Raw genomic sequence first — 57671 nt, forward strand, 5'->3', positions numbered from 1 at the left:
GTCGACGCGATCCGTGAATCGCTTGCCGAGGCCCTGAACGGCATCGAGCCTCGATCGTCGTCGGTCACCTTCTTCTCCACCGTCACCGGCGAACCCCTCGACACCGCGGGTTTGAACGCCGACTACTGGTACCGCAGCATCCGCCAGACCGTGCAATTCGAGCAGGCGGTCCGCACCGCGAGCGACGTCGGGTACCGGGTGTTCATCGAGTCAAGCCCGCATCCGGTGCTGATGGCCGGCATTGAAGACACCGTTGCCGACGATGCCGTTGTCATTCCGTCGCTGGGCCGCGACGACGGCGGGTTGGGAAGGTTCTGGCTGTCGGCGGGTCAGGCCCACGTCGCGGGCGTTGCGGTGGATTGGCGTTCGGTGTTCTCCGGTGGACACCAGGTGGAGTTGCCGACGTATGCATTTGCGGGTCGACGATTTTGGTTGCCGCCGTTAGACATTGGTGGCAGTGATCTGGGTGGCCTGGGTCTGGCCGGCGCCGAGCACGGCCTGCTGGGCGCGGTGCTGCAGCGACCCGATTCCGGTGGCGTGGTACTGACCGGCCGGCTGTCGTTGGCGGCGCAGCCGTGGCTGACCGATCACGCGGTGGCCGGTGTGGTGCTGTTCCCGGGAGCCGGGTTCGTGGAGTTGGCTTTGCGGGCCGGTGACGAGGTCGGTTGTGCAGTGGTGGACGAGCTGACGCTGTCGGCTCCGCTGCTGTTGCCGGCGTCCGACGGGGTACAGGTGCAGGTTGTGGTCGGCGCCGCGGGGGGCTCGGGCCGGCGTGCCGTGTCGGTGTATTCCCGCGGGATGCAGCCCGATTCGGAATGGGCGCTGCACGCCGAGGGCGCGCTGAGCGCGGGCTCGGGCAGTCCGGCCGCGGACCTGTCGGTATGGCCGCCGCTCGGAGCGATCGCGGTGGACGTGGCCGACGCCTACGAGCAGCTGAACCGGCGGGGTTACCGGTACGGTCCGGCGTTTCAGGGTCTGCACGCGATGTGGCGGCTCGGGAACGAGGTCTTCGCCGAGGTCGCCGTGCCCGAGGTCGCCGGTGTCAAGGTGGACAGTTTCGGCATTCATCCGGTGCTGGTGGATGCCGCGCTGCACGCGATGGGGGTGGTCGGTGACCAGGCCGAGACGATGTTGCCGTTCTCCTGGCAGGGCGTGTGTTTGCATGCGGCCGGGGCGACGCGGGCCCGGGTTCGGATAGCGCCGGTCGGCGTGAGCGCGGTGTCAGTGGACCTGGCCGACGGGGCGGGGCTGCCGATTCTGTCGGTGCGCGAGTTGGTGGTTCGTCCCATCTCGGCGGCGCAGCTGACGGCGGTGGCCGCGGCTCCCCGCACCGGCGGCGGGTTGCTGGAGGTGACGTGGTCGCCGGTCGCCTTGGAGCCCAACACTATTGCCGTCGAAGATCTAACGGTGTGGGAGCCGAGTCCCGGAAGCGGTGACACGGTGGCATCGGTGTATGCGGCCACCCACGAAGCCTTGAGCCTGTTGCAGTCATGGTTGGCCGGTGACGACGCGCGGGTGCTGATTGTGCTGACTCATGGCGCTGTCGGGCTGGCCGGTGAGGATGTCACGGATCTGGCGGGCGCGGCGGTCTGGGGCTTGGTGCGCTCGGCGCAGGCCGAGCAACCGGGTCGGCTGGTGCTGGTCGACTCCGACGGATCATTGGACGTCGGAGATGTAGTCGCTTGCGGTGAGTCGCAATTGGTGGTGCGCTTCGGCGTCGCACACGCCGCTCGACTGACCCCGGCCCGGTCGGTAGCGACATTGCCGCCAGGGCAGTGGCGGATGAGCGTCGGCGGCCGCGGCACCCTGGAGGATCTGGTGGTGCGTCCGCTGCCTCGGGTGGAGCTGGCCGCCGGACAGGTGCGGGTGGCGGTGGCCGCGGTGGGGGTGAACTTCCGGGATGTGCTGATGGCGTTGGGGATGTATCCCGGCGGTGGCGATATCGGTGTCGAAGGCTCCGGCGTGATCGTCGAGGTCGGTCCCGGCGTGCAGGGCGTCTCCGTCGGCGATGCCGTGATGGGTTTGTTGGGGGTCGTCGGTTCTGAGGCCGTGCTGGACGCGCGGTTGGTGACCGCGGTGCCGGCGGATTGGTCGTTGGCACAGGCCGCCAGCGTGCCGGTCGTCTTCTTGACCGCTCTGTACGGTCTATCGGTGTTGGCCGGCGTCAAAGCCGGGGACAAGGTCCTGGTGCACGCCGCCACCGGTGGGGTGGGGATGGCCGCCGTGCAGCTGGCTCGGCATTGGGGTGCCGAAGTATTCGCCACGGCCAGTCGCGGTAAGTGGGACACGTTGCGGGCCATGGGTTTTGACGATGATCACATCGGCGATAGCCGGGCGCTGGACTTCGAAGCGAAGTTTCTTGCCACCACCGGCGGCGCCGGGGTCGATGTGGTGCTCAACTCGCTGGCCGGGGAGTTCCTCGACGCCTCGCTGCGATTGCTGGTGGGCGGCGGGCGTTTCATCGAGATGGGCAAGACCGACCTTCGCGACCCTGAGGCGGTTACGGCGCAGCACCATGGCGTCTACTACCGCGCCTTCGATCTGATCGAGGCCGGCCCAGATCTCACCGCGACGATGCTCTGCGACCTGTTGCAGCTGTTCGGCAGTGGCGTGCTGAAGCCGTTGCCGGTGAGCACCTTTGACGTGCGATGCGCCTCGTCGGCGTACCGCTTCGTTAGCCAGGCCCGCCACACCGGCAAGGTCGTGCTCACCGTCCCCGATGGCCCCGGCGACGCGGTGCTCACGGGTTCGGGCGGCGGACTGGCCGGCGGCAGCGTGCTGATCACCGGGGGCACCGGGATGGCCGGTTCAGCCGTGGCCGCTCATCTGGTGGCTCGCTACGGTGTGGCCCACGTGGTGCTGGTCAGCCGCAGCGGCGGCGACGGCGAGGGTGTGGCGGAGCTGGTGGACCGGCTCAACAGTGCCGGGGCCGAGGTGTCGGTGGCGGCCTGTGACGTGAGCGATCGGGATGCGGTTACGGCGTTGATCGCTGCGCTGCCCGCACAATATCCCCTCAAGGGTGTGTTCCATGCCGCCGGGGTGCTCGATGACGGGCTGGTCACGTCGTTGACCCCGCAACGGGTCGATACGGTGTTGCGGGCCAAGGTCGACGGCGCCTGGAACCTGCATGAGCTTACCCGGGACATGGGTTTGTCGGCGTTCGTGCTGTTCTCGTCGATGGCCGGGATCGTAGGTTCCCCGGGCCAGGGCAACTACGCGGCGGCGAACAGCTTCCTCGACGAGTTGGCCGGCTATCGGCGCGCACTGGGCCTGCCCGGGTTGTCGGTGGCCTGGGGACTGTGGGAACAGGCCAGCGGCATGACCCAGCACCTCGACGAGCGCGACAAAGCACGCATGAGCCGAATCGGGCTCGCGCCCATGGCAACTGAACAGGCGCTGCGATTCTTCGATACCGCGATGCTGGCCGAGCGCCCAATGATGGTCGCCGCACGTATCGACCCCGGTGCGCTGGCCCAAAACGGCTCCTCGCTGCCACCGCTGCTGAGCCAGCTGGCCACCCGCCCCATTCGGCGGATACTCGACGAGAACGACACCACCTCGGCGTCCATGACCAGCCTCGTCGCCCGCCTGCAGGGCCTGTCGGCAGAGCAGCGACACAGCGAACTGGTGGACGTGGTCTGCCGTAACGCCGCTACGGTGCTGGGCCGTCCCAGTACCGGAGACATCAACGCCGGCAGCATCTTCCAAGACCTCGGGTTCGACTCGCTGACCGCCGTCGAGCTGCGCAACCGGCTCAAAACCGCTACCGGACTGACCCTTTCGCCAACGCTGATCTTCGACTATCCGACGCCGATCGTGCTTGCCGAGCACCTCGACACCCGGCTGGTGGTCTCCACGGTTCCCAATTCTGGGCCTGCCGAGCAGCCCAACCTGATGGCACGTTTCAACGACATCACCCGGGAGCTGCAAACGCTGTTGAACCGACCTGACTGGCAGCTCGAAGACAAACCGCACCTATCCACCCGCATCCAGACCCTGCTGACCACGCTCAGTGGCCACCTGGATCCATACGACCAGCAACAAGCCGATGACGAGGACATCCACAGTGCCAGCGAAAGCGAACTGTTCGCCATCCTCGACGAAGAACTCGGCTCCTAAGACGCCAAGGAGCGCCAGTGTCGGAAACCGACAAACACCTTGATTACCTGAAGCGGCTCACCGCGGATCTGCGGCGCACGCGACGGCGCGTGGCGGAACTGGAAGGCAAGCTGTCCGAACCGGTGGCGGTGGTCGGGATGGCTTGCCGGTATCCGGGCGGGGTGGATTCGCCGGAAACTCTGTGGCAGATGGTGGTTGACGGCCGCGACGCGTTGTCCGATTTTCCCGCCGATCGGGGCTGGGATGTCGCAGGGTTGTTCGATGCCGATCCCGATGCCCCCGGCAAGATGTACGTCCGGCAGGGATCCTTTCTCGCCGACGCCGGCGATTTCGATGCCGGGTTCTTCGGCCTCGGCCCCAGCGAGGCGCTCGCGATGGATCCTCAACAGCGGCTGATGCTGGAGCTGTCATGGGAAGCCTTGGAGCGAACCGGAATTGACCCATTAGGTTTGCGGGGGTCGGCAACCGGTGTATTCGCCGGTGTGATCCATGCCGGCTACGGCGGCCAGGTGGAGGGCGAGCTGGAGGGCTATGGACTCACCGGGTCGACGCTGAGCGTGGCCTCCGGCCGGGTGTCCTACGTGCTGGGCCTGGAAGGCCCGGCCGTGTCGGTGGATACGGCGTGCTCGTCGTCGCTGGTGGCGTTGCACCTGGCCGCGCAGTCGCTGCGATCCGGCGAATGCGACCTGGCCCTGGTCGGTGGCGTCACCGTAATGGCCACGCCCGCAGCCTTTGTCGAATTCAGCCGTCAGCGGGCGCTGGCACCCGATGGCCGGTGCAAGGTCTATGCCGGTGCGGCCGACGGCACCGCGTGGTCGGAAGGCGCCGGGGTTCTGGTGGTGGAACGCCTTGCCGACGCGCGACGGGCCGGGCACCCAGTGCTGGCGCTGGTCAGCGGTACTGCTGTCAATCAGGATGGCGCCTCTAACGGGCTGACCGCCCCGAACGGTCCGTCCCAGCAACGAGTCATCCGCACGGCCTTGGCCAGCGCCGGGCTGACCGCCGCGGATGTTGACGTGGTCGAGGGGCACGGCACCGGGACCGTGCTCGGCGATCCGATTGAGGCGCAGGCACTGTTGGCGACCTATGGCCAGGATCGGCCGGCGGATCGACCGCTGTGGTTGGGCTCGGTCAAGTCCAACATCGGTCACACGTCGGCCGCGGCGGGCGTGGCCGGGGTGATCAAGATGATCGAAGCGATCCGGCACGCGCTGCTGCCCCAGACATTGCACGTGGATGTGCCGTCGCCGCACGTGGATTGGTCGGCGGGTGCAGTGTCGCTGTTGACGGAATCGCGGGCGTGGCCCAGCGGCGAGGGGCCGCGCCGGGCTGCTGTCTCGTCGTTCGGGATCAGTGGGACAAACGCACACGTCATTATCGAAGAGCCGCCCGCGGCAGAATCTGAAAGCATTGTGGTGCAACATGATACGGGGGCAACGGCGTGGGTGCTGTCAGCCCGCTCGGAGCAGGCGCTGACCAACCAGGCCCAGCGGTTGCTCGCGCACGTGTCCGCCAACACGGAGTTGCACCCTGTCGATGTGGCGTCGTCCCTGGTGACGACGCGTGCGGTGTTCGATCATCGGGCCGTCGTGGTCGGTGCGGACACCGACCGGTTGGTGGCGGGCCTGACGGAGCTGGCCGCCGGCGAGCCGGGCGCAGGCGTGACTGCGGGGCGGGTCCGCTCGGCGGGCAAGACGGTGTTCGTCTTTCCCGGACAGGGAGCCCAATGGCTGGGGATGGGCGAGCAGCTCTACGGCCGTTTCCCGGTATTCGCACAGGCTTTCGACGAGGCGGTCGCCGCGCTGGACCCGCATCTGCGGTTGCCGCTGCGCCAGGTGATGTGGGGCAGTGACGCCGAACTGCTGCAGAGCACGGAGTTCGCGCAGTCGGCGCTATTTGCCGTCGAGGTGGCGTTGGCGGCGCTGCTGGCACACTGCGGTGTGCTGCCCGACGTGGTGACCGGCCATTCCGTGGGCGAGATCACCGCGGCCTATGTGGCGGGCGTGCTGTCGCTCTCGGATGCGGCCAAAGTAGTGGCAGGGCGCGGCGCCTTGATGGCCGCCTTGCAATCCGGCGGGGCGATGGTCGCGGTCGCGACCAGCGAAGCGGAGGTGACCCCGTTGTTGACTGCGGAGGTGAATCTCGCAGCGGTCAATGCCCCCGACGCCGTAGTGATTTCGGGTGCCGAAGCCGCCGTCTCCGCGGTCGCCGACGAGCTGGCACAGCAGGGTCGGCGGGTGCATCGACTGGCCGTTTCGCACGCGTTCCATTCCGTACTCATGGAGCCGATACTCGAGGAGTTTGCCCAGCTGATGGCTGGCGTGTCGGCCTCGCCACCACGAATCAGCTTGGTGTCCAATCTGACTGGTCAACTGGCCGGCCCCGGGTACGGGTCGCCGCAATACTGGGTCGACCACGTGCGCCAGCCGGTCCGTTTCGCCGACGGGGTGCGGGCCGCCGAGTCGCTGGGCGCTCGCGCCTTCGTGGAGGTCGGTCCGGGCCGCGGTCTCACCGCCGCCGTCGAACAGTCGTTGACCACCGGGCAGGCGACATCGGTGGTCATGCTCGCCAAAGATCGCCCCGAAACACAGTCGGTGCTGGCCGGGCTCGGGCATCTGTTCACCGTCGGTGTGGCAGTGGACTGGACCGCGGCGATCGGGGACGGCAACCGCGTTGAGCTACCCACGTATGGCTTTGTCCGGCAGCGATTCTGGCTTCCGCCTTCAGCGGTGGGATCGGGCAACGTGAGCAGCTTCGGGCTGGCCGGGGCGGCGCACCCGTTGCTGGGCGCGGTGGTGGAGCGGCCCGACTCCGGCGGCGTGGTGCTGACTGGCTCGCTGTCTGTGGGCGGATCGCCGTGGCTGGCGGATCACGTCGTGGACGGCGTGGTGTTATTCCCGGGCGCCGGGTTTGTGGAGTTGGCGTTGCGGGCCGGCGACGAGGTCGGCTGTTCGGTGGTAGAAGAACTCACCTTGTTGGCGCCGTTGGTGCTGCCGCCGGGTGCGGCAGCCCGCGTGCAAGTCGTCGTGGACGCTGCGGGGGAGTCGGGCTCTCGGGCAGTATGGGTGTATTCGCGTGGTGCGGCGGCGGATTCGGTGTGGATGCTGCATGCGCAGGGCGCATTGAGTGCCGCACAGCCCGAAGCCGCCGCGGACTTGTCGGTGTGGCCGCCGGTCGGGGCTGCCGCCGTCGAGGCAGGCGATATGTACGAGGTGCTCGCAACGCGGGGCTACGACTACGGGCCCGCATTCCGCGGCCTGCGCACCCTGTGGCGGCGTGGGCAAGAGGTCTTTGCCGAAGTGTCCCCAGGCCAGGGTGTGACCATGGGCGGCTTCGGGATTCATCCCGTTGTGCTGGATGCCGCGTTGCATGCCTGGGGGATTGCCGAGGGCGGCGAATCCACCATGCTGCCGTTCTCCTGGCAGGGAGTCTGCCTGTACGCGGCCGGGGCGTCACGGGTTCGGGTCCGGATAGCGCCCGCCGGCACCGGGGCGGTGTCGGTGGACCTGGCCGATGGCACGGGCCTGCCGGTTCTTTCGGTGCGGGAGTTGGTGGTTCGACCCATCTCAATCGGGGCGCTGTCCGCCGCGTTGGCGGCCGCTGCTGGTGGCGGCGGCGGGCTGTATGAAGTCGCGTGGTCGCCGGTGCCGTTGGGGCCCAACGCTGGTGCCGCTGCGAACATGACGGTGTGGGAGCCGCATTCCGCAAACGGCGGCGCGGTGGAGTCGGTGTATGCGGCCAGTCACGCAGCGCTGGATGTGTTGCAGTCATGGCTCGCTGGTAGCGACGCGGGGCCGTTCGTGGTGCTGACTCATGGCGCGGTGGGACTGGCCGGCGAGGACGTCACGGATCTGGCCGGTGCCGCGGTGTGGGGGTTGGTGCGTTCGGCACAGGCCGAACAGCCGGGCCGGGTGGTGCTGGTCGATTCGGACGAATCGTTGGATCTTGCCGAGGTGATCGCTTGCGGCGAGCCGCAATTGGTGGTCCGCTCCGGTGTCGCGCATGCGGCTCGACTGGGTGCGGTGGGGGCCGGCGCGGTGCTGGAGCTGCCGCCGGGCGGTTGGCGATTGGCCGCGGGCGGCGGCGGCACCCTGGAAGACGTGGTGGTCGCCCCCGCGGGCCCGGCGGAGCTGGCCGCCGGGCAGGTGCGGGTGGCCATCGGCGCGGTCGGGGTGAACTTCCGGGATGTCCTGGTGGCGTTGGGGATGTATCCCGGCGGCGGCGAGCTCGGCGCCGAGGGCGCGGGCGTGGTACTCGAAGTCGGCCCCGAAGTTCAAGGGCTTTGCGTTGGCGATCCGGTGCTGGGTTTGGTGGGCGTCGTCGGTTCTGAGGCGGTGGTGGACGCGCGGTTGGTGACCGCGGTGCCGGCGGGATGGTCGTTGGCAGAGGCTGCCAGCGTGCCGGTGGTGTTTTTGACCGCCTTGTACGGACTGTCGGTTCTGGCCGGCCTCAAGGCCGGCGAGCGGGTGCTGGTGCACGCCGCCACCGGTGGGGTGGGGATGGCCGCCGTGCAATTGGCTCGACATTGGGGTGCTGAAGTATTCGCCACGGCCAGTCGCGGCAAGTGGGACACGTTGCGGGCGATGGGCTTTGACGATGACCATATCGGCGATACCCGGACGCTGGATTTCGAGGAGAAATTTCTGGCGACGACGGGCGGCGCCGGGGTCGATGTGGTGCTCAACTCGCTGGCCGGGGAGTTCCTCGACGCGTCGCTGCGCTTGCTGGTGGGTGGCGGGCGCTTCATCGAGATGGGTAAGACCGATCTTCGGGACCCCGAGGCGGTCGCTGTGCAACACCGCGGCGTGACATATCGCGCATTCGATCTGATGGAAGCCGGTCCGAACCATATCGCTTCGATGTTGTCCGACTTGATCGAGCTGTTCGACGCGGGTGTGCTGAAGCCGTTGCCGGTCAAGATGTTTGATGTGCGATGCGCCTCGGCGGCGTATCGGTTTGTCAGCCAGGCCCGCCAGATCGGCAAGGTGGTGCTGACTCTGCCGGACGGCCCGGATGATCCGGTGCTGGCGAGTTCGGGTGGTGGCCTGGCCGGCGGCAGTGTGCTGATCACCGGGGGCACCGGGATGGCCGGTTCGGCGGTGGCCGCGCATCTGGTGGCGCGATATGGCGTGGGGCATGTGGTGCTGGTCAGCCGCAGCGGTGCGGACGGCGAGGGTGTGGCGGAGCTGCTGGATCAACTCAAGGGCGCCGGCGCGGAGGTGTCGGTGGTGGCCTGCGATGTGAGCGATCGAGACGCGGTCGCGGATTTGATAGCTCAGGTGCCAGACCAGTACCCGCTCAAGGGCGTGTTCCACGCCGCGGGGGTGCTCGATGATGGGCTGATCGCCTCGTTGACGCCGGATCGGGTGGATACGGTGTTGCGCAGCAAGGTCGATGGCGCCTGGAACTTGCACGAGCTCACCCGGGACATGGATTTGTCGGCATTCGTGATGTTCTCGTCGATGGCCGGCATTGTGGGTTCGCCGGGACAGGGCAACTATGCCGCGGCGAACAGCTTCCTCGACGGCCTGGCCGCCTACCGGCGGGCGGATGGCCGGGCGGGATTGTCGGTGGCCTGGGGCTTGTGGGAACAGGCCAGCGGCATGACCCAACACCTCAGCGATCGGGACAAGGCCCGGATGAGCCGGGGCGGGCTGGCACCACTGTCCACTCCGCATGCGCTGCAGCTGTTCGACGAGGCTATGCTCGCCGACCGCCCGCTGTTGGTCGCCGCCCGAATCGACGCGGCGGGGCTGGGCGCGGGCGGCGCCGTGCCGCCGGTGCTGCGTGATCTGGTCGCTCGCCCGGGGCGGCGACTGATCAGCGATGCCGACGCGGCGGTGTCGACGTCGGGGTTGGCCACTCGCCTGCAGGGCCTGAGCCCTGAGCAGCGTCACCACCAGTTGGTGGAATTGGTGTGCACCAACGCCGCAACCGTTCTCGGCAGGTCCAGCGCCGATATCGAGGGCCCACTGCCATTCCAGGACCTCGGCTTTGACTCACTCACCGCTGTGGAACTGCGCAATCGCCTCAAAACCGCTACTGGGCTTACCCTTTCGCCGAACCTGATTTTCGACTTTCCCACACCGGCGGCGTTGGCCGAACATATCGACGAACAGCTCAGTGCCGTGGCGACCGATTCGCCCGCGGGCGGGCCGGACCAGCTGGCCCGCTTTAACGACATCGCCCGCGAACTGCAAACACTGGTCAATCAGCCCAATTGGACAGAGGAAGACAAAACCCGCCTGGCGGTCCGCATTCAGGCCATCCTGACCGAGCTCGAAACCCCGTCGCCGCTGACGGCCAGCGAGGCGCAGGCACTCGATGACGACATCACCACCACCACCGAACGCGAACTCTTCGCAATCCTCGATGACGAATTCGGCCCCTAATGCCGCAACCGATTGAGAATGTCGTGTCGCCTACCGACGTGGCAATCATCGGGCTGGCCTGCAGATTACCCGGTGCCGCCACCCCGCGCGACTTCTGGAATCTCGTGCATGACGGACGCGAAGAGACCGAGTTACCGGGAAACGGCACCGAATTCGACGCGGCCTTCTTCAACCTGTCGCCTCGCGAGGCGTGCGCGATGGACCCGCGTCAGCGCTTAGCCCTCGAATTGGCCTGGGAACTTTTCGAAGACGCATTCGTAGTGCCGGAAACTATGCGCGGCGAACGGGTTTCGGTTTACCTCGGAGCCATGACCGACGACTACGCTGTCCTGACGCTTCGCGACGGCGCCGACGATCTCGATCATCATTCGTTCGGCGGGGTTAGCCGCGCAATGATCGCCAATCGAATCTCTTATGCCCTCGGGTTGCGGGGCAGCAGCATGATCGTCGACTCCGGTCAATCGTCGTCCCTGGTCGCGGTGCACCTCGCCTGTGAAAGCCTGCGTGCGGGCGAGTCGCGGCTGGCGATAGCCGGCGGGATCCACCTCAACCTGGCCGACGAAACCGCAATGCTCGAACAAGAATTCGGCGCGATGTCGACATCGGACCGCACCTACGCATTCGATGAACGCGCAGACGGATACGTGCGGGCGCAAGGAGCCGCCATGGTGCTGTTGAAGCCGTTGAGCGACGCCATCAGGGACGGTAACCGAATCCGCGCGGTCGTCCGGGGCAGTGCTGTCGGCAATGCCGGACACACCTCCACGGGCCAGACCCTACCCTCGATGCCGGGCGAGGCCGACGTCATCTGGCGCGCGCTCTGGCGCGCCGGCCTCGGCAGCGACGACATCGACTACATCGAGGCCCACGGCACCGGAACCGAAGTCGGTGACCCGGTCGAGGCCCGGGCGCTCGGTGAAATCTTCGCCGAGCGTCAGAACAATCCGGTACGCGTCGGATCGGTCAAGACCAACATCGGCCACACCGGCAGCGCCGCCGGAATCACCGGCCTACTCAAAGCAGTGCTCGCCATCGAAAACGCGGTGATCCCACCGAGTCTCAATTACGATGACGCCGCCCCCGGCAATGACCTGAAACACCATGGACTGCAAGTTAATACGAGTCTGACCGGCTGGCCCGTGCAGGGCAGGCCGCGGCGGGCGGGGGTGTCGTCGTTCGGAATGGGTGGCACGAATGCGCATGTGATCCTCGAGCAGGCGCCCACGCAGCCAGCACTGGTCGCACCGCCGCGCGATGCCACTGTGGCATGGGTGCTGTCGGCACGTTCGGAGCAGGCCCTGGCCAACCAGGCCACCCGGTTGGCAGCCCATGTCGCGTCCGACGACGAACTCACGATGGCGGATGTGGCGTGGTCGCTGGCCGCCACGCGTTCGACCTTCGAGCACCGTGCGGTGCTGGTGGGCAGCGATCGTCCGGCCCTCACAGCGGGTTTGGCGCGGCTGGCAGCCGGCGACGCCGGCACTATCGCCGGCCGTGCCAGAGCAGGCGGCAAGACGGTGTTCGTGTTTCCCGGCCAAGGCTCCCAATGGTTGGGGATGGGGCGCCAACTCCACGACCGATACCCGGTATTCGCCCGGGCTTTCGACCAAGCCGTCGATGCAGTGGATCGCCAGCTGCGCTTGGGATTGCGCGACGTGATCTGGGGTCTCGACTCAGAGCTATTGGCCAACACCGAATTCGCCCAGCCGGCGCTGTTCGTCATCGAACTGGCAACCGCGGCGCTGCTGCAGACCTGGGGCATCGAACCGGATCTGGTGATGGGCCATTCGGTGGGCGAGATCACCGCGGCCCACCTGGCGGGCGTGCTGACGCTTGGCGATGCCGCGCGGCTGGTGGCCGCCCGGGGCCGCTTGATGGCGCAGCTGCCGGCCGGCGGCGTGATGATCGCGGTGGCCGCCGGCGAAGACGAGGTGACCCCGTTGCTCAACGATGGTGTCGCGGTCGCGGCGGTCAATGCTCAAAACTCCGTGGTGATATCGGGTGCCGATGCCCCGGTGAGCGCGCTGGCTGACCGCCTCGCACAGCAGGGGGCGCGGGTGCATCGACTGGCGGTGTCGCACGCGTTTCATTCGGCGTTGGTAGAGCCGATGATGGACGAGTTCGCCCGACTGATGGCCGACATCAAGCCCAGTGCGCCGCGGATTGGCTTGGTGTCGAACGTGACTGGACAGCTGGCCGGCGCTGACTACGGATCGGCACGGTATTGGGTTGAGCATGTGCGTCAACCGGTGCGGTTTGTCGACGGTGTGCGATTGGCGGAGTCGTTGGGGGCCAACGTGTTTGTCGAGGTGGGCCCCGAAGCCGGCTTGAGTGCGGCTGTGGAGCACTCGCTGAGCGCCGAGCATGCCGCCGCAATTGGCACGCTGGCCAAAGACCGGCCTGAAATCGACGCCGTGCAGATCGCCGCCGGTGAATTGTTTTGCCAAGGTGCGCAGATTATTTGGCCTTCGGTTCTGGACGGACTGGTCGCGCGCCGAGTAGACCTGCCGACATATGGCTTTGCTCGGCAACGGTTTTGGTTGGATGCGGGCGGCGAAGTGCCTGCTCCGGTGAGTCGGGCGGCGGACCTGGCCGAGCTGTTGCGCGCACAAGCCCCCGAGGAGCAGCACCGGCGGCTGGTGGATTTGGTGTGCACACACGCGGCAACCGTGCTCGGCCACTCGAGCAGTCGTGACATCGATGTCGAACGTGCCTTTTTCGACATCGGCTTCGAGTCACTTACGGGTGTCGAACTTCGGAACCGTCTCAAGGCCGCGACCGGCTTGGCGTTGTCGCGCACGCTGATCTTCGACTTTCCCAATCCGGCGGCGTTGGCCGATCACCTGCATCGCCAGCTGCTGCACGAGGAGCGCGAAGATTCCGGCGACGACAAAATCTGGTCTTCGCTGAGAAAAATTCCGCTGCGCGAACTTCGGCGGGCCGGCTTGCTCGACAAACTTCTGCTGCTGGCCGGTGAATCCGAAATTCCGCTCGCCGGTCCAGAGGTCAGTAATGACGTCATCGACTCGTTGAGCGCCGATGCGTTGATTGCTATGGCGTTGGAATCCGACAATCCGGATGATGCTGAATAACGAAATCCCTGCTGGCGGGCGTGATTACGCGCACAGTATCCGACACATGTTGAATAACCGTATCTTTGCGGGCGTGAACCAGACCGCATAAACTTTCGTGCAAATGGGGGAATCGCATTGAGTAGTGGCTTTTGAGTAGCAGAGGCTAGATATGAGCGTTATTGCAGGTGTGTTCGGTGCTTTGCCACCGCACCGTTACAGCCAGGCCGAGATAACCGACCGATTCGTCGAGTTACCGGTTTTAAAGGAGCACGAGGACATCGTTCGGCGTCTGCACGCCGGCGCGAAGGTCAACAGTCGCCACCTAGTGCTGCCGCTCGAGCGATACTCGTCGCTGAACGACTTCACCGAGACGAACGAGATCTTCGTCGAAAACGCCGTCAACCTCGGCTGCGAGGCGCTGTTTGGCGCTCTTGAGGAGGCGGGGCTGGCGCCCCAAGACGTCGACATGATCGCGACCACGACCGTCACCGGCGTTGCGGTGCCGTCGCTGGACGCCCGCATCGCGGGACGGATCGGGCTCCGCCCGGATGTGCGCCGGATGCCGTTGTTCGGTCTGGGCTGTGCGGCCGGTGCCGCGGGGGTGGCCTCGTTGCACAACTATCTGCGGGGTGCGCCCGACGGCGTCGCCGTCCTGGTGTCCGTCGAGCTGTGCTCGCTGACCTTCCCCACAGTCGCCCCGACGGTGTCGGGGCTGGTCGGGACCGCGATGTTCGGCGACGGGGCGGCCGCGGTGGTCGCCGTCGGGGATCGCCGTGCCGAACAGGATCGGCAGCTGCGGGCCGGCGGGCCCGACATCGTCGATTCGCGCAGCCGCCTCTACCCGGAATCGCTGCACGTCATGGCGTGGAACGTCGGTCCTGGCGGCCTGCAACCGGTGTTCTCCCCGGAGCTCGCGACGGTGATTGAGCGGCACCTGGCCGACGACGTCGATCGCTTCCTGAGCGGGCATGGGCTGACCAAGGACGACATCGACGCGTGGGTGGCCCATCCGGGCGGTCCGAAGGTGATCACCGCGATCGGCAAGAGCCTCGACCTGCGCCCCGAGGCGCTGGAGCTGACCTGGCGTTCGCTGGGTGAGATCGCCAACCTCTCGTCGGCCTCCGTCCTTCACGTCCTGCGCGACACGATTGCCAAACCGCCGGCCGGCGGCAGCCCGGGGCTGATCGTCGCGATGGGCCCCGGTTTCTCCTCCGAACTCGTGCTACTGCGCTGGCACTGAGTCGGCGACGTCGACGATCAGGCCCGGCGTCGGACTGAGCGCGGCGAGGTTGGCGGCGCGGATTCGCTGAGCAGGCAAGCTCAGCTTCGTTCTGGCGACCAGCCGGGCGAGCATGACAGTCAGCTCGGTCGTGGCCATCACCGCCCCGATGCAGCGGTGCAGCCCGCCGCTGAACGGAATGAACTCATGCGGTGCGGGCTTGCGGTACTCGGCTGACCCCGGATCCCATCGGGCCGGCCGGAACTCTCGTGGTTCCGGCCACAACTCAGGCAATCGGTGGGTGACATACGCGCTGAAGATCAGCAATCGGCCGGCACGGATGCGGTGCCCGTCGAACGCGAGGTCACGCATCACCCTGCGGGCGGAGATCACGCCGGGTGAGTACAGCCGAAGCGTCTCGTGGACGACGCCGTTGAGGTAGGTCAGCGCTTCCAGGTCGGCAGCAGTCGGCGGCCGTTCGCCGCACACGCGGCGAACCTCGTCCGCGGCGTTGTCCCACGCGCCCGGCACGGTCAGCAACGTGTAGATCGCCCAGGCTAAGGCGCCACTCGTGGTCTCGTAGCCGGCGGTAATGAGCGAAATGATCGAGTCGCGAATCTCGTTGTTGCTCAGCGTGTATCCCTCTTCGCCGCGACCTTCGATCAGCATCGTCATCATGTGGTCGTCGGGCCGTGGCGCGGTGCGTGCGTCGGCGATCTGGGCGTCGACGAAGTCGTTGAGGCGCTTTCGGGCGGCCAGCGCCCGTCGCCAGCCACGGGAGTTGACGCGCTTCTGCAGCGCTACCACCTGGGGCAGCCGGTGGGTCAGGTCCAGCAAGGGCTGCAACTGCTCGCCGAGGAAGTCGGACTGCATCGCCAAGCGCGTGCCGAACAGGCTTTCGGCGGTGCTGCGCCGGACCGCCGAGCGGCACTGCCGGTAGGCGTCCAGCCGTTGTCCCGGCCGCCAGCCATCGATGACGGTGTCGATATTGGACACCATGGTCTGCACGTAATCCTGGATCTGGCGGTGGCGCAGCCCGGGGGCCACCACACTGCGGCGGCGGCGGTGCTCGTCGCCGTCGCTGACGATCAGCGCGGTGGGTCCGTCGACGATGGCCAGGCTCTCAAACGTCCGCGCCCAGCTGAATGCGTCGGCATTGGCGAACACGAACTTGTTCGCCTCGGGTCCGAGCAGATAGGTGTAGCCGTGCCGGCTGACGCCGGAATTGATCACCGGGCCCCGCAACCGGTACAGCGCTAGCAGCCCTTCGCCGGGCAGATACCGAACCGGTTGTTTCGCCATGAGGATTTACTCGACCACGTCCGAGAGCTCCAGCCAACGGCTCTCCAGCGTGCCAACCTCGTCTTCCAGGGTGCGTAACTCCCCGGTGAGCCGGGAGACACCGATGTGATCGGCCTGGTCATGGTCTGCCAGTTCGAGGTGTTTGGCCGCAATCCGGTCGGCCAGCCGGGCGAGCTGGCGGTCCACTGACGCCAGTTCCTTCTCGGCGGCGCGACGCTGCGCGCCGGACATCGCCTCGGGCTCGGGCGTGGTCCGCAACGGTGGCGGGGCAGTCGTGGAACGCGCGGCCAGTTGCAGGTATTCGTCGACGCCGCGCGGCAGGTGGCGCAACCGGCCGTCGAGAATCGCGTACTGCTGATCGGTGACGCGTTCCAGCAGATAGCGGTCGTGCGAGACGACGATCAGGGTGCCGGGCCAGGAGTCGAGCAAATCCTCAGTCGCCGTGAGCATGTCGGTGTCGACGTCGTTGGTGGGCTCGTCGAGCAGCAGCACGTTCGGCTCCGACAGCAGGGTCAGCATCAGCTGCAGCCGCCGCCGCTGCCCGCCGGACAGCTCGCTGACGCGCGCGGAGAGCTGGCCGCGGCCAAACCCTAGCCGCTCCAGCAGCTGGGTGGGGGTGACCTCGCGCCCCTCGACCTGGTACCCGCCGCGCAGCCGGCCCAGCACGTCGGCGATCCGGTCGCCGGCGACGTCGTCCAGCAGGTCGCCCTGTTGGTCGAGCACCGATAATTGAACGGTCTTGCCGCGCTTGACCCGCCCGCTGTCCGGCGCGACGGTGCCGGCGATCAATCCCAGCAGCGTCGACTTGCCGGCGCCGTTGGCCCCGACGATGCCGGTCCGTTCACCCGGGGCGATCCGCCATTCGACATCGCGCAGCACCGGGCGGCCACCGAACGAGACCGACACGTCCAGCAGGTCGATCACGTCCTTGCCCAGCCGGGCCGTCGCCAGCTTGGCCAGCTCGACGGTGTTGCGCAACGGCGGCACGTCGGCGATGAGCTGGTTGGCGGCGTCGATCCGGAACTTCGGCTTCGAGGTCCGCGCCGGCGGGCCGCGGCGCAGCCAGGCCAGCTCTTTGCGCATCAGGTTCTGTCGCTTGGCCTCTACCGAGGCGGCCTGCCGGTCTCGCTCAACGCGCTGCAGCACATACGCGGCGTACCCGCCTTCGAAGGGTTCGACGATCCCGTCGTGCACCTCCCACGTCGTGTTGGCGACTTCGTCGAGAAACCAGCGGTCGTGCGTCACCACCAGCAGCCCACCGGTGTTGCGCGCCCAGCGCTGTTGTAGGTGGCCGGCCAGCCAGGTGATGCCTTCGATGTCGAGGTGGTTGGTGGGTTCGTCGAGGGCGATGACGTCCCATTCACCGATCAGCAGTTTGGCCAGCTGCACCCGCCGCCGCTGACCGCCGCTGAGCGTGGAAATCGTTGTATCCCAGTCGATATCGGACACCAGCCCGTCGACCACATCGCGGATGCGCGGGTCGCCGGCCCACTGATGGTCGGCCGCCTGGCCGACAAGGGTCCAGCCGACGGGACGCTGGGGGTCCAGGGTGTCGGCCTGGCTGAGCGCGCTGACCCGCAATCCGCTGCGTTGGGTGACCCGGCCGGAGTCGGGCCGCAGCTGACCGGTCAGCAGACGCAGCAGACTGGACTTGCCGTCCCCGTTGCGCCCCACGATGCCGATGCGCGCGCCGTCGTTGACGCCGAGCGAGATCGACTCGAATACCACTTGAGTCGGGTATTCCAGGTGAACGGCCTCGGCCCCCAGTAGGTGCGCCACCGGGCCGACCCTACTGGGGCCGGCCGGACCGTCCGGCACCGCTCGGGCGCCACAGCCTTTTATACAATCGTAGTTGTGTAAACTTTGGTCATGTCGAGTTTTGCGAGCTGGCGTCCCGGACGCCGACGATGAGCGCGCCGATCGCACCGGTGTGGATAGCCTCGCCGCCGGAGGTACACGCAGCGTTGCTGAGCAGCGGTCCGGGACCAGGCTGGGTTCTGGTGGCTGCCGCCGCGTGGTCGTCGCTGAGTGCCGAATACGCCTCGGCCGCTGAAGAACTCGCTGGACTGCTGAACGCCGTGCAATCCGGCATATGGCAGGGGCTGGGCGTGGACAGCTACGTTTCCGCCCACCTGCCCTACCTGGGATGGTTGACCCAGGCCAGCATCGACAGCGCCGACGCGGCCGCTCTGCACCAAGTTGCGGCCGCGGCGTACAGCAGCGCCCTGGCCGGCATGCCGACCCTGGCCGAGTTGGCCCTCAACCACAGCGTCCACGCGGCTTTAACGGCGACGAACTTTTTCGGACTCAACACCATCCCGATCGCCCTCAATGAAGCCGACTACGCACGGATGTGGGTGCAGGCCGCCGCCGAGATGAGCTGTTACTCGGCGGCATGCGGTGCGGCCTTGTCGTCGACCCCACGCACCGTCCCGGCGCCGGCGATATTGAGGTCCCACGGTGCCAAGCTGTCCGCTCGGTGGGAATCCGGGGTGGCGCGTCTCGCCACCGACCCGCCCAGTGATGACCAGGCAGCGCGGAATTGGATTCGGCTGTGGTGGTTCATCGTGGAAAACATCGTGTTTTGGGCGATCGCGCTGTTCATCCTGACCATTCCCGTGCGGATACCGATCGTGCTTCCCCTGCTTATCTTCGGTATCAACCAATTCATCTCCACGTTGCAGAACCAGCAGGCGCCCGCCGAGCAGGCCGCTGACGCCGCCGTCGGCCCAGCGCCGAGCCCGCAACGCGCCCACGCAGCGCCGGCGGCACTGCGAATCGGTCGCGACGAGTCGGTCGCACCGGCTTTCGGTCCGGGTCTCGTCACCGGGTCGACCGGTGCGCCGGCCGGCGCGGCGACATCCTCGGGCGTGGGCGCACCGGCGCCGGTGACCGGCACCGAGACGCTCGGCTACCTGGCGCTCGGTTGCTCCCCGGAAACCGGCTTCGGGCCCACCCTGACCGACCGCGAGCAGGCCACCGCGCCGGATGCCGGCGTATCGGCGGCAACCGCGGCCGCGTCGGGTGCCAGCGGTCGGGGGCGAGTCCGGGGCCGCCGCCGGGTGGCGATGCAGGACTTCGGGCACGAGTTCGCCGACCTCGATGTCGCTGACCCGGATCCGCCGGCCGGTGCTCCTCGCGGTGGACTAGCCGACCGGGGCGCGGTGCCGTCCGCATCCCAATCGGGCGCCGGCCCGTTGGGGTTCTCGGGAACGGTGCCGAAGGACGGGGTGCACCCTGCGGGATTGGTGAAGTTGACCGGCATCGGCTTCAGCGCGGACGTGCAGGTGCCGATGATGCCCGGAACGTGGGATCAACACCCGGACCGGTCCGAGCGGCCGGCGCACGACGACGGTCGGGCTAAGGGCTAACGGTCTGCTTCGTCGAACTGGCTGCGTGTCGAGGGCCGGTTCTGTGTCAGTGAAGTCGCCTGGTCGAGGGGAGTGGTCGGGATACCCCGGCGCCCGCGGTTCGACATCGCGACCGCATCCGCACGGCAACCCGATGTGCCATGATGTCCAAGCTGTCGAGAGAGTGGGGAGCAGCTGTGGATCTGAACTTGTCGATGATCACGCGGCCGGTGGAACGACTGGTCGCGACGGCCCAGAATGGCCTGGAGGTCTTACGGCTGGGCGGCCTGGAGACCGGTACCGTCCCGTCGCCGTCGCAAATCGTCGAGAGCGTGCCGATGTACAAGCTTCGGCGCTACTTTCCGCCGGACAGCCGCCCCGGCCAGGGCCCGGTCGGCCCGCCGGTGCTGATGGTGCACCCGATGATGATGTCGGCCGACATGTGGGACGTCACCCGCGAAGACGGCGCGGTCGGCATCCTGCACTCGCACGGGCTGGACTGCTGGGTCATCGACTTCGGCTCACCCGACAAGGTCGAGGGCGGCATGCGCCGCAACCTGGCCGACCACATCGTCGCGCTCAGCCAGGCCATCGACACCGTGAAGGATGCCACCGGCAGCGACATCCATCTCGTCGGGTATTCGCAGGGCGGCATGTGGTGCTACCAGGTCGCCGCGTACCGGCGTTCGAAGAGTCTCGCCAGCATTGTGACCTTCGGTTCGCCGGTGGACACCCTGGCCGCCTTGCCGATGGGCATCCCGGCAAACTTTGCGCCGCCCGTCGCCAATTTCATGGCCGATCATGTTTTCAGCCGGCTGGCCATCCCCGGTTGGATGGCGCGGGCCGGATTCCAGATGCTCGACCCGCTCAAGACCGCCAAGGCTCGGGTCGACTTCGTGCGTCAGCTGCATGACCGCGAGGCACTGCTGCCGCGCGAACAGCAACGCAGATTCCTTGAGCGTGAGGGGTGGATCGCCTGGTCCGGCCCGGCGATCTCCGAGCTGCTCAAGCAGTTCATCGCCCACAACCGGATGATGACAGGCGGTTTCGCCGTCAACGGGCAGCTGGTCACGCTGACCGATATCAGCTGCCCGGTGCTGGCGTTTATCGGCGAGGTCGACGACATCGGCCAGCCGGCATCGGTGCGCGGCATCCGGCGCGCGGCGCCCAACGCCGAGGTCTACGAATCCCGGATCAGGACAGGGCATTTCGGCCTGGTTGTCGGATCCAAAGCTGCAGAACAGGGTTGGCCCGTTGTCGCGGCGTGGATCGAATGGCTTTCCACTGGCGGCGGCAAGCCATCGAGCATCGACCTGATGGCCGATCAGCCCGAAGAGCGGACCGACAGCGGCGTCGCGTTGAGTTCTCGGCTTACCCATGGCATCGGTGAGGCGTCGGAGGCGGCGCTTGGGCTGGTGCGGGGCGCGACGGGCGCGGTGGTCGCGGCCAACAAGTCCATGCGGACATTGGCCGTCGAGACCGCGCGCACCCTGCCCCGGCTGGCCCGGCTGGGCCAGATCAATGACCACACGCGAATCTCGTTGGGCCGCATCATTACCGAGCAGGCTCGCAACGCGCCGCGCGGCGAATTCCTGCTGTTCGACGGTCGTGTGCACACCTACGAGGCGGTCGACCGGCGCATCAACAACGTCGTTCGCGGCCTGATTGAGGTGGGCGTGCGGCAGGGCGATCGAGTAGGCGTGCTGATGGAAACGCGACCCAGTGCGCTGGTCGCGATCGCCGGGCTGTCGCGGCTCGGCGCGGTCGCCGTCGTGATGCACCCCGAGGCTGATCTGATCGCATCGGTCCGGCTCGGGCGAGTCACCGAAATCCTGACCGACCCCACCAACCTGGATGCGGCGCGCGAATGGTCCGGACAGGTCCTGGTGCTCGGTGGCGGTGAGACGCGCGACCTGAACCTCCCCGACGACGGCAACGTCATCGACATGGAGCAGATCGACCCGGAAGCCGTCGAACTGCCTGCCTGGTACCGGCCCAACCCGGGCCTGGCCCGCGATCTGGCCTTTATCGCGTTCAGCGTGGCCGGTGGCGAGCTGGTCGCCAAGCAGATCACCAACTTCCGGTGGGCGGTGTCGGCATTCGGTACCGCGTCGGCCGCCGGCCTGGACCGCCGCGACACCGTGTACTGCCTGACGCCGCTGCATCACGAGTCCGCGCTGCTGGTCAGCCTGGGCGGCGCGGTCGTCGGCGGTACCCGCATCGCGTTGTCGCGCGGCCTGCGCGCGGACCGCTTCGTCCAGGAAATTCGGCAGTACGGCGTCACGGTGGTGTCCTACACCTGGGCGATGTTGCGGGACATCGTGGACGATCCGGCTTTTGTGCTGCACGGCAATCATCCGGTGCGGCTGTTCATCGGTTCGGGTATGCCGACCGGGTTGTGGGAGCGGGTGGTCGCCGCGTTCGCGCCCGCGCACGTCGTCGAGTTCTTCGCCACCACGGATGGACAGGCGGTGCTGGCCAACGTGTCCGGCGTCAAGATCGGTAGCAAGGGCCGCCCGCTGCCCGGCGCCGGGCGTATCGAGCTCGGTGCCTACGACACCGAACACGACCTGATCCTGGAAGACGAGCAGGGTTTCGTCCAGGTCGCCGACGTGGACCAGGTCGGAGTGTTGCTTGCGGCGTCCAACGGGCCGATCGATCCGACGGCGTCCGTCAAACGCGGCGTCTTCGCGCCTGCCGACACCTGGATTTCCACCGAGTCCCTGTTCCGGCGCGACGAGGATGGCGACTACTGGTTGGTGGGCAGGCGCGGCTCGGTGGTGCACTCCGTGCGCGGCCTCGTCTATTCCGAGCCCGTGACCGACGCGCTCGGCCTGATCAACGGCGTGGACCTCGCGGTGACCTACAACGTGCCGTTCGGCACCCAGGAGGTGGCGGTGTCCGCGGTGACGTTGTTGCCCGGAGCCAGCATCACCGCGGCGGATTTGACCGATGCCTTCGCCGAAATGCCGATCGGGCTGGGGCCTGACATCGTGTGCGTGCTGCCGGAAATGACGCTGAGCGCGACGTATCGCCCGACGGTCAGTGCGCTGCGAGCGGCCGGGATCCCCAAAGCCGGGCGCCACGTCTGGTATTTCGATTCCGCCAGCAACCAGTATCGCCGGTTGACTCCGGCGATACGCGCCGAACTGAACGCCACATATAAGGGCGACGATGCTTGACGACACCCTGTTGAGCATCCTGGTCTGCCCGCAAGACCGGGGTCCGCTGCTGCTGGTGGGGGACGAGCTGCTCTACAACCCGCGGCTGCGCCGGGCGTATCGCATCGAAGACGGCATCCCGGTGCTGCTGATCGATGAGGCGCGCGACGTCGACGAGGATGAGCACGCCCGCTTTAGCCGGATGAGCCGTCCGGCAGATCCCCGGTGAGGTAGCGCTGCAAGGTCGGCGCGATGGTCGCCGCGATCTGCTCGGCCGGCAGCGACGCGAACGGCTCGATCCCCACGATGTAGCGAGCCAAAACAACGCCCATCAACTGCGACGCGACGAATTGGGCCCGGATCTTGCCCGTGCCGGGCGGATTGTCGACGCGCGATCCCACCTCTTCGACGACGATCTCCTGCAGGAACGACCGCGCCAGGCTGACGTCGGCCCCGGTGAGCAAGGCTCGCATGGTCGCGATCAAACCCGCGCCCACCTCGGAGTCCCAGATCGGCAACAGCACTGAGGGCAGCCGCAGTCCGAGTTCGTCGACCGGCGTTTCGCGCATCGGCACCAGCACCGTCATCGGGTCGATCGGAAGGTGGATTGCGGCGGCGAACAGCTGCTGCTTGGTGCCGAAGTAGTGATGCACCAGGGCCGCGTCAACACCCGCGCCGGCGGCCACGGCCCGGATCGACGTGCGATCAATACCATTGCTGGCAAACAGTTCTCGCGCACTGGCCAGAATGCGGTCCCGGGTGTCGGAGCTTCCGGCCGGCCGCCCGGGACGCCGGCGCCCGGTGTTGGCGGCCGTCACCTAGGCCGTCCGTGTCGACCCGCTGCGCCCGGCTGCGCCGCGCTTGCGATCGCCACTACCCGGTCCGGCGCCGCAGAGTCGCGGCGGCCAGGCACAGCGCCGCGAAAGCGGAACCCGCCACGACGACGATGTCGCGCACCGCGACGCCGGTCAGCTCGGCGTGTGAATTCACCTGTTGCAGTGCTTCCAGCGCGTAGCTGGCCGGCAGGACGTTGCTGATCCATTGCAGCCAGTCTGGCATCAATGCGCGCGGCACGATGATGCCGGCCAGCAGCAGTTGCGGCACCATCACCAGCGGGATGAACTGCACGGCCTGAAACTCGGTGCGCGCGAAGGCGCTACACAACAGGCCCAGGCCAACGCCCAGCACCGCGTTGACGATGGCGATCACGAACACCCACGCCCAGCTGCCGGCGGTGTCGAAGCCGAGGAACCAGAATGCCGCCGTGCAGGCCACCGTTGCCTGCACGGCCGCGGCGATCGAGAACGCGGTGCCATACGCGATCAGCAGGTCGAGCCGGCGCAGGGGAGTGGTCAGAATGCGCTCCAGCGTGCCCGACGCCCGTTCGCGCTGCATGGTGATCGCCGTGATGATGAACATCACGAACAGCGGAAAGAGGCCGAGCAGAATCAGGCAGGCGTTGTTGAACGGCGACGGTGTGCCGGGAAGGTGCCGCGCATTGTGAAACATGAAGTACATCAAGGTGATAACCAGCACCGGCACCACCAGGATCATCGCGACACTGCGGTGATCAGCGGCGAGCTGACGCAGAATCCGTGTCGTGGTGGCGGTGTAGCCCCTTATCCCTAGCCTGCCTGGCGCGTGATGTTGCGCTTGATGATGGACAGAAACGCGTCCTCCAGTGACGTGCATCCGGTGTCCTCTCGTAGTTGGGTCGGCGTGGTGTGCGCGACCAAATTCCCTTCGCGCATCAGCAACAGGTCTTTGCAGTGATCGGCCTCGTCCATCACGTGGCTGGAGACCAACAAGGTGGTTCCGGCACGGGCAAGTTCGGTGAACTGCTCCCAGAGGTCTGCGCGCAGCACGGGGTCCAGGCCGACCGTGGGTTCGTCGAGCACCAGCAGCTCCGGCTGGCAGACCAGCGCGCACGCCAGCGAGACTCGGGTGCGCTGGCCGCCGGAAAGGTTGGCGCAGAACGCGGTCCGGTGATCGCTCAGCCCGACCCGTTCGATCGCGTCATCGGCGGCCGGACTGTCGAAGCCGTAGAGCGCCGCGAAGTAGCGCACGTTGTCGACGATCCGCAGGTCGTCGTAGATAGTGGGGTCCTGCGGCAGGTATCCGACGCGGCGGCGCAGCTCGGGGGAGCCGGCCGGTCTGCCGAGCACCGTGACCGCACCCGACGTCACAATCTGCGTGCCGACGATGCACCGGATCAGCGTGGTCTTGCCGCAGCCGGACGGGCCCAGCAGGCCGGTGATGCTGCCCCGCGCGACCTGTACCGAGAAGTCTCGCATGGCGGGGCGTTTACCGCGAACAACCCGCAGATGGTTGATGTCGACGGCCGGTTCGGAGCGGTCCGGGATTAATTCATCACGAGATGAAATCATCATGTGATGAATATCCGCCGCCGGTGCGGAGGTGTCAAGGGCCAGCTACGGGCCCGTGGCCCGGGTATTCAGCCCGGGGAGCCGGGGCGGCGCAACGGCAGATGGCCGTGCACGCCTTCGGCGTAGGCGGTTTCGGCGTGCTGGGTGAAGTCGACTCCGGTGGTCTCGTCTTCGGCGCTGAGCCGGAAGCCCATCACCCGATCGATCACCTTGGCGAGGACGAACGTCACCGCGAACGCATACACCGCGACGACGACGATCGCGAGCGCCTGCTTGCCGAGTTGGCCGAAGCCGCCTCCATAGAAGAGGCCCTGCGGGCCCGCCGTCATGACCGCCGTAGCGAACAGTCCGATCAGGGACACCCCGACGACCCCGCCAACGAAGTGCACACCGACCACGTCAAGCGAATCGTCATAGTTGAAGCGCAATTTCGCGGTCACCGCGAACGCGCACACAACGCCCGCGGCGAGTCCGACTGCCGCCGCGCCGAGCGTGTTGACGGTGCCGCAGGACGGGGTGATCGCGACGAGGCCGGCGACCACACCGGATGCCGCGCCGAATGTCGTGGGCCTACCGTCCCGGATCTGTTCGACCGCGAGCCAGCCGAGCATGCCGAGGCAACCGGCGACGAGCGTGTTGAGGAAGATGGCCGCGGCAGTTCCGTTGGCCGCCAACGCCGAACCGGCGTTGAAGCCGAACCAGCCGAACCACAGCAGCCCGACACCGACGAAGAGCAACGGCAGGTTGTGGGGTCGCATGGCGTCTTTCTTGAAGCCGATGCGGGGCCCGAGTGCCAGCGCCAGCGCCAGCGCCGAGGAGCCGGAGACGATCTCGACGACCAGGCCGCCCGCGTAGTCGAGCACACCCATCTTGGCCAGCCAGCCGCCGGGCCCCCACACCCAGTGCGCGACAACCGCATACACGCCGATCGTCCACACTGGGACGAAGACGACCCAGGCGGCGAATTTGGCGCGGTCGGCGATCGCGCCGCTGACCAAGGCCGCCGTGATGATCGCGAAGGTCAGCTGGAACGTGGCATAGAGCAGTTCGGGAACCGTGCCGTGAGCGGTGTCGGGCGTGATGCCGAGCATCCCGATATGGCTGAGGTTGCCGATGAACCCGCCCGCCCCGTCCTCGGAGAACGCCAGCGTGTAACCGACCAGCAGCCACGCCACCGTGACCAGGGGTATCGAGATGAAGCTCATCATGATCATGTTGAGCACCCCGGTGGTGCGAACCATCCCGCCGTAGAAGATGGCCAGGCCGGGGGTCATCAGTAGGACCAGTGCGGTACTGGCCAGCAGCCACGCGGTGGCGGCGGGGTCTATTGCATGCATGTTTGGGCTCCTTCGCCACGCGGCAACCGGGATATTGCCATGTTTATGGTCTGGGTAGGTTCGGTGGGTGGGTGCAGGCCAGCTGGTAGTCGACCCGGTCGCGGCCGCGCACCGGCTGTTAGGAGCCACCCTCACCGCGCGGGGTGTGAGCGCAATCGTCGTCGAAGTCGAGGCCTACGGAGGCGTGCCCGACGGTCCCTGGCCGGACGCGGCGGCACACTCCTACCGTGGGCGCAGCGGCCGCAACGGCGTGATGTTCGGGCCGCCCGGGCGCCTGTATACCTACCTCAGTCATGGGATCCACACCTGCGCCAATGTCTCGTGCGGACCCGACGGCACCGCCGCCGCGGTGCTGCTGCGCGCCGCCGTTATCGAGGACGGCGCCGACATCGCCCAGGCCCGCCGCGGCGCGGCCATCCGCGGCCCCGCTTTGGCGCGCGGCCCCGGGAACCTGTGCTCGGCATTGGGAATTACCATGTCCGACAATGGGATTGACTTATTCGACCCGGACAGCCCGGTGACGTTGACGTTGAATGCGGCCAACGGCGCGGTGGCGGGCCCACGGGTCGGGGTCAGCCAGGCCGCCGACCGGCCGTGGCGGCTGTGGCTTGCCGGTCGACCGGAAGTCTCGGCGTATCGGCGAAGTCCGCGGGCACCCGCGCCCGGCGCCAGCGACTAGCCTCTTACCCCATGATCCTCGACGAGCTGGGCTGGCGTGGGCTGATCGCGCAGTCCACCGATCTAGACGCCCTGGCCGCCGAAGCGCAGCGCGGACCGATGACGGTCTATGCCGGCTTTGACCCGACCGCGCCGAGCTTGCACGCGGGGCATCTGGTGCCGCTGCTGGCGCTGCGCCGCTTTCAGCGCGCCGGCCACCGCCCGATCGTGCTCGCGGGCGGTGCCACCGGCATGATCGGGGACCCGCGCGAGGTGGGCGAGCGCAGTCTCCACGAGGCCAACATCGTCGCCGAATGGACCGAGCGGATTCGCGGTCAGCTGGAACGCTTCGTCGACTTCGACGACTCACCCACTGGCGCGATCGTCGCGAACAACCTCGAGTGGACGAGCCAGATGTCGGCGATCGAGTTCCTGCGGGATCTCGGTAAGCACTTCTCGGTCAACGTGATGCTGGATCGCGACACCATTCGGCGGCGGCTCGACGGCGACGGCATCTCCTACACCGAGTTCAGCTACATGCTTCTGCAGGCCAACGACTACGTCGAATTGCGCCAGCGCCACGGCTGTGCGCTGCAGATCGGCGGCTCGGATCAGTGGGGCAACATCATCGCCGGTGTTCGCCTGGTCCGGCAAAAGCTCGGGGCGACGGTGCACGCGCTGACCGTCCCGCTGGTGACGTCGGCCGACGGCACCAAGTTCGGCAAGTCCACCGGCGGCGGCAACGTATGGCTGGACCCCCAGCTGACCAGTCCGTATGCCTGGTACCAGTACTTCGTCAACACCGCCGACGCCGACGTGATCCGCTACCTGCGATGGTTTACCTTCTTGTCCGCCGACGAGCTGGCCGAGTTGGAACAGGCCACCGTCGAGCGTCCGCAACAGCGTGCCGCCCAACGGCGGCTGGCCACCGAACTCACCGTGTTGGTGCACGGCGAGCAGGCGACCGCGGCCGTCGAGCACGCCAGCAAGGCGCTCTTTGGTCAGGGCGAGTTGGATCGCCTCGACGAGGCGACGCTGGCCGCGGCGCTACGTGAGACGTCGATTGCCGAGCTCAAACCCGGTGCTCCCGGTGGGATCGTCGACCTGTTGGTCGCGAGCGGCCTGTCGGCGAGCAAGGGCGCCGCACGGCGCACGATCGGCGAAGGTGGCGTGTCGGTCAACAACGTTCGGGTCGACAGCGACGAATGGGCCGCGCAGGACTCGGATTTCCTGTACGGCCGGTGGCTTGTTTTGCGTCGCGGCAAGAGGAACATCACCGGCATCGAAAGGGTAAGTGGCTGAGGATTTCAGCGGGGATCTCGCCATTATCGGAGGGGATGCCGATATGAGGAGGGGAGGCCTCGTTGGAAGGAGTGGCGAGATCCCCGCTGTGAGAACCAGTTTTCCCGGATTCGCGGCTCGCTGGTATCCCACAACCGGCTGAATTACCGGTGGATATCCCGTGTCCCCCGATCGGGGGACAGCATTCACCCGGTGGGCGGCCGTCGGTAGTGTCAAATTACTTGTACGGCAATGTAATTCGTGGCCGCATCTCGATCGGCAGCGGCGGTGTGCACTCGCCGGCGCAGCATACTCCACCCGGAACTGTCAACAAGTTCGGAGCAAAACGCGGTGGTGCACAAACTTTTACCTTGCCGTGCCCTAAACGTGACACTCGTTGGCCACTGTAGTCACAGTGATTTTGCGCAGCCACCAAACAATCGACGAGAGCGAGAGATGACGGCGCAATCAATGACGTACCAATGGACCTTACGAGCCGGCGGCCCGACGAAGGCCTTCGGCTTTATCACGTTGACCGCGGCTCTAGTCGCCACAGCGGCGACGATGGCGGCCCCCATCCGCGCCGACATAGCGGGCAACGCCTTCCTGTCGGCGCTGACCAATGCCGGCATCGCCGTCACCCAGCCGGCTACGACGCTGGCGCAGGGCCAATCGGTCTGTCCGATGCTGGTCCAGCCGGGTAGGTCGTTCGATTCTGTCGTCTCGCAAATGGCCACCGGCAACGGAATGACCGAGAAAAACGCGGGCATATTCACGATCCTGGCGATCGGGACGTTCTGCCCTTCGATGATTGCGCCGTTGATACCGGACCGGTTCAAGGCGTAGCGAGACCCCCGGTTGGGTGCCCGTATCCTCTTCAGGAGGACGCGAGCAATTGAGGTGAACGACACGAGTGGTCGACGACAGGCAGCGCAACAACGGCGAACGACGCCCGCGCTCGGGGTCTGGGGGCACACCCAAACGTGGGCCGCGAACCGCGCATGAGGCACCTCGGTCGTCGGGACCGGGCCGGGCGCGCCAGGCCCAGCCGCGCAGCGGCGACGGTGAGCGGGTGGCGGACGCCGGGCCCCCGATACCGCCCGGGGTGGACGCCAAACAGCTGGCCCCTGAAATCCGCGGTGAACTGAGCACCCTGGACCGCGCGACCGCCGAGGCGGTGGCGCGCCACCTGGTCGCGGCGGGTGAGCTGATGGACGAAGACCCGGAGGCCGCACTCAACCACGCCCGCGCCGCCCGGGCTCGGTCCAGCCGGATCGCGGCCATTCGCGAGGCTGTCGGGATCGCCGCCTACCGCTACGGCGATTGGGCTCAGGCGCTGGCCGAATTGCGCGCCGCCCGCCGGATGGGCAGCAAGTCCGCGCTGCTCGCGCTGATCGCGGATTGCGAACGCGGCCTTGGCCGTCCGGAACGGGCCATCGAACTGGCTCGCGGCGACGAGGCGGCCCAGCTCACCGGTGACGACGCCGACGAGCTGCGCATCGTGGTCGCCGGCGCCCGCGCCGATCTCGGGCAGCTCGAGCAGGCGCTGAGCGTGTTGTGCACGCCGCAACTCGCCCCGGGTGGCAGCGGTCCGACGGCCGCCCGGTTGTACTACGCCTACGCCGACACCCTGCTGGCGCTCGGCCGCAACGACGAAGCCCTGAAATGGTTCTTGCATTCCGCGGCCGCCGACGTCGACGGGGTCACCGACGCCGAAGACCGGGTCAGCGAGCTGGGCTGACAGGCAGGATCGAATTAAGTGAATAGCATTGCGCAGGAATACGATTGCCTGCTCATCGACCTGGACGGCACAGTATTTCGCGGCCACAGCGCCACCGATGGGGCGGTGCAGACGCTCGACGAGGTGGGCAGCCGCAAGCTGTTCGTCACCAACAACGCCTCGCGCAGCGCCGACGAAGTAGCGGCGCATCTGCGTAACCTGGGCTTCACCGCCACCGACGACGACATCGTCACCAGCGCCCAAAGTGCTGCCCGTCTGCTTGCCGGTGAGCTGCCACCGGATTCACCCGTGCTGATCGTCGGCACCGACTCGCTGGCCAACGAAATCGCCGCCGTCGGACTGCGTCCGGTGCGTGGTTTCGACGACAACCCCGTCGCCGTCGTTCAAGGTCTCTCGATGACCATCGGCTGGTCCGATCTGGCCGAGGCCGCACTGGCTATCCGGGCGGGCGCACTGTGGGTGGCGGCCAACATCGATCCCACCCTGCCCACCGAGCGGGGCCTGTTGCCCGGCAACGGATCACTGGTGGCTGCTCTGCGGGCGGCGACCGGCGCCGAACCCAAGGTGGCCGGAAAGCCGGCCCCGACGCTGCTCAACGATGCGGTTGCGCGTGGCGACTATCGCGCGCCACTGGTGATCGGCGACCGGCTGGATACCGACATCGAGGGCGCCAACGCCGCCAAGTTCCCCAGCCTGATGGTGCTGACCGGGGTCAGCAGCGCGCGGGACGCCGTGTACGCCAAACCCGAGCAGCGGCCCACCTATATCGGCCACGACCTGCGCGCGCTGCAACAGGACAGCAAACTGCTCGCGGTGGGGCCGCAGCCCGGCTGGACGACCGATGTCGCAGATGGCGTCGTGACGGTCAGCGGCGACGGCGATGACGGGGACGGGCTGTCGATCGTGCGCGCCGTGGCCAGCGCGGTCTGGGGCGCCCAGTCCGCCGATTTCCAGGGACAGCCGGCCCGCATCCGGCCCGGCGGCGACCGGGCCCGCGACGCGCTCGAGCGCTGGTCTCTCGTGCACGCGGACTAGCCGATGACTACCGTAGAACCGCAATGAATATCGATCCTGAACAGATTCGCGCCGACATCGACGCCCTGCTGGCACAGCTACCCGACCTGGCCGACCTGGAAAACGGGGACAACGAGGCTCGGGAATACAAGCTCGCCGAACTCGAAGACATCGCACGCCGGCTTTCCGAGGCACATGACGTGCTGCTGGCCGCGCTGGAGTCGGCGGAGAAGGGCTGAGTGCGGGCATGGCACGGCGCGCCCGCGTTGACGCCGAGCTGGTGCGGCGCGGCCTCGCGCGATCCCGTCAACAGGCCGCCGAGTTGATCGGCGCCGGCAAGGTCAGCATCGACGGCATGCCCGCGGTCAAGCCCGGCACCGCCGTGGCCGTCACCGCGGCATTAGCCGTCGCCGACGACGGCGAACGCCGGTGGGTGTCACGCGGAGCGCACAAACTCATCGGCGCACTCGACGCCTTCGGGATCCTCGTCGACGGCCGGCGCTGCCTGGACGCCGGCGCGTCGACCGGCGGCTTCACCGAAGTTCTGCTGGATCGGGGAGCCGCCGAAGTCGTGGCCGCCGACGTGGGATACGGCCAGTTGGCCTGGTCACTGCGCTCGGACCCGCGGGTGATCGTGGTCGAGCGCACCAACGCTCGCGACCTGTCGCCCGAGGCGATCGGCGGGCGTGTCGACCTCATTGTGGCTGACCTGTCGTTTATCTCGTTCACCACGGTGTTGCCCGCGCTGGCTGGTTGCGCGTGCCCCGGCGCAGATATCGTTCCCATGGTGAAGCCGCAGTTTGAGGTGGGGAAGGGTCAGGTCGGTGCTGGCGGGGTCGTTCACGACCCCGGATTGCGCGCCGACTCGGTGCTGGCAGTCGCGCGACGGGCCGCAGAATTGGGCTGGCACACCGTCGATGTCACGGCCAGTCCGCTGCCGGGTCCGTCGGGCAATGTCGAGTACTTCCTGCGGTTGCGCGCCGAAACCGATCGGGGGCTGTCGGGCGACGGGCTGGTCGACGCCGTGCAGCGTGCGGTAGCAGAGGGTCCGCAATGACCGCCGAACGCACCGTCCTGCTGGTCGTGCACACCGGACGCGAGGAAGCGACCGAGACCGCGCGCCGCGTTCAGAAGGTGTTGAGCGACAACGGAATTTCACTTCGGGTCCTGTCCGCCGACGCGGTCGACCGGGGTCCCCTGCCGATATCCCCCGACGACATGCGGGCGATCGGCGAGGTCCAGGTGGTCGACGCCGAGCCCAACGCGGCGGACGGCTGCGAGCTGGTGCTGGTGCTCGGCGGCGACGGCACCTTCTTGCGTGCGGCGGAACTCGCCCGCAACGCCGGCATTCCGGTGCTGGGTATCAACCTGGGCCGCATCGGCTTTCTGGCCGAGGCTGAGGCGGAGGCCATCGATCGGGTGCTGGAACATGTAGTCGCGCAGGACTACCGGGTGGAGGAGCGCCTGACGCTCGACGTCGCCGTGCGCCACCGCGGACGAGTCATCGATAAGGGCTGGGCGCTCAACGAGGCCAGCCTGGAAAAGGGCCCGCGGCTGGGAGTGCTGGGCGTGGTTGTCGAAATCGAAGGACGACCGGTGTCGACCTTCGGCTGCGACGGGGTGCTGGTGTCCACGCCGACCGGATCGACCGCCTACGCGTTCTCCGCGGGCGGCCCGGTGTTGTGGCCGGACCTCGAGGCAATTCTGTTGGTGCCCAACAATGCTCACGCATTGTTCGGCCGGCCGATGGTCACCAGCCCGGACGCCGCCATCGCGATCGAGATCGAGGCAAGCGGCAACGACGCCATGGTGTTCTGCGACGGCCGCCGCGAAATGGTGCTGCCCGCCGGGGGACGGCTCGAGGTGAGACGCTGCGGCACCGCGGTGAAGTGGGCACGCCTGGACAGCGCCCCGTTCACCGACCGCCTGGTGCGTAAGTTCCGGTTGCCCGTGACCGGTTGGCGCGGAAAGTAACGGCGCCGCAGCGGTGCTGACGCAATGCTGACCGAAATCCGCATCGACTCCCTGGGTGCGATCAGCTCCGCGGTCGGGGAGTTCGACCGCGGCCTGACCGTGCTGACCGGCGAGACCGGCACCGGCAAGACGATGGTGGTCACCGGCCTGCACCTGCTCGGCGGTGCGCGCGCCGACGCCAACCGGGTGCGGTCGGGCTCCGAACGTGCGGTCGTCGAAGGCCGTTTCACCACAACCGATCTCAATGACGCAGTGGTCGCGCAGCTGGATGAGATGCTGGACGCCTCGGGCGGGGAGCGCGACGAGGACGGCAGCGTGATCGCGCTGCGCTCGGTTAGCCGGGACGGACCGTCGCGAGCCTATCTCGGCGGCCGTAGCGTGCCTGCGAAGTCGTTGGGCGACTTCACGACCGGGCTGCTCACCCTGCACGGGCAGAACGACCAGCTGCGGCTGATGCGGCCCGAGGAACAACGCGGCGCGCTGGACCGGTTCGCGAAGGCCGGTACCGCGCTGGAGCGCTACCGCAAACTGCGCGACGCCTGGTTGTCGGCGCGGCGCGAGCTGTTCGACCGCCGCAATCGCATGCGGGAACTCACCCTGGAGGCCGATCGGCTGAGTTTTGCGCTCAATGAGATCGACGCCGTGGACCCGCAACCCGGTGAGGACGACTCCCTGATCGCCGACGTCGTGCGGCTCTCCGAGCTGGACACGCTGCGCGAAGCCGCGGCCAGGGCTCGCGCGGCGCTGTCGACCGAAGAACTGTCGGGGGGCAGCGCGGCCGACGGCCTGGGGCGGGCCAGGGCCGCACTGGAATCCACCGACGACGCCAAGCTGCAGGCGCTGGCCGAACAGATCCGCGTGGCGCAGACCGTGGTCGACGACGCGGCCCAGGAACTCGGCAGCTACTTGGAAGAGTTGCCCGTCGATGCCAGCGCGCTGGAGTCAAAGCTGGCCCGCCAAGCCGAGCTGCGGACGCTGACCCGCAAGTACGCCGCGGATATTGACGGGGTGCTGCAGTGGGCGGCCGAATCACGCGAGCGGCTTGCCCAGCTCGACGTGTCGGAGGAGGGGCTTGCGGCACTGCAGCGCCGCGCCGACGAGCTTGCCGGTGAACTGTCGCAAGCCGCGGTCGATCTCAGCAAGTGTCGACGCAAGGCGGCCAAGCGGTTGGCGAAAGAGGTGACCACGGAGCTGTCCGGGCTGGCGATGGCGGATGCCGAATTCACCATCGAGGTGAGCACCGATGTCACCACCGACACCGACGACCCGGCCGCGCTCGTGCTGGCCTCCGGCGAGCTGGCCCGGGCCGGCAGTGACGGCATCGACGAGGTCGAGTTCGGGTTCGCCGCACACCGCGGCATGACGGTGCTGCCCCTGACGAAGAGCGCCTCCGGGGGCGAGCTGTCCCGGGTGATGCTGGCTCTGGAGGTGGTGCTGGCCGCGTCGGCGGCGGGCACCACGATGGTGTTCGACGAGGTCGACGCCGGCGTCGGGGGCCGTGCCGCCGTCCAGATCGGCCGGCGGCTGGCGCGGTTGGCGCGCACCCATCAGGTCATCGTGGTTACCCACTTGCCGCAGGTCGCTGCGTACGCCGACGTACATCTGGTGGTGCATCCGGCCGGACCCAGGGGGACCAGCGTGGTGCGCCGCGTGCTGGACGACGAGCGGGTGGCCGAGCTGGCGCGGATGCTGGCCGGGCTGGGCGAATCCGACAGCGGCCGTGCCCACGCCCGGGAGCTCCTCGACGGCGCCCAGAACGATGAGATCTAACCGACGGGGACTTTTTATCAGCCTGTGACAGATGTGACTCTAGATAACTTCTGAGGCAGATGTTACGGCGCGCCTCCACCCCCCAGCCGTTCATCGCGGACAGAATCGCCCCCATGAAGATGTCAGGGCTGCTAACACGCAATGCTTCCCGGCCGGGTCTGACCGGCACCGCACGGGTGGATCGCAACATCGACCGCCTGCTGCGTCGGGTCTGCCCCGGTGACATCGTCGTGCTCGACGTGCTGGATCTGGATCGCATCACCGCCGAGGCGTTGGTGGAAGCCGACATCGCCGCCGTCGTCAACGCCTCACCGTCGGTCTCCGGCCGCTACCCGAACATGGGCCCGGAGGTATTGGTCAACAACGGCGTGACCCTGATCGACGAGACCGGACCGGACATCTTCAAGAAGGTCAAGGACGGCGCCAAGATTCGCCTGCATGAAGGCGGGGTCTACGCAGGCGAACGTCGGCTGATCCGCGGCACCGAGCGCACCGACCATGACATCGCCGACTTGATGCGCGAAGCTAAGAGCGGCCTGGCCGCCCACCTGGAGGCGTTCGCCGGCAACACAATTGAGTTCATCAAGAGCGAGAGCCCGCTGCTGATCGACGGAATCGGCATTCCCGACGTCGACCTCGACATGCGCCGCCGCCACGTGGTGATCGTCGCCGACGAGGACAGCGCCACCGACGATCTGCGCTCCCTGAAGCCGTTCATCAAGGAGTACCAGCCGGTGCTGATCGGCGTGGGCAGCGGCGCGGATGTACTGCGCAAGGCGGGCTACCGGCCGCAGCTCATCGTCGGTGACCCCGAGCAGATCAGCACCGAGGCCCTCAAGTGTGGTGCCCACGTGGTGCTGCCGGCCGACGCCGACGGCCACGCGCCCGGCTTGGAACGCATTCAGGACCTCGGGGTCGGGGCGATGACCTTCCCGGCCGCGGGCTCGGCCGTGGACCTGGCTCTACTGCTGGCCGATCATCACGGCGCGGCGCTGCTCGTGACCGCCGGACACACCGCCAACATCGAGACATTCTTCGATCGGACGCGAACCCAGAGCAACCCGTCGACGTTCCTGACCAGGCTTCGGGTCGGGGAGAAGGTGGTCGACGCCAAGGCGGTCGCCACGCTCTACCGCAACCACATATCGGGTGGTGCCATCGCGCTGCTGGCGCTGACGATGCTGATCGCCGTGATTGTGGCGCTGTGGGTGTCGCGCACCGACGGCGTGGTGCTGCATTGGATCACCGACTACTGGAATCACTTCACCCTCTGGATTCAGCACCTGATCACCTAGTCATTGTCAGGACGTGCGCACATGATCTCGTTACGCCAACATGCCCTCTCGCTTGCTGCGGTCTTTCTCGCGTTAGCCGTTGGCGTCGTGCTGGGTTCGGGCTTCTTGTCCGACACTCTGCTGTCCAGCCTGCGTGACGAGAAGCAGAACCTCTACTCGCAGATCAACGGGCTCAACGACCAGAAGAACGTTCTGAACGAAAAGCTCAGCGCGGCAAACAATTTCGACAACCAGCTGGTCGGCCGGATCGTGCACGACGCGCTGGCGGGCAAGTCGGTCGTCGTCTTCCGCACGCCGGACGCCAAGGACGATGACGTCGCGGCGGTCTCGAAGATCGCCGGCCAGGCTGGCGCAACCGTCACCGGGACAGTGTCACTGACCCAGGAGTTCGTCGACGCCAACTCCGCGGAGAAACTGCGGACAGTGGTGAACTCGTCCGTGCTACCCGCCGGACAACAGTTGAGCACCAAACTCGTCGACCAGGGATCGCAGGCCGGCGACCTGTTGGGCCTGGCCCTGCTGATCAACGCGAACCCGGCGATCCCGCCCGTCGACGATGCGCAGCGCGACACCGTGCTGGCGGCGCTGCGCGACACCGGCTTCGTCACCTATACGCCCGGCGACCACCTGGGAGCGGCCAACGCCGCCCTGATTGTGACCGGCGGCGCGCTGCCGCAAGATGCCGGCAATCAAGGCGTCAGCGTGGCCCGCTTCGGCGCGGCGCTGGCGCCACACGGCTCGGGCACCGTGCTGGCCGGGCGGGACGGATCGTCGACGGGAGGTGCCGCGGTCGCGGTGGCGCGCGCCGACGGCGGCATCAACTCCGCGATCAGCACCATCGACGACGTCGACGTCGCGCCCGGGCGCATCACAGCGATTCTCGGCCTGCATGACCTGCTCAATGGCGGTCATGTCGGGCAGTACGGCACCGGCCACGGCGCCACCTCGATCACCGTCCCGCAATAGCACGCCGGCAGCGGCCGCCCGTTGCCGGGCGTGTTAGCCGCGGCTCGGGGTCGCTGGTGTTAGGGTTGATTTCCGTGGGTCGGCAGGCCCAGCTCGTGAAAAAGCTAGAGAAAATGACGCCCTGCCCGTCTTCACGGAGGCCGCCTGTGCGTAAGCACCCGCAAACCGCCACTAAGCATCTCTTCGTCAGCGGTGGGGTCGCTTCCTCGCTCGGCAAAGGGTTGACCGCTAGCAGCGTTGGCCAGCTACTGACTGCCCGTGGATTGCATGTGACGATGCAAAAGCTCGACCCGTATCTCAACGTGGACCCGGGCACCATGAACCCGTTCCAGCACGGCGAGGTCTTCGTCACCGAGGACGGCGCCGAGACCGACCTCGACGTCGGCCACTACGAACGATTCCTGGATCGCAACCTGTCCGGCTCGGCGAATGTCACTACCGGGCAGGTGTATTCAACCGTCATCGCCAAGGAACGCCGCGGCGAATACCTCGGCGACACCGTGCAGGTGATTCCGCACATCACCGACGAGATCAAGCGGCGCATCCTGGCGATGGCCGAACCGGACGCCGGCGGTCACCGTCCCGACGTCGTCATCACCGAGATCGGCGGCACCGTCGGCGACATCGAATCGCAGCCGTTTCTGGAGGCGGCCCGCCAGGTCCGCCACTACCTGGGCCGCGAGAACGTCTTCTTCCTGCACGTGTCGCTGGTGCCCTATCTGGCGCCGTCGGGCGAACTCAAGACCAAACCCACCCAGCACTCGGTGGCCGCACTGCGCAGCATCGGTATCAGCCCCGACGCGCTGATCCTGCGCTGTGACCGCGACGTCCCCGAGGCCTTGAAGAACAAAATCGCGCTGATGTGTGACGTCGACGTGGACGGCGTCATCTCCACCCCGGACGCGCCCTCCATCTACGACATCCCCAAGGTGCTGCACCGCGAGGAACTGGACGCGTTTGTGGTGCGCCGGCTCAACCTGCCCTTCCGCGACGTCGACTGGACGCAGTGGAACGACCTGCTGCGTAGGGTTCACGAGCCGCACGAAACCGTACGAATTGCCTTGGTAGGCAAGTACGTTGACCTGTCCGACGCATATCTCTCGGTGACCGAGGCGTTGCGCGCCGGCGGGTTCCGGCACCACGCGAAGGTCGAGATGGTGTGGGTGCCCTCCGACGACTGCGAGAGCGCCGCGGGTGCCGCGTCGGCGCTGGCCGATGTGCACGGTGTGCTGATCCCCGGCGGGTTCGGCATCCGTGGCATCGAGGGGAAGATCGGCGCTATCCGCTATGCCCGGTCACGTGGGCTGCCGGTGCTGGGGCTGTGCCTCGGGCTGCAGTGCATCGTGATCGAAGCCGCCCGCTCGGTCGGCATCGCCGAGGCCAACTCGGCCGAGTTCGAGCCGTCCACACCCGATCCCGTCATCTCCACGATGTCCGATCAGGAACAGATTGTCGCCGGTGAAGCCGACCTCGGCGGCACCATGCGATTGGGGGCCTACCCCGCGGTGCTCGAGCCGGATTCGATTGTGGCGCAGGCATATGGGGCCACCCAGGTGTCCGAGCGGCACCGGCACCGCTACGAGGTCAACAACGCCTACCGTGACCGGATCGGCGAGAGTGGGTTGCGGTTCTCCGGGACCTCGCCAGACGGTCATCTGGTGGAGTTCGTCGAATACCCGTCGGACATCCACCCGTTCATCGTCGGCACCCAGGCCCACCCCGAACTGAAGAGCCGGCCCACCCGGCCGCACCCATTGTTCGTGGCGTTCGTCGGCGCGGCGATCGACTACAAAGAGGGCGAGCTACTTCCGGTGGAAATCCCCGAGCACACGTCCAACGGCAACCAGCATCGAGACAGTGCCGAGCGGTCAATTCGCGAACCCGCCACCCGTGGCTGAACACGTCTTCGAGACGGTGTCAAGCGAAACGCTGTACACCGGAAACATTTTCGCGCTGCGCCGCGACCAGGTGCGGATGCCCGGCGGCAACGTCGCCGCGCGAGAGGTCGTCGAGCATTATGGCGCGGTAGCCGTCGTGGCGATGAAGGATGACCACAGCATCGCGATGGTTTATCAGTACCGGCACTCCTTCGGCCGGCGTTTGTTGGAGTTGCCGGCGGGTCTGCTCGACATCGCGGGCGAGCCACCGCACCTGTCGGCCGCACGCGAACTCGAGGAGGAGGTCGGCCTGCGGGCCGACACCTGGCAGCTGCTCATCGACGTCGACACCGCGCCCGGATACAGCGACGAGTCGGTGCGGGTTTACCTGGCCACTGGGCTGACCGAGGTGCAGCGCCCCGAGTCACATGATGAAGAAGCCGACATGACGATGCGCTGGGTCCCGATCGAAGAGGCGGCGCGCCTGGCTTTCAACGGGGAGGTCGTCAATTCGATTGCCGTGGCAGGGATTCTGGCCGCCCACGCCGTGGCGACGGGTTTCGTGCGGCCCCGGCCGGTGGACACCCCGTGGCAGGACAAGCCCGGGGCTTTCGCCGCTCACAAAGCGGGCCGGGCCAGGCAATGACAACTGCGCTCACGCTCGATATGCAATTGCAGGGCTATCTTGATCACCTGACCATCGAGCGCGGAGTAGCGGCCAACACACTCAGCTCCTATCGGCGCGACCTGCGCCGGTACTCGAAGCACCTGGCGGACCGCGGGATTCACGATCTGGCCAAGGTCGCCGAAGACGACGTCAGCGAGTTTCTGGTGGCGCTGCGCCGCGGCGATCCCGATTCCGGGGTGGTTGGTTTGTCGGCGGTGTCGGCGGCGCGGGCGCTGATCGCGGTGCGCGGCCTGCACCGATTCGCCGCCGCCGAGGGCCTTGCCGAATTGGATGTCGCGCGTGCGGTGCGGCCGCCGACGCCGGGGCGGCGGCTCCCCAAAAGCCTCACCATCGACGAGGTGCTGGCACTGCTGGAGGGCGCAGGCGGTGAGAGCCCGTCGGACGGCCCTCTGACACTGCGCAACCGGGCGCTGCTGGAACTGTTGTATTCCACCGGAGCGCGGATCTCCGAAGCCGTCGGACTCGACGTCGACGACATCGATACCGAGGCCAGGTCGGTGTTGCTGCGCGGCAAGGGAGGCAAGCAGCGGCTCGTCCCAATCGGGCGCCCCGCCGTGCAGGCGCTGGATTCCTACCTGGTGCGCGGACGCTCGGAGCTGGCTCGGCGGGGCCGCGGCACGGCGGCCATGTTCCTCAACGCCCGGGGCGGGCGGCTGTCACGGCAGAGCGCCTGGCAGGTGCTGCAGGACGCCGCCGAGCGTGCCGGGATCACCTCGGGTGTGTCGCCGCACATGCTGCGGCACTCGTTTGCCACCCATCTGCTGGAGGGGGGCGCCGACGTGCGGGTCGTGCAGGAGCTACTCGGCCACGCCTCGGTGACGACGACGCAGATCTACACGCTGGTCACCGTGCACGCGCTGCGCGAAGTGTGGGCCGGCGCCCACCCCCGCGCCCAATAGTTCGGCGCGGCGCTACCGCGACATCGACGCTAGCGCGACGACACGCCGCAGCGGAGCACGGTGGCGTCGATCTCGGTGATAGGTGACGCGGGTCAGCCGAGGTAATCGGATTCCAGCACCAGGTCGGAAACCAGTGACTGGTACTCGAGGTGGGCCTTGTGTTCGACCGTGTTCCACAGCTTGCCCTGCTGCTGACGCATGTACTCGCGGTACTTCGGAGCGCCCGGCACCCTGACGTTGTCGGCGACAGCGATCGAGCCGGTATGCAGCCAGCCCCGATCCGCGATGCTCAACAGGTCGTTCAGGTAAGCGTCCTTGTCGTGGTCGAGGAAGAGGAAATCGAGTGCACCAGAAGCGAATCCGTGCTCGGCGGCAAGCGCGTCGAGCGTGCGTCCGCCGTCGCCGATGGTGCCGACGACACACGTCACCCGGTCGGCGACACCGGCATGCGCCCAGATCCGCCGGGCGTTGGCGGCGTTGGCCTCGGCGAGTTCGACGGAAAACACCTTGGCGTTCGGGGCGACCCGCGCGATCCGCAGGGCGCCGTAGCCGCAGTAGGTGCCGAGTTCCAGCGCGAGCGCGGGGTTGGCCCGGCGCACGGCGGCGTCGAGCAGCAGCCCCTTCTCGTCGCCAACGTTGATCAGTAGCGATTTCTCGTACGCGAACTTGTCGATGGTGGCCAGTACGTCGTCGATATCGCCGGCACGGGCGTTGTCGAGGACGTACTCGATGGCGGCGGCTTCGCGTCCGTCGCCGATCTGGCCCGTCGTGGTGATGTTGCGTGCGCCGGTGGCCATCCGCAGCACCGACCACCTCAGCAGCGGTATCCGTCGTTTGAGATCCATAGCCACCCACGATAGCCGTGCCGAATGTGGGCCCGAATGTTGCTGGTGTGACTAAAGTTAACTCTGAATCGTGCTGCGGGCTCTACCAGCGATCTCCGCACGTATTCCCTGGTTATGTTGCCTGCGGGTCGCCCTGTTTACCCGCGCGAACCCGTTAGACTTTCCGACGATGTTCACTTTCGCAACACCCCGGGCATGACGACCGACTACCCGGACGGCGCCGTCGAGATCGGCTTGACGGGGCGTCCGCCGCGGGCCATCCCGGAACCGCAGCCGCGCACCTCGCACGGCCCAGCCAAGGTGATTGCGATGTGCAACCAAAAGGGTGGCGTCGGGAAAACCACGTCGACGATCAACCTGGGCGCCGCACTCGCCGAGTACGGCCGACGGGTGCTGCTGGTGGACATGGATCCGCAGGGCGCGCTGTCCGCGGGCCTCGGCGTTCCGCACTACGAGTTGGAACAGACCATTCACAACGTGCTGGTGGAGCCGCGGGTGTCGATCGACGACGTGCTGCTGTCCACCCGGGTCAAGCATCTGGACCTGGTGCCCAGCAATATCGACCTGTCGGCCGCCGAGATCCAGCTGGTCAACGAGGTGGGCCGCGAACAGACGCTGGGCCGGGCGCTGCATCCGGTGCTGGACCGCTACGACTACGTGTTGATCGACTGCCAGCCGTCGCTGGGCCTGCTCACCGTCAACGGGCTGGCCTGCTCCGACGGCGTCGTCATCCCCACCGAATGCGAATACTTCTCATTGCGCGGCCTGGCGCTGCTCACCGATACCGTCGACAAGGTGCGCGACCGGCTCAACCCGAAGCTGGAGATCAGCGGCATCCTGCTCACCCGCTACGACCCGCGGACTGTCAACGCCCGCGAGGTGATGGCCCGTGTCGTGGAACGTTTCGGTGACCTAGTGTTCGACACCGTGATCACCCGGACCGTCCGTTTCCCGGAGACCAGCGTCGCGGGCGAACCCATCACCACCTGGGCGCCCAAGTCAACGGGTGCCATCGCCTATCGCGCCCTGGCCCGCGAATTCATCGACCGATTTGGCGCGTGAACGACACAGCAAACGGCGAGGCGCCACCGCAGAACGGCTCCGCGGCTGGTTTCCAAGTCCGCCTCACCAACTTCGAGGGGCCGTTCGACCTGCTGTTGCAGCTGATCTTTGCGCATCGTCTCGACGTGACCGAGGTGGCGCTGCATCGGGTCACCGACGACTTCATCGCCTACACCCGCGAAATCGGCTCCCAGCTGGACCTGGAGGAGACCACCGCGTTCCTGGTGGTCGCTGCGACCCTGCTGGATCTCAAGACGGCCCGGCTGCTGCCGGCAGGCCAGATCGACGACGAAGAAGACCTGGCGCTGCTTGAGGTGCGCGACCTACTGTTCGCCCGGCTCCTGCAATACCGCGCGTTCAAGCACGTCGCGGAGATGTTCGCCGAGCTGGAAGCCACTGCGTTACGCAGCTACCCGCGCTCGGTGTCGCTGGAGGACCCGTTCACCGAACTGCTCCCGGAGGTGATGATCGGTGTCGACGCCGAGCGCTTCGCCGAGATCGCCGCGATCGCATTCACCCCGCGGCCGGTGCCGACGGTATCCATCGGTCACCTGCACCAACTCAACGTCTCGGTTCCCGAACAGGCCCTGAAATTGCTGGGGATGCTCGAGGCGCGGGGCAGCGGCCAATGGGCCACGTTCTCCGAGCTGGTCGCCGACTGCGAGATGCCGATGGAGATCGTCGGTCGCTTCCTGGCGCTGCTCGAGCTGTATCGGTCCCGGGCGGTAGCATTCGACCAGTCGGAGCCGCTTGGCGTGCTCCAGATTTCGTGGACCGGCGAGCGTCCGACCACCGAAGCCATGGCGGAAGCCGAGGAGGAGCGGCGCTCGTGACCGAAGAATCGCCGGATATCGATCTGGGCATCGACCTCGATATCGGGATCCCGGAGATCGCCGAGGCAGCGCCGATGGAGCCCGAGGAACTCGGCTCCGTATTGGAGGCCCTGCTGCTGGTGGTCGACACGCCCGTCACCGACGAGGCACTGGCCGCGGCCACGGACCAACCCGTCTACCGCATCGCCGCCAAACTGCAGGTGATGGCGGAGGAACTCACCCAACGCGACAGCGGTATCGACTTGCGGAAAACCGGCGAGGGGTGGCGGATGTACACCCGCGCCCGGTTCGCGCCCTACGTGGAGAAGCTGCTGCTGGACGGTGCGCGATCCAAACTCACCCGGGCCGCACTCGAGACCCTGGCCGTGGTGGCATACCGCCAGCCCGTGACCCGCGCGCGGGTCAGCGCGGTGCGTGGCGTCAACGTGGACGCGGTGATTCGCACGCTGCTGGCGCGCGGGCTGATCACCGAGGCCGGCGTCGACGAGGACAGCGGTGCGGTCACCTTCGCCACCACGGAGCTGTTCCTCGAGCGGTTGGGGCTGGAATCGCTGACGGACCTGCCCGACATCGCACCGCTGCTTCCCGACGTCGACACGATCGAGGACCTGACCGAATCCCTGGACAGCGAGCCACGTTTCATGAAGTTGGCGGGCGGCTCATCGCCCGAACAGTCGCTGTCGTTCGACGTGGACCAGGATTGATGGTCGAAGATCAGGGGATCCGGCTGCAAAAGGTGTTGTCCCAGGCCGGAATTGCATCGCGCCGGGCGGCCGAGAAGCTGATTATCGACGGCCGCGTCGAGGTGGACGGGCAGGTGGTGACCGAGCTGGGCACCCGGGTCGATCCCGATACCTCCGTGATCCGCGTGGACGGTGCCAGGATCGTCGTCGACGAATCCCAGGTGTATTTGGCGCTGAACAAACCGCGGGGGATGCACTCGACGATGTCCGACGATCTTGGCCGTCTGTGCATCGGTGACCTGATCGAGCGGAAAGTGCGGGGCAACAAGAAGCTCTTTCACGTGGGGCGGTTGGACGCCGACACGGAAGGGCTGATCCTGCTGACCAACGACGGCGAGCTGGCGCACCGGCTGATGCACCCCTCCCACGAAGTGCCCAAGACGTATCTGGCGACAGTCAGTGGGACTGTGCCACGCGGGGTGGGCAAGAAATTGCGGGCGGGTATCGAGTTGGAGGATGGTCCGGCGCGCGTCGACGACTTCGCCGTGGTGGATGCGATCCCCGGAAAGACATTGGTGCGCTTGACGTTACACGAAGGACGCAACCGCATCGTCCGCCGGATGCTCGCAGCAATGGGATTCCCGGTGGAGGCGCTGGTGCGCACCGAGATCGGTTCGGTATCGCTGGGCAAGCAGCGGCCGGGCAGCATCCGGGCATTGCGCCAAGACGAGGTCGGGCAGCTGTACAAAGCGGTGGGCTTGTGATGATTGGCGTTGCTGTGGCGATCGACGGCCCCGCGGGAACCGGAAAGTCTTCGGTGTCAAAAGGATTGGCGCGAGCCCTGGGCGCTCGCTACCTGGACACCGGGGGCATGTACCGGATGGTGACGCTGGCCGTGTTGCGCGACGGCATCGACCCGGACAACGCCGACGCGGTCGCACGGGTCGCCGAGAGGGTGCAGATGTCGGTGGACTATACGCCCGATGGTGACCGCTATTGTCTGGCCGGAGAAGATGTCTCGGCCGAGATTCGCGGTGACCAAGTCACCGGTGCCGTATCGGCGGTGTCGTCGGTGCCCGCCGTACGCACCCGGCTTGTCGCGCTGCAACGCGAAATGGCTGACGGGCCTGGCAGTGTCGTCGTTGAGGGCCGCGATATCGGGACGGTGGTTTTGCCCGACGCACCGGTGAAGATCTTCTTGACCGCGTCGGCCGAAACCCGGGCCCGGCGCCGCAACGACCAGTACGTCGCCGCGGGACTGGCCGACGACTACGACGGCGTGCTGGCCGACGTGCGTCGTCGCGATCACCTGGATTCCACCCGGGCGGTGTCGCCGCTGCGACCGGCGTCCGACGCGGTGACCGTCGACACCAGCGACATGACCGAGGCGCAGGTGATCGACCATCTACTGGAATTGGTCAAGCAGCGAAGCGAGGCAGTGCGGTGACGCAGGACGGCACCTGGTCCGACGAAAGCGAATGGGAGCTCGGCGATTCCGACTCGGCGGAGTTCGGCGAAGCCGGTCCCGCGCCGGTGGTGGCGATCGTCGGCCGGCCCAATGTCGGCAAGTCGACACTGGTCAACCGGATTCTGGGACGGCGCGAAGCGGTGGTGCAGGACATCCCCGGCGTGACGCGCGACCGGGTTTCCTACGACGCGCTGTGGACCGGACGCCGGTTCGTCGTGCAGGACACCGGGGGATGGGAGCCGGACGCCAAGGGGCTGCAGCAGCTGGTGGCCGAACAGGCGTCGGTGGCGATGCGAACCGCCGACGCGGTGGTTTTGGTGGTTGACGCGACGGTCGGCGCGACCGCCGCCGACGAGGACGCCGCCCGGATCCTGTTGCGCGCCGGCAAGCCAGTCTTTTTGGCCGCCAACAAGGTTGACAGCGAAAAAGTCGAATCGGACGCGGCCGCCCTGTGGTCGCTAGGTCTGGGTCAGCCGCACGCTGTCAGCGCCATACACGGTCGCGGCGTGGCCGATCTGCTCGACGAGGTGCTGGCGAAGTTGCCTCAGGTGTCCGAAGCGGCGCCCGCGCCCGGTGGTCCCCGGCGGGTGGCGCTGGTCGGCAAGCCGAACGTCGGCAAGAGTTCACTGCTCAACAAGCTGGCCGGCGACGAACGTTCGGTCGTCCACGACGTGGCCGGAACCACGGTGGATCCGGTGGATTCGTTGATCGAATTGGGCGGCAAGACTTGGCGTTTCGTCGACACCGCGGGCTTGCGCCGCAAGGTCGGGCAGGCCAGCGGCCACGAGTTCTACGCCTCGGTGCGCACCCATTCGGCCATCGATTCCGCCGAGGTCGTGATAGTGCTGATCGACGCGTCACAGCAGCTGACCGAGCAGGACCAGCGGGTGCTCTCGATGGTGATCGAGGCTGGCCGGGCGTTGGTACTGGCCTTCAACAAGTGGGATCTGGTCGACGAAGACCGGCGCGAGCTGCTGGACCGCGAGATCGACCGCGAGCTGGCGCAGCTGCAGTGGGCGCAGCGGGTCAACATCTCCGCCAAGACGGGGCGTGCGGTACAGAAGTTGGTGCCGGCGATGGAGACCGCGCTGGCGTCGTGGGACGCCCGTATTGCGACCGGCCCGCTGAACACCTGGGTCAAGGAGATCGTTGCTGCCACGCCACCGCCGGTGCGCGGCGGCAAGCAGCCGCGCATTCTGTTCGCCACCCAGGCCGCCGCCCGGCCGCCGACATTCGTGTTGTTCACCACCGGCTTTCTCGAGGCCGGCTACCGGCGCTTCCTGGAGCGGCGGCTGCGCGAGACGTTCGGCTTCGAGGGCAGCCCGATCCGGATCAACGTGCGGGTGCGCGAGAAGCGAACCATCAAGCGCCGCTGACCTCAGCATTGCGTGTGCGTCCAGGGCGCCCTGGACGCACACTCGACGCCCTCACCGCACAACCGACGTTGACGTTCTTCGCTATGTGCGCCGAATTCCTGTATAACGGGTAAAGATGCCCGTACTGCGGGAATTATTGGAGGAACGGTGAGCGCGGCAAGATTCAGCGTGCAGGACAAATCGATATTGATCACCGGCGCGACCGGGTCTTTGGGCAGTGTGGCAACGCGCGCCCTGGCCGGCGCCGGCGCCCGGCTGACGCTGGCCGGAGGCAACACCGAGCGCCTGGCCAAGCTGGTCGACGAGGCCGGGCTGCGCGACGCGGCAGTGGTCGTCCGCCGCCCCGACACCCCGGCCGATGCCGAGGCCATGGTCGAGGAGGCCGTCGCCCGCCACGGCCGGCTCGATGGCGTCCTGGTCGCCTCCGGCATGAACCACGTCGCGCCCATCACCGAGATGACCGTCGACGACTTCGACGACGTGATGAAGGCAAACGCGAGAGGAGCCTGGCTGGTCTGCCAGGCGGCCGGACGGGTGCTGCTGCAGCAGGGCGGGGGAGGCAGCGTCGTGCTGGTCTCGTCGGTGCGCGGCAGCCTCGGCCATCCCGCGGGCTACAGCGCCTACTGCCCGTCGAAAGCCGCCACCGACCTGCTGGCCAAGTCGTTGGCCGCCGAATGGGGACCGCAAGGCATTCGGGTAAACGCCTTAGCCCCAACGGTGTTTCGGTCAGAGCTGACCGAATGGATGTACGCCGACGACGACAAAGGACGCGAAACCCGCGAGGCGATGTTCGCCCGAATCCCGTTGCGCCGCTTCGCCGAACCAGAAGACTTCGTCGGTGCGCTGATCTATCTGCTCAGCGACGTGTCGAGTTTCTACACCGGCCAGGTGATGTACCTGGATGGCGGCTACACCGCATGCTGACGCAGGAAGGATGACATAGCCATGAGTTTCACCTGGCCCCTCGGTGATGCCGAGTCGAAGCTGGAGTTCTACGACCTGTCCCACCCTTGGGGTCATGGTGTGCCGGCGTGGCCGTACTTCGAGGATGTCAAGGTCGAACGGCTGCACACCATGGCCAGAAGCCGCGTCCTCACCCAAAAGATCACCACGGTAATGCATTCCGGTACCCACATTGACGCGCCGGGCCACGTCATCGAAGGCACGCCGCTGCTCGATGAGATCCCGCTGAGCGCGTTCTTCGGCACCGGGGTCGTCGTGTCGATCCCGAAGAAGAAGTGGGAGGTTGTCACCGCCGAGGACCTGGAGAACGCCACGCCGCAGATCCGGGCAGGCGACATCGTCATCGTCAACACCGGCTGGCACCACACCTATGCCGACAGCGCCGAGTACTACGCCTACTCGCCGGGCTTCTACAAGGAGGCCGGCGAATGGTTCGCCGCCAAAGGTGTCAAAGCCGTTGGTACGGACACCCAAGCGCTGGACCATCCGATGGCCACCGCGATCGCCCCACACGGCCCCGCCGAATATACCGGCGGACTATTACCTTGGGCGGTCAAGGAATACGAAGAGCACACCGGCCGCAAGGTGCTCGACGACTTCCCGGAGTGGGAGCCGTGCCATCGCGCGATTCTGTCCAAGGGCATATACGGTTTCGAGAATGTGGGCGGCGACTTGGACAAGGTCACCGGTAAGCGCGTCACCTTTGCAGCGTTTCCCTGGCGCTGGGTTGGCGGCGACGGCTGCATCGTGCGGCTGGTGGCGATCACCGACCCCACCGGGAGCTACCGCCTAGAGACCGGGGCCTGAGGTGAGCGTCGACTCAGAAGAGGCCCGCGGCAACGGAATTCAGGTGATTGCCCGTGCGGCCGAGATGCTGCGGCTGCTGCAGGCACACCCGGCAGGGCTGAACCAGGCCGAGATCGGCGAGCGACTCGGCATGGCGCGCTCGACCGTGAGCCGGATCCTCAATGCGCTGGACGACGAAGGCTTGGTGGCCTCGCGCGCGGCGCGCGGTCGGTATCGGCTGGGCCCCGAGATCGCCCGGATGGCCGGCACCGTGCGCCGCAGCGTCGTGATCGACTTGCACCCGTTCATCGAAGAGTTGTCCCGCGAGCTGGAGGAGACCGTCGACGTATCGATCCTGGACGGCGATCGAACGACCTTCGTCGATCAGGTCGTCTCGCCGCATCGGCTGCGCGCGATTAGCGCGGTGGGCGAGTCGTTTCCGCTGCACTGCTGCGCCAACGGCAAGGCGCTACTGGCCAACCTGTCGCCCCAGGAACAGGCCCGAGCCGTGCCGAGTCGCCTCGCCCGGCTCACCGCGAACACCATCACCACACCGGCGGTGTTGCGCAAAGAGCTCGAGCGCGTCAAGGCCGAGGGCATTGCCTTTGACCGCGAGGAGCAGAGCGAGGGCATTTGCGCGGTGGGTGCGGTGCTCAAGGGTGTGAGCGACGAGGTGGTCGCGGTCAGCGTGCCAGTGCCTTCGCAACGGTTCTACCGCCGCGAATCCGAGCTGGCGCAGGCGCTGCGGGCGTGGGTCGAGAAGGTCAACGCCTGGTTCGAGAAGGCGGGCGACTAGGAGACTCGCAGGTCAACCACGCAATGGCCGGATGGGGATGCGGCTACGGTAGGCTTTCGACCTGCTGCCGGTGGACTCACTGGCGCACGGGCTGTGGCGCAGTTTGGTAGCGCACTTGACTGGGGGTCAAGTGGTCGCAGGTTCAAATCCTGTCAGCCCGACAAAGAGAAGTAAGCTTTGACGTGCACTTTTGCACGTCAGCCGGTTGATACCGCCGTTCGCCGTGGGACCAATTTGGGACCAGGCCCGCGCTCCGACTGGTCCGCCGACCCGTATGTGGTGTTCAGCCGCCAGGTGCCCTTGCAGGCGCCGGGACCAACACCGCCGGATTGATACGCGTCAGAAAGTCAGGCATTTCGTTCCAGCTGTTTAGCCACACGGTGTTCACGGCGAGCGAGCGAAGGTAGCGGTCCTTGACCGGGTTGCGACGCCCTTGCACCGTGTACGAAGCGGGCAGGTTCATTCCGTACACGAGGCGGATGTCGCCGTGAATGAGATTGAAGTTGGGGTCACTCAGGCTGAAGCCCACGAACAGAAATGCCGTGTCGATCATCTCGTTGCGCAAAGAGCTCAGCATTTCGGTGCGCCCAGCCCGAGCGCGCGCGTAATCGAGTCGGGTTAGAACGATGGTGTCCGGTTGATCGATCGACCCATGCAGCTTCACCAGATGGCGGGGCGGCCTTTCAGCACGCCGCACCTTGAACTGTTCCTCGGTGATGCTCACTCGTAGTGAGAGCTGCGCCTCTAGGTACGCGGCCTCGATCAGCTCGTCGTAGTTCGTCGTGAACAACAACGGCAAATCGAGCCGAACTAGTGCAGCGTGGCTAGGTGTGGTCTCAATGAAGTCGTAGCGAGACGTATCGAACTGAGCCAGAAGGAATTCTCGGTAGTTGGCCTCACCGACGGTTTGGCGAAATAGTTGGGCGCAGTCGGGAGGTCCTTCCTCTATGAAGAAGCTGCGCAACGACGAGTGCTCCTCTGGCGGCGATTGGAGCGCGATGACGCGGCACATGCGGCTGGTGAGCCACGGCCACGAAGGGAGGGGCAGACCATCGTCGTCGGGTGCCGGTCCGTCAAACGGGAGGTCGTGCGGCCACCAAGGGCCGTAACGGTCGTAATCAAACGTGGCTCGACTCTGAAGACGCGCCGCGCCAAAAGACAGGCCGGCTCCAAGAAAAACCATCAGTCGGCCGCCATCAGCGATCGCATCCCGGAGGCGTTGGACGAGTGCGGCGTTGCCGGGATCTTCGTGCCAGATCGTCACGCGGCTCATTCGGTCACTGGGACCTGCACGTCAACGGCCTTCGATGAAATTGCCGCAGGACCAGCACGGCCAGGCCCGTACGGTCGTATCAGGTGCTCAGCAGCCTGGGGAGGTGAGTTCACTTGGCGATATCGTCCGACATGCCTGATCCGTCAGCCAGGCCACTGGACTACGCCGGATTGCGGGCCGAAGTCGATAGCCTGGCCGAGGATTTCCTACCTGTGATCGGCAAATTCTGGCCACGGGTGGAGGATTGCAAGTCCCGATGGGAGTGGCACAGTTATGGGCTGCCCGACGGCCCGAACAAGCGTGTTGTTGAGGAGATCGTCACTCTGTTGAATCAGGTGCTCAAAGGCATCGGGGGCGCCGACAACAGACTGCTTGATGCTCACAGCAAGGCGGCTCACTATGTCGCCGGCGACTAGCAGCGCCGGTAATCGTTCCCTCGATCGCGGAGTATCTGACTGACGAGTGATTGTGTAAAGGGCGCCTCCGGCGTGACGTTGTCATGGCTCCGCCACCCTTGACACAACCGCTCGTAAGCGCAGGATTGCCGTTTATCGGGAAGCTAGGAGTCTGGATCCAGACCTTGAGGTGGACGCGTTGTCGTCAATTCCCCTATACAACACGGAGATTGCGCGCTGTTGCGGTGGAGAGGTGCTTGGTCAGCAGCTCGCCTGCGTCCGCAACCGACTGCCGGTCCGGATGTAGGTAGCGCTGGGTAGTCGTGATGCTGCCGTGGCCGGCGATCTTGCGGAGACTGTGGAGCGGAACCCCGGCATCGGCCATCCACGTCAACCCCGTGTGGCGAAGACCATGACGCTTGAGCTGCTCATAGCCAAGTTTGGTCACCACGTCATCCCACGAGGTCGCGTCACGGAGCGTCGCAGTGGTGATTCGCCCGCCCCTAGGGCTGGTAAAGAGCCGGGCATCCGAGTCGCCGCCGGCAACTTCGATCCGGCGTTTGACTAGATCGTGGATTGCCTCGATCAGCGGCACCTGACGTGCTCGCCGACCCTTGGTGTTCTTGTCGACCAGGCCGCCGCCAGATGCGGTGGTCGTACCGTCTCCGAGTTCTCCGGGCCTTCCGGTGGGATCATTCGAGCAGCACGGTCCCTACCTTCCGCTCGTCGCCGACACATTGATCGCCAGCGTGATCAGCAAATCGATCACTAACCAGCACAACGCGTTTCAGCTTCCTGCTCTGGCATTTGGGTGCTCCCACGAGCATTCTGATTTTCCAGGAACGGTCAGCATCTCTGCTGCGACGTTGAGCAGCATCGTTGGGGACGTCATCGAGTCACTGACGAGCCAGGGAACACGCGGCCTCCTTATCGTCAACGCGCACGGCGGCAACTACGTCCTGTCGAACGTCGTGCAAGAGGCGAATGCGTTGGGCCAGATTAGGGTTGGGTTGTTTCCGACTCGTGATGATTGGACCGAAGCGCGGCAAGCCGCGGGAATTTCCAGCACGAATCACGACGACATGCACGCCGGTGAACTCGAAACGTCGATCCTCCTTGCCTCGCACCCGGATTACGTCCGAAACGGATGGCTGACGGCTGACCACAGCGCGCCCGACCGCAGGCACTTAACCACCGTTGGAATGAGCGCGTACACCGACAGTGGCGTAATCGGCTATCCCTCACGAGCATCCGCCGAGAAGGGACGTGTGGTTATTGACCATCTCGGCAAGGCAGCGGGGGATCTGATCGCGCTCCTTGTCGAGCCACGCGCTTAATCGCAGGGTTGTGCCGGCTCCCGTCCGCTGGCGCTCCCGTCCGCCGTCACCGACCAACCGGCCGCCTACAAGCGGACGCGTCCGAGCCACCGTCTGCACCGGTGTGAGAATTTTCTTTACTGGGATCGAGAAGGTCCGGCGGCGCGCGATTCCGGCGTAGGTCGAGGCTTCCGCCTCTAAGCCTTATTTGGTGGCAGACTCCGAGCAAGTGCTGAAGGGAGACGCTCGATGGTTCGGAACTGTTGGTGAAGTGGCGTGCCGGCCCCGATGGACTTCATCTGTTCGACCGCAACACGGGCCTAAACATACTTTTCGACGAGGCCGATGTCGCAAAATCGTCGTGGGCCCCCGCTCCTCGTCAGGTATCAATTGCACTTACAAACGCGTGCGAACTGGCCTGCCCATTCTGTTACGCGCCAAAGAGTGCCGCTACGGTTGCCGCCGGCAGCCTTTGTTCATGGCTTGACGAGCTCGACGCAGCTGGCTGTCTTGGGGTCGGTTTCGGCGGCGGGGAGCCGACTCTTTACCGGCGGCTGCCAGAGGTGTGCCGATATGCCGCAGAAAATACGGCGCTCGCGGTCACAATGACTACGCATGGCCACCGCATGACCCCAGAGCTGATCGATGCACTTGTCGGGCATCTGAATTTTGTCCGTGTGAGTGTCGATGGGGTTGGGGCGACATATGAAGCGTTGCGAGGCCGCCCGTTTTCTCAGTTGCTGTCGGCGCTCGATCGGATTGGCGACGCGTTCAAATTTGGGTTGAATTGTGTAGTCAACGAGATGACACTGTCGGATCTTGATGCCATAGCGGACCTCGCATCTACGGTCGGTGCTGCGGAATTGCTACTTCTTCCTGAGCACGCCGTTCGCGCTCGATCCGGCTGTAGGTCTGAAGTACTTGGTGAGCTACACGCCTGGGTTGGAACCTATTGCGGGCCAGTTCCGTTGGCGATCGGACAGGGCGAACTCGGTCCAGTTGCGGTAGCTCGACCGCTTCCCCACGAAACTGGTTTGCGTGCCTATGCACATATCGATGCGTCGGCTAACCTCAGGCGCAATTCGTATGGCGCAAATCGGGAGAAAATCGACCATCGCGGTGTCATGGCGGCTGCCAGACGGCTCGAAAGGAGAGACGCGGAATGAAGATTTGGTACGGCTTCGGCACCGAGCATTCAATGGATCTCGTGATGATCGGCAGATTCCAAGATGTCGCAAGTGCTCAGACGGCTAAGGAGGTGATCGAAAAGCTTGCCGCGGCGATCCGTATCGAAGAGAAGGAGGATCGCTTGATTGTCGGCGAGCATACCGATCGGTATAGCGAGGATCTTCTAGACCTTTTGATTGAACTTGGCATCCATAACGTCAAACCGGACGAACTTGAGCAGTTCCTGTATGACGTCAATGTGCGTCGCCGTGGAGATTCGATTGTCATTACAACCGATGAGATCGACGTTCAGGCGTTCCTGAAAATCATGCTCAATAAAGGGGCACGGGTGGAGGTTTACTCCAGACATCAGCATCCCGATTCTGACCCTGTGGATGTGGCTGATGTGGCCGGACCGTGATGCCTGACCTTAATTGGGACGCTTTCCTTGCGCTAACTGGAGATGCACGCAATAACTTCGAACGGATCTGCCGCGCCGCCACGTCGCACGCGTATGGCCGGTATGGCCGTCTCGCAGCACAAGCGCAACAGCCTGGCGTGGAGTTCCACCTCCAAATTGAGCGAGCAGGCTGCGCACTAGGGGATGCTGGTCGTTGGTTCGGCTGGCAGACCAAGTGGTGGTCGCTAGGTTCGGGTCGACCCATCGGCACGACTCGACGCGACGACGTCATCGACTCGATCAGGGTCACGGAGAGACATATTCCGGAAATCACTGACTGGGTGTTGTGGACCAGATATCCGCTCACTGCCGGAGATCAAGAATGGTTTTTCGAGCTCGACACAGATATGGAGTTGCATCTCTGGACCGAGACCGAACTCGACGAGCTACTTTTCGGCGACGCGGAATTGCTGCGAGAGACGTACTTTGGAGACTTGATCCTCACTGCAGGACGCCTGGCTGATTACCACGAGCAGGCCGCCGCGGAGGTCGGCGACAGGTGGGTTTCGGAAGTCCATCAGCCGTCGCCGGCCGAGCATGCCCTGCGTCGGATGCTTGCCGAGCCGGAAGGCTGGAAAGACCTACAGCGATTTGGCCGGGACATCGAACGGTTCACCGAAGTTGTCGACGGTTCTTTGGCGAGCATGCAGACATCGTTCGCTTCCCAGGTCGAGTCAATTCTCAATACAAGTCGCAACCTAGTCGACGTGCTCAAGGACATATATGGGCAATTCGACCGGGTCCAGTCATCGGCGTTGATTGGCATTGGTCGTCGGCCCGTCCCGGTCGTAGACACCGCGATGTACAAGACCGTTCGGCGACTCCGAGCATGCCAGCACGCTTCGGCCCTTCCGGTGACGAACCTTCTCGCTCACATGCGCGATGCGGCGGACTTAGCCGCTAACGTCGAGGAGCATCTCACAACTCGCATCGCGGTCGTTAAGGGCGAGGCTGGATTTGGCAAAACACAGCTCGCCGCCAACATATCGGCACCTACTGCATCTCGCCCAGCTGGAATATTGTTATTCGGCGGTCGGCTGTCGGTGCGGGGGAGCCTTGACGATCTTGCCCATCAAGTTGTGGTCGCAGGATCACCGCTGCATTCATTCGAGGCACTGCTTGCAGCAGTCGACGCCGCTGCCGCTCGCGCTGGGTGCAGACTGCCGGTCGTGATAGACGGTCTAAACGAGGCCGAAGCTGCCACGACCTGGACCCCTCTTCTGCGAAGACTAATCACGAAGCTAGAAAAATACCCGTCGGTCCTCGTTGTATGCACAGTCCGAGCATCTTTTTTCGATGACGCCGTGCCAAGCGAATTTAATGAGATTCTGTCGCTTGAAGGGTTCGACGAAGATTTAGACGAGGCGATCGAGCGTTACTTTACGTACTACAAGATTGATCCAGCTGACGCTGAATTGCCGCGCGAGGTGTTGAACCATCCGCTGTCCTTGAAGATCTATTGCACTGTGGCCAATCCAGAGCGGAAGGAGCTAGTTAGTGTCGAGCGGCTTCCGGCCACGCTTTCGGCCATGTTTGAAGACTTCTTACTAGCAATCGGTCGTCGCGTGCACCAACTCAATACAGCCATCCAGCCGTACGAGGTCGCGCAAGCGCTGGACGCGCTGGGTAAAGAGCTGTGGGAAACGCGCGCTCGCTATGTATCACAAGAGCGGGCGAGAGAACTATTCGGTGACGCGGGCGGCTGGCAGCGTAGCGTCCTCGCCGCACTTGAGCGTGAGGGAGTTCTAATACGTCAGCCTGGTGAGGTGGGCGGGGCCAAAGTCGGTCTGGTGTACGACTTACTCGCCGGCCACGTAATTGCTAGCAGCCTGCTCCGAGCGCAAGGGGCCGGGATCGCCGACCTCGTAGCCAACGATGAAATGACGAAGATTTTTGCCGGACCATTTGATGAGCGACACCCTCTCGCGGTCGATACATTCGAGGCGCTGGCCGGTCTGATGCCCAGGAGAGGCGCACCCCAGCTCTGGCAAGTGGTACCGCGCCCGCTGCGATTGGCCGCGCTTCTCCGCGCGGCCACCCTGGAAGCCGACCATTTGGATTCCGCGACTGTTAATGCCCTGGCTGAGAACGTTGACGCACTTCGATGGAGACGCGACGATCTTTTCGACCGGCTGTTTACTACGCGGGCGGCCCCCCTTCATCCGCTCAATGCGGAGTTTCTCGATCGAGTGTTACGTCCCCGAGGCGTCGCCGACCGCGACCTGCGTTGGAGCGAATGGCTCCGCAACCATGCAAGTTCGCTCCGGGCTGACGCCAACGCTCTTGCCGCTCGTTGGAGGGCGAAATCGGATCGATCGAGCTCTGATTACTTACGGGCACAGTGGTTAATGTGGACACTCACCAGTTCTGATCGAGCGTTACGAGATGCAGCCACCGCCGCCCTTTATTGGTTCGGCAGGTGCGGCGCTGACGGACTGTTCGCTATCGCTGCCGACGCGCTCACGATCAATGATGCCTATGTTGTCGACCGGATGACTGCAGTTTCCTACGGGGTCATGACGTCAAAACAGCTGCCCGAGAAGGGATTTGACGAGCCACTCTCGTCCCTCCTTCGCCATCTCGCAGACGCTTTTACTGGCGAAGCGGCGCTCGCGCCCACCTGGCATTCGCTGACCCGACATTACGTTTCGAGCATGTTCGAGTTTGCGAGCCGGTTTTACCCAACGGCAATACCTCCAGAAGTGAAGGTACCCTTGGCGTTTGTAAGAGCGCCAATTGCCGAGCCTTTACGTGAGGGTGATCCACGGCGCGATGAAGCGGACCACACTCTGGGGATGGATTTCGGTAACTACACTCTCGGAAGGCTTTTTCGGGACCGATCAAATTATGACGACGACCACCCGGCTCACCGAGATGCGACCGATCACTTGCTTGGCGTGGTCTACGCACTAGGATGGCGCTCGGATCTCTTTGAGACGATTGAGCGCGAAATCATCTCTGCCGGAAGGGAAGACGATCCTGGTCGCCTCGAGCGCTATGGCAAGAAGTACGGATGGGTGGGGCTCTACACGGTGGCTGGGATGCTTGCCGACGAGGGCCAGAGTTCTGAGGTAGTCGAGGTCGACATCGACCCGACGTTCCCTCAGGCCCCCCCCTGTTGTCCCCATGGAGATACCGACGTGGGCGAGACGGACACCGGCCGTCGATCGTCGTTGGCTGCGTACGGGATTAATTAGGGTGCCGGATGAGTTCCTCACGCCTCCGATTCTGGGAGACGACGCAGGTCCGTGGATTCTCGTGCACGCGGAGATGGAGGCGAGCGACATCGCAACAGGGCGTAGCACCTACGGGCTGTTCAACACTGTCCTTGTGGATAAGGCGGATCTGAGTCGGCTTATCGAAGCCTTTAATGCCCTGCCTCATCCCGGACGAGACCCGATCGATGTGCCCGGCGATTACTACATCTTCGCAGGTGAGATTCCGTGGCACCACAGATTCGCAGCGCCCGAGTCGGGTCTGGGTGTCGACGATATCTATATGGAGGAGTTTGGGGCTCGCGAAGGTACGCTGCAGTTTGAGCGATTGTCGCACAGCTTCATTTGGGAGAACTACCACAGCCATGAAAATCAAGCCAATGGCTATGTCCCTAGCCGCCTATTCTCAGATCGATTCGATCTGAGGAGTATACCGGCGGGGTTTGATCATGTGGAACCGTCGGGCGCGTCTGCAGCGCGCTGCTTCTCGGCGCCTATCGGCTTCAAGCCGGACGATGAAATCTTATATC

45 protein-coding genes and 1 tRNA gene (2 of these 46 cut by a window edge) are annotated in these 57671 nt (G+C 66.1%); 37 read left to right on the forward strand and 9 right to left on the reverse strand.

Going from position 1 to position 57671, the window contains the following annotated elements; all coding sequences use genetic code 11:
• From DB708_RS14950 to DB708_RS14965, 4 genes are all read left to right on the forward strand, one after another.
• On the forward strand, window positions 1–4119 hold the 3' portion of the coding sequence (locus DB708_RS14950; RefSeq protein ID WP_108923031.1) for a type I polyketide synthase. Its footprint begins 2292 nt before the window's first position; the window shows 4119 of its 6411 coding nt (coding positions 2293–6411); the start codon falls outside the window, past its left edge; the stop codon is at window positions 4117–4119.
• 17 nt (window positions 4120–4136) lie between these two features.
• Window positions 4137–10511, forward strand: a complete 6375-nt coding sequence (locus tag DB708_RS14955) for a type I polyketide synthase (RefSeq protein WP_108923033.1) — start codon at window positions 4137–4139, stop codon at window positions 10509–10511.
• 23 nt (window positions 10512–10534) lie between these two features.
• On the forward strand, window positions 10535–13603 hold the full coding sequence (locus tag DB708_RS14960) for a type I polyketide synthase (RefSeq protein WP_108924268.1): 3069 nt from the start codon (window positions 10535–10537) through the stop codon (window positions 13601–13603).
• Between the two features lie 151 nt (window positions 13604–13754).
• A complete protein-coding gene (locus tag DB708_RS14965) occupies window positions 13755–14825 on the forward strand; it encodes a type III polyketide synthase (protein WP_108923035.1) in 1071 nt (356 codons plus the stop codon).
• Here the strand turns inward: DB708_RS14965 and DB708_RS14970 are convergent.
• Together DB708_RS14970 and DB708_RS14975 are read right to left on the reverse strand one after the other, a co-directional pair.
• Window positions 14808–16106, reverse strand: a complete 1299-nt coding sequence (locus tag DB708_RS14970; protein WP_108923037.1) for a cytochrome P450 — start codon at window positions 16104–16106, stop codon at window positions 14808–14810. The genes DB708_RS14965 and DB708_RS14970 overlap by 18 nt on opposite strands.
• 6 nt (window positions 16107–16112) lie before the next feature.
• A complete protein-coding gene (locus tag DB708_RS14975) occupies window positions 16113–17885 on the reverse strand; it encodes an ABC-F family ATP-binding cassette domain-containing protein (protein ID WP_108923039.1) in 1773 nt (590 codons plus the stop codon).
• Window positions 17886–18013: 128 nt separating this feature from the next.
• On the opposite strand from DB708_RS14975, the gene DB708_RS14980 reads away from it, so the two are divergent.
• From DB708_RS14980 to DB708_RS14990, 3 genes are all read left to right on the forward strand, one after another.
• Window positions 18014–19477, forward strand: a complete 1464-nt coding sequence (locus DB708_RS14980) for a PPE family protein (RefSeq protein WP_201263527.1) — start codon at window positions 18014–18016, stop codon at window positions 19475–19477.
• A gap of 143 nt (window positions 19478–19620) precedes the next feature.
• Window positions 19621–22638, forward strand: coding sequence for an acyl-CoA synthetase (locus tag DB708_RS14985; RefSeq protein WP_108924272.1), 3018 nt, complete (start codon window positions 19621–19623; stop codon window positions 22636–22638).
• A complete protein-coding gene (locus DB708_RS14990) occupies window positions 22631–22846 on the forward strand; it encodes a Trm112 family protein (RefSeq protein ID WP_108923041.1) in 216 nt (71 codons plus the stop codon). The genes DB708_RS14985 and DB708_RS14990 overlap by 8 nt, the downstream gene beginning before the upstream one ends.
• Here the strand turns inward: DB708_RS14990 and DB708_RS14995 are convergent.
• The 4 genes from DB708_RS14995 to DB708_RS15010 all read right to left on the reverse strand — a co-directional run bounded on the left by DB708_RS14995 (window position 22812) and on the right by DB708_RS15010 (window position 26341).
• The gene (locus DB708_RS14995) at window positions 22812–23435 is read right to left on the reverse strand and encodes a TetR/AcrR family transcriptional regulator (protein ID WP_108923043.1); all 624 of its coding nucleotides are present in this window, start codon (window positions 23433–23435) and stop codon (window positions 22812–22814) included. The two genes, DB708_RS14990 and DB708_RS14995, sit on opposite strands and share 35 nt — an antisense overlap.
• A gap of 55 nt (window positions 23436–23490) precedes the next feature.
• Window positions 23491–24240, reverse strand: coding sequence for an ABC transporter permease (locus DB708_RS15000; protein ID WP_235616827.1), 750 nt, complete (start codon window positions 24238–24240; stop codon window positions 23491–23493).
• Between the two features lie 2 nt (window positions 24241–24242).
• The gene (locus tag DB708_RS15005) at window positions 24243–25007 is read right to left on the reverse strand and encodes an ABC transporter ATP-binding protein (RefSeq protein ID WP_108923047.1); all 765 of its coding nucleotides are present in this window, start codon (window positions 25005–25007) and stop codon (window positions 24243–24245) included.
• A gap of 65 nt (window positions 25008–25072) precedes the next feature.
• On the reverse strand, window positions 25073–26341 hold the full coding sequence (locus DB708_RS15010; protein ID WP_108923049.1) for an ammonium transporter: 1269 nt from the start codon (window positions 26339–26341) through the stop codon (window positions 25073–25075).
• A 67-nt stretch (window positions 26342–26408) separates the two neighbouring features.
• On the opposite strand from DB708_RS15010, the gene DB708_RS15015 reads away from it, so the two are divergent.
• The 14 genes from DB708_RS15015 (at window position 26409) to xerD (ending at window position 40503) form a co-directional block, all read left to right on the forward strand.
• Window positions 26409–27020: a DNA-3-methyladenine glycosylase gene (locus DB708_RS15015; RefSeq protein ID WP_108923051.1), complete on the forward strand. Its 612-nt coding sequence runs from the start codon at window positions 26409–26411 to the stop codon at window positions 27018–27020.
• 11 nt (window positions 27021–27031) lie between these two features.
• The gene (gene tyrS / locus DB708_RS15020; protein ID WP_108923053.1) at window positions 27032–28300 is read left to right on the forward strand and encodes a tyrosine--tRNA ligase; all 1269 of its coding nucleotides are present in this window, start codon (window positions 27032–27034) and stop codon (window positions 28298–28300) included.
• A gap of 435 nt (window positions 28301–28735) precedes the next feature.
• Window positions 28736–29125, forward strand: a complete 390-nt coding sequence (locus tag DB708_RS15025) for a DUF732 domain-containing protein (RefSeq protein WP_108923055.1) — start codon at window positions 28736–28738, stop codon at window positions 29123–29125.
• 67 nt (window positions 29126–29192) lie between these two features.
• Window positions 29193–30020: a tetratricopeptide repeat protein gene (locus tag DB708_RS15030; RefSeq protein WP_108923057.1), complete on the forward strand. Its 828-nt coding sequence runs from the start codon at window positions 29193–29195 to the stop codon at window positions 30018–30020.
• Between the two features lie 18 nt (window positions 30021–30038).
• Window positions 30039–31055: an HAD-IIA family hydrolase gene (locus tag DB708_RS15035; RefSeq protein ID WP_108923059.1), complete on the forward strand. Its 1017-nt coding sequence runs from the start codon at window positions 30039–30041 to the stop codon at window positions 31053–31055.
• 23 nt (window positions 31056–31078) lie between these two features.
• Window positions 31079–31273, forward strand: coding sequence for a hypothetical protein (locus DB708_RS15040; protein WP_108923061.1), 195 nt, complete (start codon window positions 31079–31081; stop codon window positions 31271–31273).
• An 8-nt stretch (window positions 31274–31281) separates the two neighbouring features.
• On the forward strand, window positions 31282–32091 hold the full coding sequence (locus DB708_RS15045; RefSeq protein WP_108923063.1) for a TlyA family RNA methyltransferase: 810 nt from the start codon (window positions 31282–31284) through the stop codon (window positions 32089–32091).
• Window positions 32088–33008: an NAD kinase gene (locus tag DB708_RS15050; protein ID WP_108923065.1), complete on the forward strand. Its 921-nt coding sequence runs from the start codon at window positions 32088–32090 to the stop codon at window positions 33006–33008. Before DB708_RS15045 ends, DB708_RS15050 begins: the two co-directional genes overlap by 4 nt.
• Before the next feature lie 24 nt (window positions 33009–33032).
• The gene (gene recN, locus DB708_RS15055; RefSeq protein ID WP_108923067.1) at window positions 33033–34778 is read left to right on the forward strand and encodes a DNA repair protein RecN; all 1746 of its coding nucleotides are present in this window, start codon (window positions 33033–33035) and stop codon (window positions 34776–34778) included.
• 113 nt (window positions 34779–34891) lie between these two features.
• A complete protein-coding gene (gene steA / locus DB708_RS15060) occupies window positions 34892–36073 on the forward strand; it encodes a putative cytokinetic ring protein SteA (protein ID WP_108923069.1) in 1182 nt (393 codons plus the stop codon).
• A gap of 21 nt (window positions 36074–36094) precedes the next feature.
• Entirely contained in the window at window positions 36095–37039 is a 945-nt protein-coding gene (locus DB708_RS15065; RefSeq protein ID WP_108923071.1) for a copper transporter, read from the forward strand.
• 146 nt (window positions 37040–37185) lie between these two features.
• Window positions 37186–38937, forward strand: coding sequence for a CTP synthase (locus DB708_RS15070; protein WP_108923073.1), 1752 nt, complete (start codon window positions 37186–37188; stop codon window positions 38935–38937).
• Complete coding sequence (locus DB708_RS15075; protein ID WP_108924273.1) at window positions 38930–39562, forward strand: NUDIX domain-containing protein; 633 nt, start codon at window positions 38930–38932, stop codon at window positions 39560–39562. The genes DB708_RS15070 and DB708_RS15075 overlap by 8 nt, the downstream gene beginning before the upstream one ends.
• On the forward strand, window positions 39559–40503 hold the full coding sequence (gene xerD, locus DB708_RS15080) for a site-specific tyrosine recombinase XerD (RefSeq protein ID WP_108923075.1): 945 nt from the start codon (window positions 39559–39561) through the stop codon (window positions 40501–40503). Before DB708_RS15075 ends, xerD begins: the two co-directional genes overlap by 4 nt.
• 92 nt (window positions 40504–40595) lie before the next feature.
• Here the strand turns inward: xerD and DB708_RS15085 are convergent, their stop codons facing one another.
• Window positions 40596–41348 (reverse strand): O-methyltransferase, encoded by a 753-nt coding sequence (locus tag DB708_RS15085; protein ID WP_108923077.1) that lies wholly within the window; start codon window positions 41346–41348, stop codon window positions 40596–40598.
• Window positions 41349–41543: 195 nt separating this feature from the next.
• On the opposite strand from DB708_RS15085, the gene DB708_RS15090 reads away from it, so the two are divergent.
• From DB708_RS15090 to DB708_RS15135, 10 genes are all read left to right on the forward strand, one after another.
• Window positions 41544–42410, forward strand: coding sequence for a ParA family protein (locus tag DB708_RS15090; protein WP_108923079.1), 867 nt, complete (start codon window positions 41544–41546; stop codon window positions 42408–42410).
• Window positions 42407–43243, forward strand: a complete 837-nt coding sequence (locus tag DB708_RS15095; RefSeq protein WP_108923081.1) for a segregation/condensation protein A — start codon at window positions 42407–42409, stop codon at window positions 43241–43243. The genes DB708_RS15090 and DB708_RS15095 overlap by 4 nt, the downstream gene beginning before the upstream one ends.
• Entirely contained in the window at window positions 43240–43947 is a 708-nt protein-coding gene (gene scpB, locus DB708_RS15100) for an SMC-Scp complex subunit ScpB (protein WP_108923084.1), read from the forward strand. The genes DB708_RS15095 and scpB overlap by 4 nt, the downstream gene beginning before the upstream one ends.
• On the forward strand, window positions 43947–44690 hold the full coding sequence (locus DB708_RS15105; protein ID WP_108923086.1) for a pseudouridine synthase: 744 nt from the start codon (window positions 43947–43949) through the stop codon (window positions 44688–44690). Before scpB ends, DB708_RS15105 begins: the two co-directional genes overlap by 1 nt.
• Window positions 44690–45373: a (d)CMP kinase gene (cmk, locus tag DB708_RS15110; protein WP_108923088.1), complete on the forward strand. Its 684-nt coding sequence runs from the start codon at window positions 44690–44692 to the stop codon at window positions 45371–45373. The genes DB708_RS15105 and cmk overlap by 1 nt, the downstream gene beginning before the upstream one ends.
• Window positions 45370–46770 carry a ribosome biogenesis GTPase Der gene (gene der / locus DB708_RS15115; RefSeq protein ID WP_108923090.1) on the forward strand — a complete coding sequence of 467 codons (1401 nt, stop codon included), beginning with the start codon at window positions 45370–45372 and terminating at the stop codon, window positions 46768–46770. The genes cmk and der overlap by 4 nt, the downstream gene beginning before the upstream one ends.
• A 147-nt stretch (window positions 46771–46917) precedes the next feature.
• Complete coding sequence (locus DB708_RS15120) at window positions 46918–47694, forward strand: SDR family NAD(P)-dependent oxidoreductase (protein WP_235616769.1); 777 nt, start codon at window positions 46918–46920, stop codon at window positions 47692–47694.
• 21 nt (window positions 47695–47715) lie between these two features.
• Window positions 47716–48540 carry a cyclase family protein gene (locus tag DB708_RS15125; protein ID WP_108923093.1) on the forward strand — a complete coding sequence of 275 codons (825 nt, stop codon included), beginning with the start codon at window positions 47716–47718 and terminating at the stop codon, window positions 48538–48540.
• Window position 48541: 1 nt separating this feature from the next.
• Complete coding sequence (locus tag DB708_RS15130) at window positions 48542–49315, forward strand: IclR family transcriptional regulator (protein ID WP_108923095.1); 774 nt, start codon at window positions 48542–48544, stop codon at window positions 49313–49315.
• Window positions 49316–49402: 87 nt separating this feature from the next.
• Window positions 49403–49476: transfer RNA gene (locus tag DB708_RS15135), tRNA-Pro, on the forward strand.
• Window positions 49477–49598: 122 nt separating this feature from the next.
• On the opposite strand, the gene DB708_RS15140 is transcribed toward DB708_RS15135, so the two are convergent.
• Window positions 49599–50579, reverse strand: a complete 981-nt coding sequence (locus DB708_RS15140) for an SIR2 family NAD-dependent protein deacylase (RefSeq protein WP_165839825.1) — start codon at window positions 50577–50579, stop codon at window positions 49599–49601.
• A gap of 140 nt (window positions 50580–50719) precedes the next feature.
• Here DB708_RS15140 and DB708_RS15145 point away from each other — a divergent pair, with 140 nt between their 5' ends.
• Entirely contained in the window at window positions 50720–51004 is a 285-nt protein-coding gene (locus DB708_RS15145) for a hypothetical protein (RefSeq protein WP_108923099.1), read from the forward strand.
• Between the two features lie 193 nt (window positions 51005–51197).
• Here the strand turns inward: DB708_RS15145 and DB708_RS15150 are convergent, their stop codons facing one another.
• On the reverse strand, window positions 51198–51578 hold the full coding sequence (locus DB708_RS15150) for a site-specific integrase (RefSeq protein ID WP_235616770.1): 381 nt from the start codon (window positions 51576–51578) through the stop codon (window positions 51198–51200).
• 91 nt (window positions 51579–51669) lie between these two features.
• Here DB708_RS15150 and DB708_RS15155 point away from each other — a divergent pair, with 91 nt between their 5' ends.
• From DB708_RS15155 to DB708_RS15175, 5 genes are all read left to right on the forward strand, one after another.
• Entirely contained in the window at window positions 51670–52320 is a 651-nt protein-coding gene (locus tag DB708_RS15155) for a creatininase family protein (protein ID WP_235616771.1), read from the forward strand.
• Between the two features lie 245 nt (window positions 52321–52565).
• The gene (locus tag DB708_RS15160; RefSeq protein WP_108923105.1) at window positions 52566–53465 is read left to right on the forward strand and encodes a radical SAM protein; all 900 of its coding nucleotides are present in this window, start codon (window positions 52566–52568) and stop codon (window positions 53463–53465) included.
• Entirely contained in the window at window positions 53462–53887 is a 426-nt protein-coding gene (locus DB708_RS15165; RefSeq protein WP_108923107.1) for a DUF6375 family protein, read from the forward strand. Before DB708_RS15160 ends, DB708_RS15165 begins: the two co-directional genes overlap by 4 nt.
• A complete protein-coding gene (locus DB708_RS15170; protein WP_108923109.1) occupies window positions 53887–57123 on the forward strand; it encodes an NACHT domain-containing protein in 3237 nt (1078 codons plus the stop codon). Before DB708_RS15165 ends, DB708_RS15170 begins: the two co-directional genes overlap by 1 nt.
• A 1-nt stretch (window position 57124) precedes the next feature.
• Window positions 57125–57671, forward strand: the 5' portion of a protein-coding gene (locus DB708_RS15175; protein WP_108923111.1) for a hypothetical protein. It continues 164 nt past the right edge of the window; the window shows 547 of its 711 coding nt (coding positions 1–547); it begins with the start codon at window positions 57125–57127; the stop codon falls past the right edge of the window.

Source organism: Mycobacterium montefiorense (assembly GCF_003112775.1).
Lineage (GTDB): Bacteria > Actinomycetota > Actinomycetes > Mycobacteriales > Mycobacteriaceae > Mycobacterium > Mycobacterium montefiorense.

What these genes read in the sequence shown, in the direction of transcription:
- cmk (WP_108923088.1), top strand. Translation starts at nt 44,690, where the DNA reads ATGATTGGCGTTGCTGTGGCGATCGACGGCCCCGCGGGAACCGGAAAG.
- DB708_RS15090 (WP_108923079.1), top strand. Translation starts at nt 41,544, where the DNA reads ATGACGACCGACTACCCGGACGGCGCCGTCGAGATCGGCTTGACGGGG.
- tyrS (WP_108923053.1), top strand. Translation starts at nt 27,032, where the DNA reads ATGATCCTCGACGAGCTGGGCTGGCGTGGGCTGATCGCGCAGTCCACC.
- xerD (WP_108923075.1), top strand. Translation starts at nt 39,559, where the DNA reads ATGACAACTGCGCTCACGCTCGATATGCAATTGCAGGGCTATCTTGAT.
- DB708_RS14985 (WP_108924272.1), top strand. Translation starts at nt 19,621, where the DNA reads ATGTCCAAGCTGTCGAGAGAGTGGGGAGCAGCTGTGGATCTGAACTTG.
- DB708_RS15170 (WP_108923109.1), top strand. Translation starts at nt 53,887, where the DNA reads ATGCCTGACCTTAATTGGGACGCTTTCCTTGCGCTAACTGGAGATGCA.
- DB708_RS15145 (WP_108923099.1), top strand. Translation starts at nt 50,720, where the DNA reads ATGCCTGATCCGTCAGCCAGGCCACTGGACTACGCCGGATTGCGGGCC.
- steA (WP_108923069.1), top strand. Translation starts at nt 34,892, where the DNA reads ATGAAGATGTCAGGGCTGCTAACACGCAATGCTTCCCGGCCGGGTCTG.
- DB708_RS15010 (WP_108923049.1), bottom strand. Translation starts at nt 26,341, where the DNA reads ATGCATGCAATAGACCCCGCCGCCACCGCGTGGCTGCTGGCCAGTACC.
- DB708_RS15125 (WP_108923093.1), top strand. Translation starts at nt 47,716, where the DNA reads ATGAGTTTCACCTGGCCCCTCGGTGATGCCGAGTCGAAGCTGGAGTTC.
- DB708_RS15005 (WP_108923047.1), bottom strand. Translation starts at nt 25,007, where the DNA reads ATGATGATTTCATCTCGTGATGAATTAATCCCGGACCGCTCCGAACCG.
- DB708_RS15045 (WP_108923063.1), top strand. Translation starts at nt 31,282, where the DNA reads ATGGCACGGCGCGCCCGCGTTGACGCCGAGCTGGTGCGGCGCGGCCTC.
- DB708_RS15050 (WP_108923065.1), top strand. Translation starts at nt 32,088, where the DNA reads ATGACCGCCGAACGCACCGTCCTGCTGGTCGTGCACACCGGACGCGAG.
- DB708_RS15040 (WP_108923061.1), top strand. Translation starts at nt 31,079, where the DNA reads ATGAATATCGATCCTGAACAGATTCGCGCCGACATCGACGCCCTGCTG.
- recN (WP_108923067.1), top strand. Translation starts at nt 33,033, where the DNA reads ATGCTGACCGAAATCCGCATCGACTCCCTGGGTGCGATCAGCTCCGCG.
- DB708_RS15105 (WP_108923086.1), top strand. Translation starts at nt 43,947, where the DNA reads ATGGTCGAAGATCAGGGGATCCGGCTGCAAAAGGTGTTGTCCCAGGCC.
- DB708_RS15085 (WP_108923077.1), bottom strand. Translation starts at nt 41,348, where the DNA reads ATGGATCTCAAACGACGGATACCGCTGCTGAGGTGGTCGGTGCTGCGG.
- DB708_RS15165 (WP_108923107.1), top strand. Translation starts at nt 53,462, where the DNA reads ATGAAGATTTGGTACGGCTTCGGCACCGAGCATTCAATGGATCTCGTG.
- DB708_RS15025 (WP_108923055.1), top strand. Translation starts at nt 28,736, where the DNA reads ATGACGGCGCAATCAATGACGTACCAATGGACCTTACGAGCCGGCGGC.
- DB708_RS14970 (WP_108923037.1), bottom strand. Translation starts at nt 16,106, where the DNA reads ATGGCGAAACAACCGGTTCGGTATCTGCCCGGCGAAGGGCTGCTAGCG.
- DB708_RS14965 (WP_108923035.1), top strand. Translation starts at nt 13,755, where the DNA reads ATGAGCGTTATTGCAGGTGTGTTCGGTGCTTTGCCACCGCACCGTTAC.
- DB708_RS14980 (WP_201263527.1), top strand. Translation starts at nt 18,014, where the DNA reads ATGAGCGCGCCGATCGCACCGGTGTGGATAGCCTCGCCGCCGGAGGTA.
- DB708_RS15065 (WP_108923071.1), top strand. Translation starts at nt 36,095, where the DNA reads ATGATCTCGTTACGCCAACATGCCCTCTCGCTTGCTGCGGTCTTTCTC.
- DB708_RS14990 (WP_108923041.1), top strand. Translation starts at nt 22,631, where the DNA reads ATGCTTGACGACACCCTGTTGAGCATCCTGGTCTGCCCGCAAGACCGG.